Source organism: Croceibacterium soli (assembly GCF_009828065.1).
GTDB lineage: Bacteria > Pseudomonadota > Alphaproteobacteria > Sphingomonadales > Sphingomonadaceae > Croceibacterium_B > Croceibacterium_B soli.
Map to the genome: position 1 here is coordinate 1 of NZ_WTYK01000006.1, position 54868 is coordinate 54868.

The window sequence follows — 54868 nt, forward strand, 5'->3', positions numbered from 1 at the left end:
GACAGTCGTGCCTCCCCGCTTATACCCGGGGGACCTACCGTCCGTTTATGTTGGCGACCGAAGCGGCGAGAACCGGTGGAAACCAGCAGCACCCCGTCGGTGAGAGGCCATATATGGGCGGCCTTGATTCGGGTCAACGGCTTTTTGCAGTTTTATTTCACCGCCCGATCGATCTCCCAATCGGCCCTTTTCGCCAACCTTGGATGGGTGGCCGCTAGCTCCCTTTCAATCGCGCCTTCCCGGCGGGGCAGTTCCGTTCGAGGGGGGCCACGGTGCTGGGATCTTTACCATTTTCGCCTAAGCGAACGGTGTGACTGGTGTGATCGAATCGACGGGAACGCCGCAGGCGGGCTTCGCGGCGCGGGTGCGCAGCGCGCTCGCGTGGCGTTGGGGAAGCCAGGTGCTGGCGCAGATCGTCGCCTGGACATCGACGATCGTCGTCGTGCGCCTGCTCGACCCGAGCGACTACGGCCTGTTCGCCATGACCCAGGCGGTGATCGCCGCGCTCAATTTCCTCAGCGGCTACGGCTTCGCAACTTCGCTCATCCAGTCGCCGACGGTCGACGCGCGGCGCATCGCGCAGGTGTTCGGGCTCCTGATCGTCTCCAACGTGGGGCTGGCGCTGGCGCAGTTCGCCCTCGCCCCGGTGGCGGCGGACTATTACGGCGAGCCGGCGGTCGCGCCGATGCTGCGGGTCCAGGCGCTGATCTTCCTCGCCACCCCGTTCATCGCCCTGCCTTCCGCGCTGCTGGCGCGGCGGATCGAGTTCCGCAGCCAGGGGCTGGTCAACCTCCTGTCCTCGCTGGTCGCGGCGGTGACCGCTCTGGCGCTGGCCTGGCTGGACTACGGCGTATGGGCCCTGGTGATCGCCCCGATCGCCGGCTTCGCTACCCGCGCGCTGGGGCTGACGATCGCCGCGCGGCTGCTGGTCTGGCCGGTGTTCGACTTCCGCGGCGCGGGCGACATCGTTTCGTTCGGCGGCGCGCTGACGCTGTGCCAGCTGTTCTGGATCGTGCAGAGCCAGAGCGACATCCTGATCGCCGGCCGCATGTTCTCCCCGCACGAGCTCGGTCTTTATTCCGAGGCCCTGTTCCTGGCGCTGATCTTCACCGGCCGCTTCCTGCCGCCGCTCAACGAAGTGGCATTCCCCGCCTATGCCGAGCTGCACAAGTCCGGCCGGCCGATCGGGCCGGCCTTCCTGCGCAGCGCACGCACGGTGATGATCCTGGCCGCCCCGCTCTATATCGGGCTCGGGCTTACTGCGTTTCCCCTGGTGGCGACGGTGTTCGGGCCGAAATGGCTGGAGATGGCGCCGATCGCCGCCGGAGTGGCCTTCGCGATGCCCGCGCTGGCCCTGCAGATCATCTGCTCGCCGGCGACCAACGCCCTCTCCCGCCCGCGGATCTACCTGCTGACGAGCCTTGCCGGCGCGGTCATCATGCCGCTGGCGTTCCTGATCGGCGTCGGCGGCGGAGTGCAAGGCCTGGTCCATGCCTGGTGGGTGGCCGCGCCGCTCCTGCTGATCGTCACCCTGGCCCTGACCCTGCCGGCGATAGGCCTGCGCTTCGGCGAGCTGATCCGCGCCCTGCACCCCATCGCCTGCGCGTGCGCGGCCATGGCCGTGGTCGTCCTGGCGCTGCGCGGAACCCTTGCCGGGGAGGCCCCGCCCCTGCAGCTTCTCGCGCTCGTCGCCGCGGGCGCGGCGACGTATGGAATCGTGCTGTGCCTCGGCTGGCCGCATGTCGTCCGCGAAACGCTGGCGATGCTGCGCCACCGGGACCCCGCGGCCGTCGGACCCGCGGCGCCGCTCAGCCAGGCCGACGCACCCGCGGGCTAGACGCGTCGGGAGACGGCCTGCCCCGTGCGTCGCGATTGGCGCGCGCGCCGCCGATGTGGTACTATGGTCCGGCGCCCCAGTGGCCTCCGCTGCCGAGGGCGCCGGAGAAGTCATGATGAGCTGGCTGCACCTCCTATCGGCGCTGGCCGCGGCCACGGCGACCACCACCACGATCGAGCCGGGAGCGCCCGTCGTTCCCGAAGACGCCGAGATCCTGCAGTTGGAGAAGGAACGGTACGAGCGGCTCACCCTGCCGGTGACGATCCAAGGCAAGGGCCCCTATCGCTTCATGATCGACACGGGCGCGGAGGCGACCGTCGTTTCGACCGCCCTGGCCGACACGCTGCAGATCGCCGACCGCCGGCCCGCTACGCTGGTCGGGATGGCCAGCACGGTGGCGACCGAGACGGTCGACATCGCGGAGTTCATGCTCGGCAGCCGCAGCCTCTACATTCGGACCGCGCCGCTCGTGGCGGCGGAACATCTCGGGGGGATGGACGGGATCCTGGGGCTGGACAGCCTGCAGGACCAGCGCGTGCTGCTCGACTTCGAGAACAAGGTGCTCGCGGTGGCCGACGCCGAGGATCTGGGCGGCAACCGCGGGTTCGAGATCGTCGTGAAGGCGCGCGAGCGCCTGGGCCAGCTGATCATCACCCGCGCCGAGCTGGACGGGGTGGAAACGACCGTGGTGATCGACACCGGCGCGCAGAGCAGCGTCGGCAACCTGGCCTTGTTCGAGCGCCTGCGCCGCGGCCGAGACCTGGGCGAGTCGCAATTGACCGACGTAAGCGGTTACCAGCTGTCCGGCCCGGTCAGAGTCGCGAAGGACCTGAGCCTGGGCCGGTTGCTGCTGCGCAACATCCCTGTGCTCTTCATCGATGCGCCGCCGTTTCGCGCGTTGAACCTGGCGGACAAGCCCGCGCTGATCCTGGGGATGCGCGAACTGCGGGCATTCCGCCGCGTGGCGATCGACTTCAAGAAACGGCAGGTCCTGTTCGACCTGCCGCGCGGCGTCTACCCACTCGATCGGGTCTACGGCGGCCGCATCGGCGCGTAATTTCCGCGCCCGCGCGTTGCCGGACGGCGCGGCGCGCCCCACATGGGCAGCCGATGACGGATGACAGCACCCTGCCCAGCGCCGTGGACTACGCCCGCTGGGGCACCGTGCGCCGCTTCCTGCCCTATCTCTGGCCGGCCGAACGCCCCGACTTGCGCTGGCGTATCGCCTGGGCGGTGGTTTTCGTCATCCTGGCCAAAGCCGTCGTCCTGGTGCTTCCGTTCGCTTACGCGGGCGCGGTCGATGCCATGGCGGCGGACGGCGACCCCGAGGTGTGGGTCGCGCTGGCCCTTGTCATCGCGTACGCCGCCGGCCGTTTCGCCACCGTCGCCTTCGACAACGTGCGCAACATCATCTTCGAACGCGTCGGGCAGGACGCGGTCCGCCACCTGACAGAGGACGTGTTCGCCCGGCTGCACCGGCTGAGCCTGCGCTTCCACCTGTCTCGGCGCACCGGCGAGGTGACCAAAGTCGTCGAGCGCGGGACGAAGTCGATCAACTCGATGATCTACTTCCTGCTGTTCAACATCATGCCGACAGCGGTCGAGCTGCTGATCGTGGCCGGGATCTTCTACTTCAAGTTCGGCTGGGAGATCGTCGCGGCCACCGCCGTGACGGTGGTCTCGTACATCTGGCTGACCCGCGTGATCACCGAGTGGCGCACCAAGCTGCGTGCGCAGATGAACGATCTCGACGGGCTCGCTCTGTCGCGCGCGGTGGACTCGCTGCTCAACTACGAGACTGTGAAGTACTTCGGCGCCGAGCACCGGGAGCAGGAGCGCTATGGCTCCGCCGCCCGTGCCTATGCCGAGGCGGCGATCAAGAGCGAGAACTCGCTCGGCCTGCTGAACATCGGCCAGGCCACGATCATGAACCTGATGATGGGCGGCGCGATGGCCTTCACCGTGTGGGGCTGGAGCCAGGGCCGCCTGTCCCCCGGCGACCTGGTGCTGATCAACACCTACCTGATGCAGCTCTTCCGCCCCCTCGACATGCTCGGCTGGGTCTACCGCACGATCCGCCAGGGGCTGATCGACATGGCCCTGATGTTCCGCCTGATCGATACCGAGGTCGAGGTGAAGGACGCCCCCGGCGCGCCTGCGCTGGTGGTGCGCCGCCCGACGGTGGTGTTCGACAACGTCGAGTTCGGTTACGACCGCGACCGGCAGATCCTCCATGGCCTCAGCTTCGAAGTCCCGGCGGGCGATCACGTGGCCATCGTCGGCCCCTCGGGCGCGGGTAAGTCCACGATCGGCCGCCTGCTGTTCCGCTTCTACGACCCGTGGGCCGGGCGCATCCTGATCGACGGGCAGGACATCAGCCAAGTCACCCAGGCCTCGCTGCGCGCCCTGATCGGCATCGTCCCGCAGGATTCGGTGCTGTTCAACGACACCATCGGCTACAATATCGCCTATGGCCGCGACGGCGCAGCGCAGGACGAGGTGGTTGCCGCTGCGCGCGATGCCTCGATCCTGCCGCTGATCGAGAAGTTGCCGCAGGGCTTCGATACCGAGGTCGGCGAGCGGGGCCTCAAGCTATCCGGCGGCGAGAAGCAGCGCGTGGCCATCGCCCGCACGCTGCTCAAGAACCCGCCGATCCTGCTGCTGGACGAAGCGACCAGCGCGCTCGACACCCGCACCGAGCAGGACATTCTCTCGACGCTGAAGCGGGTTTCGGAGCACCGCACGACGCTGTCGATCGCGCACCGGCTCTCGACCATCGCCGACTCCGACTTGATCTACGTGATGAACGAAGGGCGGCTGGCGGAGCAGGGCACGCACCAGCAACTGCTGCGCCTCGACGGGCTCTATGCCGAGATGTGGACGCGCCAGGCGCACGAGCGCGAGGAGCTGGAAGAGGCTGCGGAGTAAGTCCGGGAGCGTTTGTCCGGGGGGCCTGCCCTCATCCAAGCTCCGGTAGCCGGCAAGCCGGCAACCTCCGCTATCCTTCTCCCACCAGTGGGAGAAGGAAGGGGTTAACCGGCTCCCGCACCCTACTTTCTTCTCCCACTTGTGGGAGAAGGATACGAAGCCTTAGCCCCGAAGGGGCTTAGGCGAAGTTGGATGAGGGCCCGCGGTGCCACCACTCCTTCTCCCACTGGTGGGAGAAGGATACGAAGGCTTAGCGGCTCTGCCGCTTAGCCGCAGTTGGATGAGGGCTCGATCAATCGTACCCCGGCCAGATGATCGCCTGCGCCACCATCACCTTGCCGCGCAGGCTGTCGAAAGTGAGCGCGGGGGAGCCGTGCAGCCGCCAGCCTTGCGCCAGGGCTTCCGACACGCGCTTGCAGAACTGGTCGTCGTCCGGGCCGGTGAGGCAGCGGTAGATCGGTTTGCCATCGGGCGGGTTGGAAGCCATCGGCGGGTCCTTCGTCAGAGGATGTACTTGCTGAGATCGGTATTGCCGGCGAGCGCCGTGAGCTTCTCGCGAACGTAGGCGGCGTCGATCGTCACCGTCTCGCCCCGGCGCTCCTCGGCCTCGAAGCTGATCTCCTCGAGCAGCTTCTCCATCACGGTCTGCAGGCGGCGGGCGCCGATGTTTTCGACGCTCTCGTTCACCTGTGCGGCGATCCGGGCCACTTCGCGCACAGCGTCATCGCTGAAATCGAGGGTCACCTCCTCGGTGCCGAGCAGGGCGCAGTACTGCTGGACCAAGTTGGCCTTGGTCTCGCTGAGGATGCGGACGAAGTCCTCCTCCGTCAGGCTGCGCAGCTCGACGCGGATCGGCAGGCGGCCCTGAAGTTCGGGCAGCATGTCGCTGGGCTTGGAGAGGTGGAACGCGCCGCTGGCGATGAACAGCACGTGGTCGGTCTTCATCGGCCCGTACTTGGTGGCGACGGTGGTCCCCTCGATCAGCGGCAGCAGGTCGCGCTGCACGCCTTCGCGGCTGACCGAGCCGCCGCGCACGTCGGACACGGCGATCTTGTCGATCTCGTCCAGGAACACGATTCCGTTCGTCTCGGCATTCTGCAGGGCGACCCGGGCGACATCGTCCTGGTCCATGCGCTTCTCGGACTCTTCGTCGACCAGCTTGTCCCAGGCATCGGGTACTTTCAGCTTGCGCCGCTTCAGCGGCGTGCGGCCGAACGCCTTGCCCATCATCTCGGACAAGTTGATCATGCTGGCGCCGCCGCCCATGCCGGGGATGTCCAGCGGCATCGAAGGCGCGTCCTCGACCTCGATGTCGACTTCGGCATCGTTCATCGCGTTCTGAACGATGCGCTGGCGGAAGCTCTCGCGCGTGGCCTCGGAAGCATTCTCGCCGACGAGGGCATTGAGCAGCCGCTCCATCGCCGCGCTGCTGGCCGCCTCGCGCACCGCATCGCGGCGGCGGTCCTTCTCCAGCCGAATGGCATCCTCGGCGAGATCGCGGGCGATCTGTTCGACGTCGCGGCCGACATAACCGACTTCGGTGAACTTGGTCGCCTCCACCTTCACGAACGGCGCATCGGCCAGCTTCGCCAGGCGCCGGCTGATCTCGGTCTTGCCGCAGCCGGTCGGCCCGATCATCAGGATGTTCTTCGGCGTAACCTCGTCGCGCAGCTCCTCCGGCAAGCGCTGGCGCCGCCACCTGTTGCGCAGCGCCACGGCGACCGCGCGCTTGGCATCGGCCTGGCCGACGATGTGTTCGTCCAGGGCGGCGACGATCGCTTTGGGGGTGAGCTTTTCTTTTTGTGGGTGTCCCGTCATGCCGGGCCAATTGGGGTCGCCGGTGCCCCCGGTCAAGACGCGCAAGCCCCGGCGTTGATCTGGCGGTGCGCCTGGACGATGCCGGCGATCGCTTCCGGCGTCGTCACAGGGTCCCACATTCCATGCTCGAACGTGCCGCCGAGCAGGATGCCGTCCGGGCGCGGGAACATGTAGCCTTCGTTCAGCGAGTAGGCGTAGCGGATCTCCGGCTGCGGCAGCAGCACGGCGAGCTGCCCGCGCACCGGCTCCAGCTCCGCATCGCCGAACAGGGCCCGCGCGCCGAGGCCGGTGCAGTTGAACACCCTGCGCTCCGGCAGGGCGGCGATCTCCGCCGGGGAGGCGAAGCTGCGCACCTCGATCCGCCCGCCGGCCGTGAGGAAATCCTCCGTCAGCTTGCGAAGGTAGCGCCCGGTCTCGACGTACATCGTGTGGTAGAGCCGCACCGGGGCGCCCGCGAAGGGGTTTGCGGCGCCTTCGAGCTGCTCGAACCCGGCATAGTACGGCGCCAGCATTCGCGAGGGCGGGCCGCTCCCGCTTTCGTATGTCGGGAGCCAGCGCACGCCGTAGTCTTCGCCGACGAGGAGCTGGAAACGCCGCCAGCTGAAGGCCATCGCCGCCGCGTATTGGCCGCGCCAGGCGTCGTTCACGGCGTTGGGACGGTAGTGGCTCGCCGGGTGGATCTGCCCGCCGGCGATGTTGGAGGTCGTCTCGGGTGGCATGGCGGCGGTATAAATCGTCACCACGCGGCCGCGCTCCTGGGCCAGGCGCGCGGTCGAAAGGCCCATCACCCCCGCGCCGATCACCGCGACCGGCCCGGAATGGCCCGGCAGGCCGATGTCGGCCGCCAGCTTGGAGCTGCCCCAGCTCAGCGTGATGCCCGCGCCGCCGTGGCCATAGTTGTGGACCAGCAGCTTGTCGCCCAGCGGCTCGGCACGGACCACGAAGCCGGAGGCACGGAAGGGCCGCAGCCCGGCGATCGTGCGGATGACGCGGCTTTCGGCGACTCTCACCCGCGGCAGGCATGCCGGGGCTGGCGCCAGCACGCCGCGCGGCGTCGCGCACGCCGCCAGAAGCGCGGCCGATGTCGTGGAAGTCAGGAAGCCGCGCCGGTCCATGGCGTGGAGGCTAGAAGAAAAGCCCGGCCATTCAAGCCGCGCGGTTCAGACGCTCTCGACCGTCACCCGGTCGTTGGTGAACACGCAGACTTCGGCCGCCACTTCCATGGCGCGGCGGGCGATTTTCTCGGCGTCCTGTTCGTAAGGGTCGAGCGCCTTGGCCGCGGAGAGCGCGTAGTTGCCGCCGGAGCCGATCGCGGCGACCCCGCCTTCGGGTTCGAGCACGTCGCCGTTGCCGGTCAGCACCAGCATCACGTCCTTGTCGGCGACGATCATCAGCGCTTCCAGGTTGCGCAAGTACTTGTCCGTCCGCCAGTCCTTGGCCAGTTCGACCGCGGCGCGCAGCAGCTGGCCGCTGTACTGCTCGAGCTTCTTCTCGAGCCGTTCGAACAGGGTAAAGGCATCTGCGGTGGCGCCGGCGAACCCGGCGATGACTTTGCCGCCCTCGCCCAGCCGGCGGACCTTGCGGGCGTTGGGCTTCATCACCGTGTTGCCCATGGAGACCTGGCCATCCCCGGCGATGACGGTCGTGCCGTTCTTCTTTACGCCGATGATGGTGGTGCCGTGCCAGCGCGGTGCGCCGTGGCTGTCAGAATGTCCGTCCATCGGCGCGATATGGGGCAGGCCGGCCGGCCCTTCAAGCGATCAGGCCTTCAAGCGATCAGGCGCGTGCCTTACTGCCCCGGGGTCGCGCCGCCGCCCATGCCGGGGGCGCCGACCTGGCCGATGTTGCCGAACAGGTCTTCCAGGAAGCTGCGGTTGCGGCCGAGCGTCGGCGTTTCGTCGTTCTCGGGATTGATCCGGGCGACCTGGTCGACGCCGGTGCGCTCCGCCGAAACGACGTTGCCCGCGGCGTCGAAGGAGACCGCGAGAACGGTGTGCCGTTCGATCTGCGGGCGGCCGAAGGGCTTCTGCTGGGTCATGCTGGAAACGTAGTACCAGGTCGGCTCCCCGAACTGGCTGGCGAACGTCGGCCGACCCAGGGTGGCCTCCACCGAAGTCCGGTTGTCGATCCCGGGCTGGACCGACTGCAGCAGCGCCTCGTCGACAATGTAGCCGCGGTGTTCGGTGATCGAACTGCAGCCCGCCACCAGCGCCAGCACGCCCAGAAGTGCTGCCTTGCGATACGTTCTGACCATTTCGAGACCGTCTCCGAGAAACTCCGCGCGCGCATTTGCCTTGGGCCATGCCGCGCCTATATCGGCGCGAGCCTTAGGGGCTGGCGCGCCGCTGTGCAACGCCGCGCTTCACCCCGGGGCATTGAATAACCGCTGAACGGACGATCCGCCATCATGAACCTCATCAGCCGCCTCTTCCGCTCCGCGCCCGATCCTCGCGAGCGGCTGCGCCCCCTGTGGCACCGGATCGTCGCCCTTTCGCGCGAGCCGGAGTGGTACGAGGAATGCGGCGTGGCCGACACCGTGCCCGGCCGCTTCGACATGATCACCACCGTCCTCGCGCTCGTGCTGCTACGCCTGGAACGCGACGAGAGCACGTCCGCCGACACGGCGCTGCTGACCGAGCTGTTCGTCGACGACATGGACGGGCAGCTGCGCGAAAGCGGCATCGGCGACGTGGTCGTCGGCAAGCACATGGGCCGGCTGATGGCCGCGCTCGGGGGCCGGATCGGGGCCTACCGCGATGCGCTGGCGGCGACGGACAATGCCGCGCTGGAGGAAGCGCTCGGGCGCAACGTGACTTTGCTCGAGGGCCGCGACCCGGCGGCGCTGGCCGTACGGCTGCGCGAGCTGGAGGCCCAACTGCGCGAGACTTCGAGCGAGGACCTTCTGGCGGGGCGGATCGAGCGATGAGCGCGCCCGAGTTCTCCCGCCCGATCGACCGCCGTCACCCGAAGGAAAAGCCGGTCGAGATCGCCGCCGACGAAGCGGAGCGCAAGGCGCTCGCGAAGCGCTTCGGGCTCGTCGCCATCCACCGGCTGGAGGCGAAAGCCGACCTGCAAGCTGACGGGGAGGCGGTGAACGTTGAGGGGCAGTTCGAAGCCGACATCGTACAAACTTGCGCGGTGTCGGGCGAGGACCTGCCGGTGTCCATCGCCGAACCGCTGAGCTTGCGCTTCGTGCCGGAGCGCGAGATCGCCGAGGAGGAGATCGAGCTGGAGGAGGACGAGCTCGACGAGATCCCCTTTTCCGGGCACCTCATCGACCTCGGCGAAGCCGTGGCGCAGAGCCTGGCCTTGGCGATCGACCCTTACGCCACCGGCCCGGAGGCCGAGCGCGTGCGCAAGGAGAAGGGCCTGGCGGACGAGGAAGCCAGCGGCCCCTTCGCGGCGCTAGCGGCGCTGAAGAAGGATTAACCTCACCGCGCCGACAACGATCAACTTCACAGCCCGTTCGCCCTGAGCTTGTCGAAGGGCAGTCCTTCCTCCCAGCGCTGCGCCAGAACAAAAAGCGGTCCTTCGACAAGCTCAGGACGAACGGGGATGAGTGGGGGAACGGGGAGCGGAGCCGAGGAACGATGGCGCGCCAATCCTCCCCTACTGGGGGAGGGGGACCTCCCGCGAAGCGGGTGGTGGAGGGGGCGCGGCCTGGACGAACGGTGGAGCCAAGCCAGGCCCCCACCGTCAGCCCTGCGGGCTGCCACCTCCCCCAGAGGGGGAGGATCTTCTTAGCTGATCGATCAGAACGGGATGTCGTCGTCCAGGTCGTCGCCGAAGCTGGAGCCGCCGCCTGACGAGCCGCCGGACGCGCCGCCGCCCGCGCCGTACCCGGAACCGCCGCCCGAGGAGCCGCCGCCCTGGTTCCAGCCACCGCCGCCACCGCCGCCGCCGCTACGCTGGCCACCGCCACCGCCACCGCCCTGCGGGCCGTCGAGCATCGTCAGCGAGCCGTTCAGGCCGCGGATCACGATCTCGGTCGAATAGCGGTCCGCGCCCTGCTGGTCCTGCCACTTGCGGGTCTGCAGCTGGCCTTCGATGTAGACTTTGCTGCCCTTGCGCAGGAACCGCTCCACGACGCCGATCAGGCCTTCGGAGAAGATCGCGACCGTGTGCCACTCGGTACGCTCCTGGCGTTCGCCGGTGTTCTTGTCCTTCCAGCTTTCGCTGGTGGCGATGCGCAAGTTGGCGACTTTGCCGCCGTTCTGGAAGCTGCGGATTTCCGGGTCGGCGCCCAGGTTGCCGATGAGCATGACTTTGTTGAGGCTGCCGGCCATGATTGTCCTCTCGAGAATTGGAGAGCCGGCAGCGACCGCCGGCCATAAGTGATTCCTGAGTGGGATGTAGGCCCCTGCCGGCCTGCCCCGCAACCGGCAAACAGCGGTTTTGCCCCGGAGTGGAGCTATAACCCAGCGGCGACCGCGAGCCAGTAGGTCAGGCCGGCGAAGATGTATGCCAGGGCAAACAGGTAGGCGAGCATGAACAGCGGCCACTTCCACCCGTTCGTCTCCCGCCGAGCGACCGCGATGGTCGACAGGCACTGCGGCGCGAACACGAACCAGGCGAGGAAGGCGAGCGCCGTCGGCAGCGTCCACCCGGCCCGCAGCTTCGGCATTAGGCCTTCGGCGGCCTGCTCCTCGTCCTCGGCATCGACGGCGTAGGTCGTCGCGAGTGCCGACACGGCCACCTCGCGCGCGGCCATGGCCGGGATCAGCGCCAGCGCGATCTCCCGGTTGAAGCCGATCGGCTCGACCACGACCTCGAGCCCGCTGGCGATCGTCCCGGCGAAGCTCGCGTCGACCTGGCTCTCGCCCGGCGCGGCCTTGGGGAAGGTCAGCAGCAGCCACAGGATAACCGTGGCCGCGAAGATGATCGTGCCGGCCCGGCGCAGGAACACCCAGGCGCGCTGCCACAAGCCGATCGCCAGGTCGCGCAGCGGCGGAAGCTGGTACTTCGGCATCTCCATGATGAAGCCGGAAGCCCCGCCCTTGGTAACCGAGCGCCGCAGCACGAGCGCGACCACCATCGCGCCGATGATGCCTGCGACGTAGAGCGCGAACAGCACGAGTCCCTGAAGGCCAATGCCGCCTCCGACGGTCGTGGCCGGGATGAACGCGGCGATGATTACTGCATACACCGGGAGGCGCGCCGAACAGGTCATCAGCGGCGCGATCAGGATCGTGGTCAGACGGTCCTTCGGATCGGCGATCGCCCGGGTCGCCATGATCCCGGGAATGGCGCAGGCGAAGCTGGAGAGAAGCGGGATGAAGCTGCGGCCGGACAGGCCGACGCCGGCCATCATGCGGTCCATCAGGAAGGCCGCGCGGGCCATGTAGCCCGATTGCTCCATCGCCAGGATGAAGGCGAACAGGATCACGATCTGCGGCAGGAACACGATCACCGATCCGACCCCGGCAAGCACCCCTTCGGTCAGCAGATCGCGCAGGAAGCCTTCCGGCAGGGCCGCATTGGCGATCCCGATCAGCGCGGTGATCCCGGCGTCGAGTGCGTCGGCAAACGGCGTCGCCCAGGCGAAAACCGCCTGGAAGATCACGAACAGTAGCGCGAAAAGGACCAAAGGTCCCAACCATGGATGGAGAAGAACTTTATCGAGCTGCGCGTGGAGGCGGTGCTCGGCCGTCTCGGACACGGTGGCCTTCTGGGCCATGTTCCGCGCCGCCTGGCGCCGTTCGGGCAAAGTGCGCGCGGCCTGCGGGCGTGCGGCCGGTGTGGCTTGCGCGTTCGCCTCGGCGGATTCGATCGCGGCCAGCAGATCCTCGATTCCCCGGCGGCGCACGGCCACCGTCGAGATCACCGGCACGCCGAGTTCGGCCGACAGCGCCTCGGGATCGAGCGTGAGGCCGTCACGTTCGGCGAGGTCGACCATGTTGAGAGCGATCACGACCGGCCGCCCCAGCTCGATAAGCTCCTGCGCGAACACGAGGTGCTGTTCGAGGTTGGCCGCGTCGAGAACGATGACCAGCACGTCCGGGCGCGCTTCGCCGGCGAGCTCGCCGAGCACGGCCTTCCGCGTGACTTCCTCGTCCGGGCTGGCCGCGTCGAGCGAATAGCTGCCGGGGAGATCAAGCAATTCCACCGGCTCGCCGCTGGGCAGCAGGAGCCGCCCGGCCTTACGCTCGACCGTCACGCCCGGATAATTGGCGATCTTCTGCCGCGCACCGGTCAGCACGTTGAACAGGGCGCTCTTGCCCGAGTTCGGATTGCCGACGAGCGCGGCGGTACGGAGCCTCGACATCAGAGTTCCCGCACCGTCATCGCCATCGCGTGGGCGCGGCGCAGCGCCAGCGTCATCCGGCCGATCGACAGCGCGATCGGATCGCGGCCGCCGAACACGCCGCGGTGGGCGATGGCCACTTGCGCGCCCTCATCGATACCGAGCGCGCGCAGGCGCTTGGCTTCATCCGGGGCAAGCACGGTCCAGTCGATCGCCACGATCTCGGCCTGGCGGCGGGGCAGGAGCTGGTCGAGAGTCATGGGCAGCGCGGTGGCAGATGAAGCGGCCAATTGCAATCAATTCTCAATAGGAATTGAGGTTAGCGCGCCGGATAGCGCAGCCGGCCCAGGAACCGCATCACGTCGAAGCGGTCGCGCGGGCGCAGGAGTTGCGCCTTGGTCTTCTCGAACTTCATTACGCCTTCGATCCGTCGGTCGAGGAACGCGCGGGTCTCCGCCTTGCCCTCGCTCTCGTCCTCTACGAACACGGTCAGGGTGGCGGCGTAGATGCTCGCGAGGATAGCGCGCTTGGTATAGTGGTTGTAATCGGTCGCCGTGTCTCCGGCGAGGCGCCACATCGAATCGGCACTTGCCCAGCAGATCTTCGCCGTCCGTGCCAGGTTCTGCGGCATGGCCTGGATCGCGAGGGCGCGGCGAAGCGCTTCCTCCAGCCCGGCCACCGCCTCGATCCGGAACCAGACGAGCGCGCGGATACGCTCGCGGATCGGCATCAGCGCCAGCACCTCGCGATCGAACGCCGCCTGCATCTGGGCGTCGACCGAGGCGATCCAGGCCGCGATCATGTCCATCGCACCGCCGGGAAACGCCAGCCGGGCGACCGCCGGATCGACTCCGGCCACCTCGCTCGCGCTCACCACCGCCGCATCGCTCCAGCCGTCGAAGATCGCCGACATGGCGATCTCCGGCGCCAGGTGGAGCCGCAGTTCGTCGAGAGTAAGATCGGCAGCGCTGGCCATGGTCAGAACTTCGGTCCGTAAGTCTGCTGGCTCTTCGCGCCGGACGAGGAGTTCGCCAGGCGCTCGATCTCCGCCAGAAGCTGGCTGCCCGGCCCCATCAGCGCGGCGTAGTCGCGCGCTGAACGGCCCGAATTGTCCGCCCGGTCCGGGTCCGCGCCCGCAAGCAGCAGCACCCGCAGCATGGCCACGTCCCGCCGATGAACCGCGGAGATCAGCGGCGTTTCGCCGGTGTTGTTGGGCGTATCCACCTTCGCGCCCGACTGCGCCAGGGCATTGACGGCTTCGACGAAGCCGATCTGGCTGGCGAGCATCAGCGGGGTCACGCCGCGCTTGTCGGCGATGTTCGGATTGGCCCCTTTGCCGAGCAGATAGCTGAGCCAGGTGTACTCGCGGTTCTCGGCCGCGATGTGCAGCGCGGTGCGGCCCGACGTCACGTCGCGCGCATCGATCAGCGTGGCGTTCTTCTGCAGCAGCTCGTTGACCTCGGCATCCTTCTTCTCCTCGACTGCCTTGAGGAACTTGTAGCCGTCGGAATAGAGCTGAGCCGCGGCCGGCGCTCCCGCGAGCAGGGCCGCCCCTGCAATCGCCGCGATCGCCAGTTTCACGCGATGAACCATCGCCACTATCGTTGCCTCCCGTAATTTTGCGGCCGAAATCTCGCGGCCGAATCTGCGGACAGCCCGCTCAAGACGGACTCGCCACTTGCTGTTGCGGAGTTAGCAGAGCATGAACCCGCTTGTCATGTCGCGAAACCTTGTCTCCCTGATCCTTCCCGTACTCCTGGCCGCCTGCAGCGCGCAGGACGCGCCCCCGGCCGAGCCGCCGCTGGCCGGCGCAGCGATCGGCGGCCCGTTCGAACTGGTCGACAGCAGCGGCAAGACCGTCCGCTGGAGCGACTTCGACGGCAAGTACCGGATCATGTACTTCGGCTATGCCTACTGCCCCGATGTCTGCCCGCTGGACGTCCAGCGGATGATGCAGGGGTACAGCAGCTTCAAGCAGGACAATCCGGAGCTGGCGGCGAAAGTGCAGCCGATCTTCGTCACGATCGATCCGGCGCGCGATACCCCTGAAGTCGTCGGCGAGTTCACCAGCGCGTTTTCGGACGACCTGATCGGCCTCACCGGCACGCCGGAACAGATCGACAAGGCGGTTAAAGCGTTCGCCGCCTATTACGCCAAGGGCGAGACGAGCGAAGGCGGCGGCTACCTGATGGACCACAGCCGCGCGACTTACCTGATGGGCCCCAAGGGCGAGCCGATCGCCCTGCTGCGGGTCGATGAAGGCCCGGCGGCGGTCGCTGCGGATCTGGAAAAATGGGTGAGCTGAGAGACCGCTTCTGGGAACTCCCGTTGGCAGAGCTTTCCCGCGCCGAGTGGGAAGCCCTGTGCGACGGCTGCGGCCGCTGCTGCCTGCACAAGCTGGAGGATGAGGAGACGGGGGAGATCATCGACACCAACGTCGCCTGCAAGCTGCTCGATACCGAGACCGCGCAGTGCTGCGACTATCGCCACCGGAAGGCGTTCGTGCCCGATTGCCTGCGGCTGACCCTGAAGCTGGTCGAGACTGTCCCGTGGCTGCCCGAAACCTGCGCCTATCGCCGCCGCGCCGAAGGCCGGCCGCTGCCGGGCTGGCACCACCTGCTCACCGGCAGCCGCGAGGCGATGGTCCGCGCCGGCGCCTCCATCGCAGGCAAGGTGGTGAGCGAGGAAGACGCCGGCCCGATCGAGCATCACATCGTCGACTGGGGCGACATCGAGGGGCAGGATCGGTGATCGACTGGCTGCGCCGCTCCACCGAGGATCCGGCGATCCGGATCGGGGAGCGCGAAGTGCCGCTGGCGATCCGCCGCCTCTCCCGCGCCCGCCGTCTGGTCATGCGCCTGGCGCCCGACGGCAGCGAAGTGCGCATCACCCTGCCTGCCTGGGGCCGCACGGAAGATGCGCTGGTCTTTGCCCGCGCGCGCATCGAATGGCTGGAGCGACAGCTTGCGGCCGTGCCCCAGCAGCAGGCCCCTCAGCCAGGCGGGACCTTGCGCTATCGCGGGACCGAACTGGCGATCGACTGGGACGAAGCCTACCCGCGCAAGGCCGTGGCGGCCGACGGTCGCCTGCGGATCGGCGGCCCGCCTGCGAACCTGGCCGCGCGGCTCCAGCGCTGGCTGGAATCCGAGGCCCAGCGCCTGCTGCAGGAGGACCTGGCGTTCTACTGCGCGCGCGCCGGGCACGAAGCGCCGCCGCTGCGCCTGTCGCGCGCCCAGCGGCGCTGGGGCAGCTGTTCGGACCGCAAGGCCATCCGCATCAACTGGCGGCTGATCCAGGCGCCCGATTTCGTCCGCCGATCCGTGGTCGCCCACGAAGTCGCGCACCTGACGCACTTCGACCATTCCCCGGCTTTCCATGCCCTGCTCGCCGCCCTGTTCGAAGGCGACGTGAAGGCGGCGGACCGCTGGCTGCGGGCGGAGGGCCGCTCGCTCTACGCCACGTTCGGCTGACGGACCGCCGCTGGGCGCCTCCCGGACTCTGCCGGATTAATGCCGCGCGTCCTGGGCGCAGGGGTGGCGCGGGGCGGGAGCGAGGCCTATCTTGGCCGCCATGAGCTTCTGGCGCCACATAAACCCCCGCCGCGGGGTCGAGGATTTCGTCAACGAATGGCGCCGGCCGCAGCCCTATCGCTGGCGTGCGCTCGGCCTGGCTGTGGCGATGACGTTCGCGCTGATGATGATGCTGATCCCGGAAAACCAGCGGGTCGAGCCGGCGACGCCGCAGGTGACCTACATCAACAGCTGGCCCGCCGACCGCACGGACGCGGAGATCATCGCCTCCAACATCGAGAACCAGAGGCGGCAGGACGAGCTCGAGGCGATCTACGAACGCCGCGCCGAACTGCGCAAGAAGCTCTATCGCGAGCTCGGCCGCGCCACCGGCCTCGATGTCGAGGAGATGGAGCGCGAGATCGCCCGGCAGGAGATAGCCGAGCGGGCCGCGGCCCAGGCGCAGGACACGCCGCCGAGGGAACCAGCCCGAGGTGAGTGACGCCGATGCGCGCTGGCTCGCAGCCGCCGCCTGCCTGGCCGAACGCGCGCGCCCGCTGAGCCGGCCGAACCCCGCGGTCGGCGCGGTCATCGTGAAGGACGGAGTCGTCGTCGGTCGCGGCTGGACCCAGGCCGGCGGACGGCCCCACGCCGAGGCCGTGGCCCTGGAGCAGGCCGGCGATGCCGCACGCGGCGCCACCCTCTACGTGACGCTCGAACCCTGCGCCCACCGCAGCGAACGCGGCCCGGCTTGCGCGGACCTCGTCGGCAGGGCCGGACTGGCGCGTGTGGTCATCGGGAGCGGCGATCCCGATCCGCGCACCTCCGGCGGCGGCATCGCAGCCCTGCAGGCCGCCGGCGCGGAGGTCTTCTTGCGCGAGGATCCGGCCAGCCGCGCCAGCCTGGCCGGATATCTGATGCAGCGCGGCGCCGGCCGGCCTTTCGTGACGCTCAAGCTGGCGATGTCGCTCGACGGCGGCATCGCGCTTGCCTCCGGCGAGAGCCGCTGGATCACCGGCCCCCAAGCTCGCGCCCACGGCCATAGGGAACGGGCCAGGTCCGACGCGATCCTGGTCGGCGGCGGGACCCTGGATGCCGACGCGCCCAGGCTGGACGTGCGGCTGCCCGGCCTGGAGGAGCGCAGCCCGCAGCGGCTCGTGCTCACGTCCGGCGCCGCGCCGCAGGGCTGGACTTCCCTTCCCTCGCCCGAGTCGATCCGCGAGCTGTCGGGCGTGCAGTACCTGCTGGTCGAAGGCGGCGGCCGGGCTGCCGCATCGTTCCTCGCCGCCGACCTCGTCGACCGCCTGCTGCTGTACCGCGCACCGATCCTGATCGGAGCGGGCCGGCGGGCAGTCGGCGACCTCGGCCTGACCGACCTTGGCAGCGCGCATGGCCGCTGGCGCCTTGCCGATCGCCGCCAGCTTGGCAGCGACACGCTCGAAGTCTATCAGCGCGCCGCAAGGGAGGCCTGATTTGTTCACCGGCATCGTCACCGCCATCGGCACAATCGAACAGCGCGAGGAGCACGGCGACTTGCGCCTGCGGATCGCGTGCCCGTTCGATCCGGAGAAGATCGCCATCGGCGCCTCGATCGCCTGTTCGGGCGTGTGCCTGACTGTCGTCGAGCGCGGCGGCCAGGCGGGCGACGCCTGGTTCGCGGTGGACATTTCGGGCGAAACGCTCTCGCGCACTGCCCGGGATACCTGGGCCGAAGGCGCGGCGATCAATCTGGAGCCTTCGCTGAAAGTCGGCGACGAGCTTGGCGGCCACATCGTCTCCGGCCATGTCGACGCCGTCGGCACGATCGTCCGCAGGGCGCAGGAGGATCACTCGATCCGCCTGGCGATCGAAGCGCCGCAGGACCTGGCGCCGTTCATCGCCTCCAAGGGATCGATCGCGGTCGACGGCGTCTCGCTGACGGTGAACGAAGTCGAGGACCTGCCCGGCGGAGCGGTGCGCTTCGGGGTCAACCTGATCCCGCACACCGCCGAAGTGACGACGCTCGGCGCCCTGGCCGAAGGGGATCAGGTCAACCTGGAGATCGATACCGTCGCGCGTTATCTCAAGCGGCTGGAAAGCCTGCGCGGATGACGCCGACCTTCCACCCAGACGTAGAAACTCGCCCCCTGGGCTGAAGCAGCGAACCGGCTCCAATGCACACCACCGAAGGGCGGCGCCCCGCGTCCGCCCGGCCTCGATCACTCGCTGCGCGGCTGCTGGCGATCGTCCTGCCACTGGCCCTGCTCGGCGCGTGCTCCGAGCCGGCGCCCGAAAGGAAGGACCCGGAGGTCCGCGCAGCCCTGGAGGAAGGCCGCGAGCGGGCCAAAGCCAGCGCCCGCGAGCCTCGCACCCCGGCTGAGAAGGCGCTGCATGAGGAGATCCGCGCGCTCGGCAAGAGCTTCGACGGCGAGATCGGCCTGGCTGTGCGCGACGTCGCAAGCGGCTGGACCGCGCACTACGAAGGCAACGACCGCTTCCCGCAGCAGAGCGTCAGCAAGCTCTGGGTCGCCATCGCGGCGATGACGCTGGTCGATCGCGGCAAGCTGGACCTGAAGCAGGAAGTCACCCTGACGCGGGAGGACCTGACGCTGTTCCACCAGCCGCTGCGCGCGCTGGCGCTGCGGCCGCAAGGCTACACCACCACGCTCGAGGACCTGCTGGTCAAGGCGATCACCCGCAGCGACAACACCGCGAACGATTACCTGCTGCGGCGCGTGGGTGGCCCTAACGCCGTCAGGACCGTCCTGGCGGAGCTGGGAATCGCCGGCGTCCGCTTCGGGCCCGGCGAGCGGATCATGCAGAGCGAGATCGCGGGCCTGGAATGGCGCCCGGAGTATTCGCTGGAGCGCAAGTTCTACGACGCGCGGGACCAGGTTCCCCCCGCCGTCCGCCGCGCGGCGTTCGAGGCCTATATCGCCGACCCGGTCGACGGCGCGACGCCGATCGGGATGGTCGACGCGCTGGCCCGGCTGCAGAAGGGGCAGCTTCTCTCCCCCGCCTCGACCGCGCAGCTCCTCGGCATCTTGGAGCAGACCCGCAGCGGCGCGCAGCGGCTCAAGGGCGGCCTGCCGCCGGGCTGGACGATCGGCCACAAGACAGGCACCGGGCAGGAATACGAAGGCATGCAGGCCGGATACAACGACGTAGGCATCCTCACCGCGCCATCCGGCCGGACTTACGCCGTGGCGGTGCTGATGGGCCGTGCCAGCCAGCCGCAGCCGGTACGCCGCGCGCTGATGCACGCGCTCGTCCGCGTCATCGCAGAATACGAGCAGGCGGCGGGGCGGAGCGCCGCGCCGTAGTTCTAGAGCACACAGATCCTCCCCCTTTGGGGAGGGGAACCGCCCGCGCAGCGGGTGGTGGAGGGGGCGCCGCCTGGAGGAACGCTAGAGCCGGGCCTGGCCCCCTCCGTCAGCGCTTCGCGCTGCCACCTCCCCCAGAGGGGGAGGATTTGGCAACCGGAACGTGCGCCTAAACGGCCGCCATACGTCCTGCCATGATCGGCACGTGGGAGGTCGATCGCGACCTTCTCAGGCGGGCCGAGAACTGCTGGTTGCGGCGGGCTATCCCATCGAGGCGCAAGTGCTCGCGGTAGGCCACGACATGCGCGAGCGGGGCGCCGCTGAAGAACATCATCTCGGCGGCGGTTGCCATCTGGCAATCGTCGGCACCGCGGATCGCGCGATTGCCCGCGTCACTCTGGAACGATCGCCGAAAATCCTGGATGTCCATGCGCTTTCAGCCCCCTCAGCGGGCCAAGGCATAACGGGGATCGGGCCGCCAAGGCAAACGGGTTAACTACGATTCAGCGGCCTCTCCACCGGTGCGGAGCGTCACCTGGCGGCGAGCGGACCGCCGGCGAAATCCTCGCGCGAGATGGCGTAGATCACGTGCAGGACCGGCCGCCCTGCCCGGTCGGTCACGAACGTCTCGCCGGTCAGCTTGCCGCCGATGTTGGCCATGGCCTTGCGCGAAATCACGTTGTCCGCGCCGACGCGGAAGATCACCCGCGCCACGTTCTCGAACGCGTGCTCGAGCATCAGCCGCTTGAATTCCGCGTTGTAGCCGCGCCCCCAGAACGCGCGGGCGAGGAACGACCAGCCGATCTCGACACTCGCGCCGTTCGCGGGATCGTATTCCTGGAAGCGCGAGGAACCGATCACCGTACCGCTGCCTTTGTCGACGATCGCCAGGGCGCCGCCTTTCGCCAGGGCATCCTCGAAGAACGCGCGGAACACCGGCTCCTGCCAGCGGTCGTGCGCCGGGTGCAGCGCCCACAGCTCGGGATCGGAAGCGACTGCGAAAAGCGCCTCCCAATCATCGGGCCGGACCGGCCTCAGCAGCAGCCGCTCCCCTTCGAGGACCGGCTGCCTGTCCATCGGCTCAGCCGGCCACCGCCGCGATCGCCGCGGTGAACTTGGGGATGTTGTCGGTGGTCAGCCCGGCGATGTTGATGCGCCCCGATCCGGCCATGTATATGCCGTAGTCGGCCCGCAGCGCCTCGATTTGCTCCTTGGACAGCGGCAGCATGGCGAACATGCCGCTCTGACGGGCGAGCGGCGCCAGGTCGACGCTGCCGAGCTGCCCTGCGCCGGCCAGCGCTTCGCGCACCTGGCGAATGCGCGTGCGCATCTGCTCGAGCTCCGCCAGCCACCGCGCGGTCAGGTCCGCGTCGCGCAGCACCAGCCGCACTGCAGCGGCGCCGTGATCCGGCGGCATGGACCAGGCCGCGCGGGCCAGCGCGTGGCCGTTCGACAGGATCCGCTCGATGTCGCCTGCATCCTTCCCCAGCACGTAAAGCGCGCCGACGCGGTCGCGGTAGAGGCCGAAGTTCTTGTCGCAGCTCTGGGCGATCATCGCCTCGGGCACGGCATCGACCAGCTTGCGTACGCCGTAAGCGTCCTCGTCCATGCCGTAGCCGAGACCCTGGTAGGCGAGATCGACGATCGGCAGGACGGGACTGTCGGCGAGAATGGCGACGATTTCGTCCCACTGATCGGGAGTGTAGTCGATCCCGGTGGGATTGTGGCAGGCGCCGTGGAGCATCACGGCATCGCCCTCGCCCGCACCGGCAAGCGCTGCCTTGAGCGCCGCGAAGTCCGGAGTCCCGTCCTCGGCCGCGTGGTTGAACCCGGCCAGCTCGAGCCCGAGATCCTTGACGATCTGGGCGTGGTTCGGCCAGCTCGGCGTGCCCATCAGCACCCGCGTGACGCCGGCCTTCTTCGCCAGCGCCAGGGCCAGGCGCACGGCGCCGGTGCCGCCGGGGGTCTGCATCCCGTCGATCCGGCCGCCGCGCGTGGGATTGCTGCCGAAGACATAGGGCATCAGGGAATGGACGAAGCCCATGTCGCCTTCCGGGCCGAGGTAGGCCTTGGTGTCCTGCTCGGCGACGAGCTTACGCTCAGCCGCCTTGATCGCCTCGAAGACCGGCGTTGCGCCGTCCCCGGTGCGATAGACGCCGACGCCGAGGTCGATCTTGTCGGCGCGCGGGTCCGCGTCGTGGAGCTTGATGAGCGCGAGCAGCGCGTCGGCGGGCTGTTGTTCGAGTCTGTCCAGCATGGCGGCGGCTTTGCCGAGCACGCCGCCGCCTATCAAGAGCCAATCGAGCGATTCGGCCGGAAGATTTGCTGTCGCTTCAGAAAGGCAGCCAGCGCTGCTCCTTCGAAAACTTCATGTAGCCGGCATTGATGCCGAGCCGCAGGCCGGCGCCGACGCGGATCGGGATCAGCACGACATCGCCCTTGCGCATGTAGCTCGCGGTCATCCCGCCAACGACATAGGCGTCGCCGCTGCCGGCCGGATAGCGCTCGTAGAGCTCCTCGGTATCGTAGAGGTTGTAGACCAGGACGAACGTGTTGGCCGCATTGGCGCCGAGATCGAAGCCGATCGACGGACCCGTCCAGTAGACCGGCTTCTGCCCTTCGACTTTGTGGTAGAGCGTGCCCGAACCGTAGCGCACGCCGAGCGCGATTGCGCCGCCCGCCTCGCGGCCGACGATGTAGCCGTTGGGCTCGCCCTGCTTGCTCAGCAGGTCCTCGATCATCCGCGCGAGGCCTTCCGCGCCTTTGCCGAACAGGCCTTCGGCCGCGCCGATCAGGTCGTCCTGCTTGTAAGTATCGCCTTGCGCCGCCGCGACGCCCGGCTGCTCCGAAGCCTGCGTCGCCGCGACCGAGGGAGCGGAACTGGTGACGACCGGCTCGGCATAAGCCGGTGCGGGCGGGTTCGCGGGCGCCGGGTCCTGCCAGGCGGTCGAGGGGGCGGGCTGAGGCTGGGCCTGCGGCTGCGGCTGTGCGAGATCCCCGTCGATCGCCATGCCCTGGTCCGGGTCGATCGTCTGAATGGATTGCGCAGCGAGAGGCGTGGTGCCGGCCGCGGCGGCGAAAATGAGCGCGACGCCGATGAGCCGGCGGCGGCAGGTTGCGGCAAGTTCGATCATCATCATGTTTTCCCGTCCGTCCAAGCGGAGCTGTCCCCCGCGAGAAGAGTCCTTTGGCGCTGAAGCAGCAATGAATGGGCGGCGAGGCGAATCCGATTTGCGGTGAATCGAGTCCGCGCAAATCCGGCGCCAGCCCCACTTGTCGCCGCCGATACCCCCCGCTATAGGCCCCGCTTCGCCGCCGCGAAGCCGGAGACGTGGGTGAGTGGCTGAAACCACCGGTTTGCTAAACCGGCATACGGGTAAATCCTGTATCGAGGGTTCGAATCCCTCCGTCTCCGCCACGGCATGCATTGCCCTCGCATGCCGGCCATCAGTTCACTCAGAGGCTTGGTACCGCACCGCCAGGGTCGGTGTCCGCATTCGGAGCGCGCCGGCGGCGGAGGCGGGAGGTCAGGGGGAGGTCGCGCAGGACCTCATGGGCGCAGTTGTGCCCCGGTGCGCCGGTGACGCCGCCGCCGGGGTGGGTGCCCGCGCCGCACATGTACAGCCCGCCCAGCGGTCCGCGGTAGCTGCCGTGGCCGAGCACGGGGCGCGCCGACCAGAGTTGATCGAGCGACATGTTGCCGTGCATGATGTCGCCGCCGACGAGGCCGAACTTCCGTTCGAGACCCTTTGGGCTGAGGATCTGCCGGCCCAGGATCGACGCACGGAAACCCGGGGCGTGGGCTTCGACGGTGTCGACGATCGTGTCGGCGGCCTTGTCCTGCTCCTCGTCCCAGTCGCGGCCGTCGGGCAGCACGGGGGCGAACTGCTGGCAGAACAGGCTGGCCACGTGGCGGCCGGGCGGCGCGAGGGAGTCGTCCACCGTCGACGGTATCAGCATCTCGACGATCGGCCGCTGCGACCAGCCATCGCGTTTCGCATCCAGGAACGCGCGGTCCATGTAGTCCAGCGTCGGGGCCAGGATGATGCCGGACCGGTGGTGCTCGCCCGGCTCCGGCAGGCAGGTGAACCGCGGCAGTTCGGCCAGCGCGACGTTCATGCGGAAAGTGCCGGAGCCGGCCTGGAAGCCCTTGATGCGGCGGCGGAACTCGGGCTCGAGATCGCCGGGGGCGAACATCCGCTCGTAGAGGAGCTTGGGCCCGACGTTGGCGATCACCCGGGGCGCGGCAATCTCCTCGCCGCTTTCCAGCCGCACGCCGGCGACTTTGCCGCCATCCACCAGCACTTGCGCGACCGGGCTTTCGAGGCTGATCTCGACGCCATGATCGCGGCACACCTTGGCCATGATCTGGGTGATCGCGCCCATTCCGCCGACCGAGTGACCCCAGGCGCCCTTCTTGCCGTTGACCTCTCCGAACACGTGGTGGAGCAGCACGTAAGCCGAACCCGGTGTGTCGGGCGAAGCGTAGTTGCCGACCACCGCGTCGAAGCCGAAAGCGGCCTTCACGGCATCGCTTTCGAACCACGAGTCGAGAAAGGCACGCGCCGACTTGGTGAACAGGTCCAGGACATCGCGCTTCTCCGCCAGCGAGAGGCCGGCGAGCGCGCGGCCTTGCGTCACCCCGTCGATCAGCGTGCGCAGGCCCTCTCCGATGTTCGGCGGCGCCTTCAGCGCAAGGCCGCGCAGCACCTCGGCAACCGTTTCGAGCGCCTCGTAGTAGCCGGGCAGCGCTTCTGCATCGCGCTCCGAGAACTCGCGGAACTCGGCCTGGGTCCGCTCCAGTCCGCCGCCGAGCTTGAGATAGCGGCCGTCCTCCTGCGGAAGGAAGTTGGAGATCGGCCGCTCGATCACCCTGTAGCCGTGCTCCACCAGCCGCATGTCGCGGATGACCTTGGGCTGCAGCAGGCTGACCGTGTAGCTGGCCACCGAGTTGCGGAAGCCGGGGTGGAACTCCTCGGTCACCGCCGCGCCGCCAACGAGATCCCGCCGCTCCAGGATGCGCACCTTCTGTCCCGCGCGGGCGAGATAGAACGCGCAGACCAGTCCGTTATGCCCGCCGCCGATGATCAGGGCGTCGTAAGCCCTGGTCATCGCCGGCTCCACCCGGCGGTATTCTTCCAGTTGACATCGCGCGGACACAGGGTGCTTTCGTGGCACACCCCCACCTGCCAGGCCCGCGCGAACACGCGCTTCTTCTCGAGCTCGAAAAACTCGGCACCGCAGTCCGTCCATGCAGGCAGGCGCCAGCCGTCCTGCAGGTCGAAGTCCTGTATCGGATCGAGCTGCGTTGCCATCGAGTGCTCCTCCCCTGCCTGCACCATAGCGGTCGGTGGCGGCCTTGACAGCCCGCCTGTGCACAGCGGCAAACCAGCCAGCATCGGCACGAGGCTGAGCCCACTGGCGTCGTTCGCGATGGCCTGAACGAGCGCATCCCGCTGCGCAATCTCGGGCCGGGTGTGACTTACTACCGGACCGTGCTCACCGCGCTCGCGTCGCGCTAACGTTCTTCCAAGGCAGCACACCGCCGGTCCATAGCGCCAGCCATATGAGAACGGGCTGCATCAGCAGGCGGGGAACGTGGTACGCCAGGCCCAGCCCGCCGTCCGCGCGGTCGAGATCGATCAGCATGTGGTTCACGTTGGCCGGCCAGACGCAGAGCGCATAAAGGGCAAGGCCGATCGCGCCTGCGCGGCGCAAGCGCGGCTCCCACGGCTGGGCCAGAGCCACGGCACCGAGCAGTTCGGCGATGCCGGTAAGCTTCACCACTTGCTCGGCGAACGGCACGAACCCCTCGACGATCCGCACGAACGGCTCCGGGGCGACCAGGTGCAAGGCGCCGGCGATCGCGTATGACAGGGCGAGCAGCCAGCGCAGGGCGACGCGGATCACGGCACGGGCCGGTCGCTGAGGTGCCTCACCGGCGGCGGCTATACCGCACGGAGCCGCAGGTCACTGGTATCCGCCTTCCCGCTCGCGCTCTTCCGCAGCCTTCTTCTGCGCCTCGATCATGCTGTCGTGCTCTTGCTTCCCGCTCGAAGGCTGCTCCTTCTGCGGATCCTTCTGCCGATCGCCGCCTTGCTCATCCCGCTGCATGGTATTTCTCCTTGGCTGACCGACCAACCGCCCGTGGGAAGGCGGGTTCCTTGCTGGACCGACAGCGCGCGGGTCCGTGCGGGCATCGTGCAACCGGGCCGCATCAGTCGGCGGTCAGGAGATCCTCCAGCAGCGCGCGGATCCGTTCGAGCCGCTGGTCCGGATCTTCGATCGGCTCCTTCAGCAAAAGCCGGCCGTTGCTCGGCTCCAGGCCCGCGACATCGGATCGGAACGAAGCCTCCCGCGGCGTCAGCGCGATGGCTGCAGGGCCTGCGTCAATCCGCGCGATTTCCGCCGATCGCGCCAGCATTCGCACGCGCGACACCTCGATCAGGCGCTGCGCTTCCACGGGGAGCGCCCCGAAGCGGTCCTGCATCTCCGCCTCGAAGGCTTCAATGCCGGCCATGTCGGTGATGCGGGCAAGCCTGCTGTAGAGGGTGACCCGCACGTCCAGCTCCGGGATCCAGGCCTCTGGCAAGTTGCCGGAGACTCCCAGGTGCAGCTCCGGCGCCCAATGCTCCACAACCTCGCCGCGAGCCGTGCGCAGCGCGCTGCCCAGCAGATGCTGGTAGAGGTCGACGCCGATCAGCTTCATGTGCCCGGCCTGTGCGTCTCCCAGCAAGTCGCCGGCGCCGCGCATGTCCAGGTCGCGGGCGCTGATGGCGAAGCCGGCGCCGAGCCGGTCGAACGCCTGCAGCGTGCGCAGCCGCTTGAGCGTCCGTTCCGCGATCGTCGCATCCGGATCGGTCAGCAGCAGGATCTGGCCCCGCCGGCTGCCCCGGCCGACACGCCCGCGCAGCTGGTGCAGCTGGGACAGGCCGAAGCGATCGGCGCGCCAGACGATCATGGTGTTGGCGCGCGGCACGTCCAGTCCGGCCTCGATGATGTTGGTCGCAAGCAGGACATCGCCGTCGCCGCCCGCGAAGCGGACCATGGCTTCGTCGATGTCTGCGGCAGCCATCTTGCCGTGGGCTTCCCGCACGGTGAGGTTGGGCACCAAAGCCGACAAGCGCTCGGCCATCGCCGCCATGTCTTCGATCCGCGGGACGACCACGAAGCTTTGGCCACCCCGGCCTTTCTCGCGCATCAGGGCCGCGCGGACCCTGGCGGGCTCGAAGGTCCCGACGCTCGTGCGGATCGGCTGCCGGCGTGCGGGCGGCGTGGCGATAACGGAGACCTGCTGCAGTCCCACGAGTGCCGTCTGCAATGTGCGCGGGATGGGTGTCGCGGTCAGGGTCAACATATGGCAGTCGGCGGAAAGCCCGCGCAGCTTGGCCTTGTCTGCCGCCCCGAAGCGCTGCTCCTCGTCGATCACCACGAGCGCGAGGTCGTGATACTGCGCGCTCGCCAGGGCTCCCGTGCCGATCGCCACATGAATCGATCCGTCTGCCAGGCCTGCGTTGACCGCCTTCTTCTCGGCCGCGGTGGAGAGGCGGGACAGGCCGGCCACGACTATGCCGGTGCCTTCGAACCTGCGGCGGAAGCTTTCGAGATGCTGGCGGACGAGCACGGTCGTCGGCGCTGCGATCACCGCCTGCTTCCCGGCGAGCGCGGTCAGGGCCGCGGCACGGATGGCCACTTCGGTCTTGCCGTAGCCGACGTCGCCGACGACCAGCCGGTCCATCGGCTTGCCGGACGCGAGTTCGGTCCGCACTAGGCCGATGGCCCTCGCCTGGTCCGGCGTCTCGGTGAACGGGAAGCCGGCTGCGAAGCGCTCGTAAGCGGCCGGGTCGGGCTCGATGACGGCGGCGGAACGGCCGTCCCGTTCGGCAGCAAGGGCCGTGAGGCCACGGGCGCTCTCCGCGATCGCCGCATTGATCGCCGAGCGCCGCTTCTCCCAGCCCGAGCCGTCCAGCCGGTCGAGCGTGACCGCATCGGCATCGGCACCGTAGCGCCACAGCCTGTCGGCATCGCTGACCGGGACGAGGCGCCTGGTTTCACCGGCGTATTCGAGGACGATGGCATCCTCCGCATCGTCGCTGGTGCTGTCGATCGCCTCGAGGCCGACCACGCGCCCGATGCCGAAATCCTCATGGACGACGACGTCCCCGAGCCGGATCTCGCCGGCCTCGCCGTGCAGAACATCGAGACCGCTGTGCGCCGTCTCGCCCGTGGAAGCACGGCTCCCGAGCAGGTCGCCGGCGGCGACGACGAGCAGGTCCGGGAGCGACCACCCCTGATCGACCGGCATTTCCATGATGGCCGCTGTGCCCGCCGGCGCTGCCGCGAACGCCCTCCAGCTCGGGACCGCAACAGGATCGGATCCAAGGACTTTGGCCATGCGCCCGCCGAGGAAGCGCAAGTCGCGTGCGGCGCCGAGGACCATGACCCTGCCCCCGCTGCCGAGCACGTCCTTCGCGGCGCGGGCGAAAGCGCGGTGCGGCGCTTTGCTCTCCACGAAACGCGGCACCGCCTGTGCTGCGGGCGGTTCGATGGAGCGCCGCGTCGCCAGGACTTCGTCCCATCGCTCACGATCCACGACCGGTACCGAACCGCCGCCTGCCGCAGCGTCGCGCGCCAGGGCGACGAACCGGTCCCGGCGCCGCGGTGCATCGGGATCGATCGCGATCGCCGCTTGGGGCAGATGCTCGAACAGGGTGACCCAGTCCTGGCCCACGACCGGTTCGGAAGCCCTGCCGATCTCGATCTTCTCGAGCGGGTCATTGCCCATCTGCGTCGAGGGATCGTAGATGCGGATGGAGACGATCCGGCCGTTTTCGACCTCGACGCGGGAGGGGTAGGAAGCATCGGCCGGGAACAAGTCCACCACCTGTCCGCGCACGGCCATCTCGCCGGGTTCATCGACCCGGTCGTCCGCGAAATAGCCGATCTCCTCGAGAGTCGTGGCGAAAGTTTCGAGGTCAAGCTCGTCACCCACTTTCAGCGCGGGGGGCGCAGCGTCGAACCCCGATGGCGGCGGGTAGGCGCAGGCTGCCGCTTCGGCCGTGGTGACAAGCGCGATCCGGCCGCGGCCGCCCGTCGCCTGCGCCTGGCGCAGCTGCCGCAAGGCCGCGACGCGCCGGCCGATGTTGGCGGGCGAAGCGGGAGCGGAATCCCCGGGCAGCGCATCGCTCGAAGGGCAATGAATCACCACGTCTTCCGGCGCCGCCGATCGCAGCGCCGCGGCCACGGCTTCCGCCCGCTGCTCGTCGGACGCGACGAACATGACGTCCTCGGTTCCGAGCGCCTCGGCGAGGGTGACCGCCATAAGACCGATGGGAGCTCTCGAAAGCTCCGGCCGAGAGGCGCCCTGCCCCTCTCCCAAGCCCTGCTGATCAACGCGCATCGTCACTCCCCGGCCGCAACCGGAGGGCTGCGCGCGGGTCAACGTCAGACCGCGGCGGCTGTTCCGCGCGGCGTCGCCGGCAATCGTTCGGCGCGCGCATGATCGTTCGGCGGATCGAGGCGCATTCCTGCGCGCGCGGCTTTGACGGCTGCCTGGGTGCGGTTCGTCACGGCCAGCTTCACCAGCAGGGCGCGAACCCGCATTTTGATCGTGTTCTCGGCGGTGTGTTCCAGCAGGGCGATCTCCTTGTTGGAGTAGCCTTCGGATAGGAACCGCATCAGGCGGAGCTGGTCGTCCGTCAGCCCGGCGGAGCGGATCGCGGCGCGCTCCGCCGTGCCGTCCACCTGGCAGAAGCCGTCGACCAGGACCCGCCGCCTGTTTGCGGCGAGCAGGGCGAAATGGGCGATGTCCTCGGTCGCCACGTCGAACGGGACGATCGAGACGCTGGCGCCGCGGGCGATCAGGGCAGCGAGGAACGGGCCTTCGCCGTTGCGGCTCATCACCACCCAGTTCTGGTCGCCGGCGTCATCGAGCATCGCGCACCCTTCGCCCAAGACCGGATCGTCCTGCCCGGACTCCACGTAGAGGATCGCGCCGAAGTCCCCGTCCACGGCGGCCAGCGACGAGGCCCCGTAAGCAGAGACCAGGCCGGAGCGGTCGAGCGCCGCCTCGATCGCTTCGCGCAGGAAGCTTTCACGGCAGACGACCAGGATCTTCTTTCGCGCTGCGGGAAAGTCGACGATCTTCTGTCCGGGGTGGGGCGAGGGATCGGAGTGAAGCTCGTGCATAGCGATGGCGCCTCGCAAGCTGTTGGCGGGATCGGACGAGCCGTATTCCCGGGGCGCTCGCGCTTGGCCGGGTAGGTGCCGGGCCAATCTGCCGACGGTCGGTTCGGGGATCCCCTCCGGCCCTAGGGTACTGCAGGCGGAAGCGAATCCAACTAGGTACCAGCACGGATCGCGGAAGCCGGACGCGGCCCGGCGACCGAATCAAGCAGCCGATCTCGCCGAAACCCTTTCGAGCGCGCCGGCAACCCGAAGTGTCCGCGCGAGCCCCTCCGGGCGTCCCGCCGCACTTCTGCCGGGGCCGCGCCGATCTCGGCCATCCGTCGCCGCCGGACGGGCCAGCCGGACGCCCGTTATCGCTTCCAGCGCCGCAACGGTCATGGCTAACGACACCTTTACCACGTGGAGCCGGCCCCTGCCGCCGCATAGAATTGCGGCGAGAGATGCAGCAGGGCCGATGCCGGATTGGGGAAGCTCTCGGGGGTTTTTCGCTACCAAGCCTGAACCGATCTTCGATCATCGAACCGAGCATGCGGTTTCTCTCGACGACTACCCGTCAACCAGGAGAACGATCATGAAACGTCTTGCCAAGCTTATCATCGCCGCCGCCGTTCCCGCTCTGGCGTTCGCCGCCCCGGCGTCGGCCCAGGACACCGACTCCTTCGTCGTCAACCTCGCCGGCTCGGTCGACAGCGAGTGCGTGCTTCTGCCCGATGGCCCCGTCAACTTCGACGTGGACATGCTCGACGTCGGCAACCAGGGCCTGCTCGTCCTCGGTTATTCTTGCAACTCCCCCTACACGGTCTCGATCCAGTCGCTGAACGGCGGGATGCTGAACACCACCAGCGGCGGGGCCGTGAACATCCCCTACGCTCTCGAGGTGATCTCCACCCATGACGGCCCCGAAAGCTTCAATTCGGGCGACATCACCTCCCCCGTGGTCGTGGTGGAGGACACCGACTGGGTCAACATCGCGGCCAACGGCGGGCTCGCGGCAGGCAACCTGGATCTCAACTTCGCCGGACTGCTCGACGAATATGCAGTCGCAGGCGAATACTCCGACGAACTGACGTTCGTTCTCGAAGCGCAGCTCTGAAGACATTGGACGGAAAGGCGACCGGGGGCCGGCGGCCCCCGGTCATCCTTCGATCGGGGTACCTTATGCGCAGAGCGAAGCTGTTGTTCCCGTCGGTCCCGGCGGCGTTGCTGGCGGCCACGCCCACGGCCGCGCCGGGATACGATCTCCGCCCGATCGTGATCCAGCTGGCCCCGAGCGGGGCCGGTGCAAGCGACACGGTGGTCATCACCAACAGCCATGCCGTGCCGATCGCGATCGAGGTGCGCGCCTACCAGCGCTCGCAGAACCCGGACGGGACCGACCGGCGCATTCCGGAGGACAATGACATCATCATCACCCCGCCGCAGATGGTGATCGCGCCCGGCGCCAGCCAGTCGATCCGCCTTCGCTGGATCGGCGAGAGCAATCCCGAACGCGAGCTCGCCTTCCGCATCGTCACCGAACAGCTGCCCATCGCCCTGGGCCCGAAGCGCGCCGGCGAAGCAGTGGCGAACCTGTCGCTGGCCTACCGCTACGAGGCTGCACTCTATGTCGTGCCGCCCGCATCCAAGCCGGCCGCCCGCATCAGCCGCGCCGCGCCGGTGGAGGCGGACGGCAAGCGCTGGCTGGAACTGGACATCGCCAGCGAGGGAACGCGGCGCGCCATTCTCGACCAGCCTTCCGTCGCGGTCACGCCGCAGTCCGGGCAGCCGGCGGTTCTCGAAGGGGCGGCGGTGGCGCCGCTGGCGGCGCTCAATATCCTGTCCGGCGCCTATCGAACGGTGCGCCTGCCCTGGCCCGAGGGCGTGGCGTTCGGCCCGGTCGAGGCGGAGCTGCATACCGGCTACATGGTCTTCCAGTGAGTTCGGCGGCGGGTCATGCGATCCGGCCCGATCCAGCGAACCGCCCGCTGCCTGCTGTGCCTGCTGGCCGTGCCCGCGCAGGCCGCGGCCGCGCAGCAGGCGCCTGCCCCTGCCCCGCCGGGCGGCGGGCGAGGCGTGGACGAGATCTTCCGGGAGGTCTTCGGCCGCGAGCGGCCGCCGGTGCTGGAGGACACCTACCCGGTCATCGTCGACGGGGTGAACGCCGGCCTGTTCAGGATCCGGCCGGACGACACCGCCGGCCAGGGCTCGGTCGAAGGGCGCTTCGTCGGCAGCATATTGGCCGATCTCACGATCGGCGAGCTGCGGGCCAAGCTGCTCCGGCTGGGCGAACAGGAGACGGTCGGCTTTGCGCAACTGGTGCAGGCGGGCGTTTCGGCCCGGTTCGATCCGGCGGCGCTGACCCTGCATATCGGCATCCCGCTGGGCGCGCGGGGCACGCGGCACATCGACATCCGCCGGCTGCGGGAGCAGGCGAACGTCGAGCATGCGCGGCAGGCCCGGGTTTCCGGCTACCTTTCGGCCCGCGCGGGTGCGGCGCTGGTGGAAAGCTCGCGCACCGCGGCCGAAGGGTTCGAGGACCTCGCCGCAGAATTCGATCTTGCGCTCAACGTCGGCCGTGTCGTGCTGGAGGCGGAGTTCGGCTACGACAGCGAAAGGGCGCGCGAGTGGAGCCGGGGTGACGTGCGCCTGGTCCACGACGACCGGGAGCACCTGATCCGCTACGAAGCGGGCGATCTGTCCCTGGGCAGGGGCCCGTTCCGATCCTCGAACAGGATCGGCGGCGTGGCCGTGTTCCGGAACTTCGGGATCGACCCGTACCGCAACATCCGCCCGATCCCCTCGCGCGATTTCGTTCTGGAGCAGGCTGCGCGGGTCGAGGTGCTGTTGAACGGCGCGCCGCTGCGCACGCTCGACCTGCCCTCCGGCAACTACAATCTGCGCAACTTCGCGCTCGTCCCCTCCGCCGCGAACGACATCGAACTGCGCATCACTTATCGCAGCGGCGAGACGGTCGTCCTGCTGTACCCGGCGTTCTACGACCTGGACCTGCTGGAGTCCGGGCTGCTGGACTTCGCCGCCAATGTCGGCCTGCCCTACGACGACGAAGAGGGGCTGCGGTCCTACGACGCGGGCAACTACAACGCCGTGGCCTACGCCCGTTACGGCCTTTCCCCCACGCTGACCGCCGGCCTGCACTGGCAGGGTGACCGCACGTTCGACACCGTCGGCACGGACGTGGTCTGGGCTTCCCCGGTCGGGACCATCGGGGTCAACGCCTCCACAAATGTCCGCGATCCGGCGATCGGCAGCAGCCAGATCACAGTGCAGTACCGCTGGCGGGACAGCGATCGCAGCCTAGACCGCACCATCGACGGCCTGGTCACCATGACCGGCGCGCGATACCGCACGCTCGACCGGTTCTTCGGCCAGAGCCCGATAGCCCTGCAAGCCCGCGTCCGCGCCGGGCAGACCATCGGCCACGACGGGCGCCTGCAGCTTTACGGCGGCTACGACCGCGGGCGGGACGGCAGCGGCAATCGCCGGTACGGCGGCGGCAGCTACACGCACCAGTTCGCCTTCGGCGCGCTGACTTTCGGCCTGGAACACCGGGACGGGGACCGCCGCGAGCTCGCCGCGCGTACGGCCTTCTCGGTCCCGCTCGGCAGGGCGAGGCTCGGCGGCAGCGCGGAGACGTCGGACCACAGCGTGCGGCTGGACTACCGCGTTCCCACGCTGCCCGGCGTCGGCGGCTTCGGCTACAGCGCCAGCCTGGAGCGGCGCGACGGAGGCGACCGGCAGAGCCTGCGCGCGGACTACATCGGCAACCGCTTCGAGGCCGCCATCGCCCAGCGTGCCGAAAGCTTCTTCAGCAGCGGCACCCGGCGGGATCTGCGAACCGAGATCACGTTCGGGGCCGCGCTGGTCATGGCCGACGGGCATCTCGGCGTCGGCCGGCCGATCAGGAACAGCTTCGCCATCATCGCCCCGCACCGCGCGGCGCGCGAGTACGGAATCGCGGTGGAGCCGCGATCCGGCTTCGCCTCCACCGACACGCGCTATTCCGCCTACAGCGGCGCCCTGGGGCCGGCGGTGATCCCCGACCTGGCGGCCTATTTCGACCGCACGCTCCAGGTCCACGCGCCCGATGCGCCAGCCGGCACTTCGACGGGCGACCGGGTCTTCTCGGTCCGGCCGGGGCACCGTGCAGGCTATTTCCTGCTGGTCGGCGACGAGCGAAACGTATCGGTCGCCGGCAACATGGTGGACCGCGACGGCGACCCGGTCGCTTATGCCAGCGGCTTCGCCGAAGAAGTGGGCGGCAACGCGGGCCGAGAGCCGATCCCGGTGATCACCAATGCAGCGGGGCGCTTCTTCATCGAAGGGGTCGAGGCCGGTAAGAGCTACGCGATCAGCCTGGACCTGAAGGGCTCAGCGGCACGCGTCGTCCTCGAAGTGCCGGCAGATATCGCCGGGATCCATGCGCTTCCCGCACCCGTGGTGCTCGACATGGACGTGGAGCCCCCCGCCGCCAGCAAGGAAAATGGATCATGAGACGGACAGTCGCCGCCGCCGGTCGCGCCCTCCTAGTCCTCGGCGCGGAAGCCGCGCTGGCGCAATCTGAACTCACCGAGCCATGCCGCCTCGAACTCACCGGCGCCACGACGGTGGAGTGGCGCGGGCTGCATGGGCGGGGCTACGACGTGACCAGCCAGGAACAGGAGTTCGAGACGCTGCCCGTGGCGGTGCGGCACGAAGGCGCGGCCTGCGAATACTTCATCGCCGCGACGCCGTTGTCGTCCGGCGGCGAGGCCGTCCTGGTCGGCGCGGGCGACCGGCTATCGTGGGACTTGCGCAGCACGCCAACCGGGCCGTCGCTCGTCAGCCCCGATTTCCTCGGTCCGCTCGCGGGCCAGCTGGCGGGACGGTTCAAGGCCGGAGCCGGCACCCAGCCGCTATCGCTGTTCTTCACCATCCCGCCCGGCCAGTTCGTGCGCGGAGGACACTACCAAGGTGAGTTCGTGCTGCGGCTGTTCCGCCGGGACGGCGGCGCGCCCGAACTGCTGTCGGAACTGCCGGTCGCGGCCATTGCCGCCGTGCCTTCGATCCTGCAGGTCAGGTCGGACGACTTCACCGGCGGCTCTCGCGAGATCAGCATCGATCTCGGCAATCTCAACGATCCGGCCGTGCGCGCGATCAGCTTCGACATCCTCAGCAACACCGCCGTGGCGGTGGACCTGACGTCGGCGGCCGGCGGCGTGCTGGCGCACCAGTTCGGCGGGCCGGGCGTTCCCTACCGATTGCGGCTGAACGGTGCGGCGGTACCGCTCGGCGGCCCGGCGCGGGAACGGCTCGACATGGCGGCGTCGGACGGCAGCCGGGCCGCCGTGGTCGAGATCTCCGTCCCTTCCACGGCCGGCCCACTGCCGGCCGGCCGCTACTCCGACACCCTGACAATGACCTTCATCGCCGAGTCCTGACGCCCGCGTCGTCCCGGCGAACGCCGGGACCGCTGGCCGCTTGGTTGGACCCTGCGTCGTCCCGGCGAACGCCGGGACCGCTGGCCGCCTGGTTCGACCTGTAGGCCAGCGGTCCCGGATCAAGTCCGGGACGACGATACAGCGGTCCCGGAACGAGCCCGGGACGGCGTTAGAGGTACAGCTTCTGGTTGATCGCGATGCCGTGCTCGCGGCAGTATTCCTCGTAGTGGTTCATCATCCACCACACGTCGACGGTCTCGATGAACTGCGCGTTCTCGTCGTAGAACTCGATCGGGCCTTCCATCCAGCCGAACAGCTTCACGCCGTCCGGGTGCTCGGTGACGAGCGTGTGGCTCTCACCCGGAACCTCGAGGATCAGACCGCCCGGCGTCGCCGTCCAGTCGTACTCGAGATAGCGGACGCTGCCTTCGAGCACGACCATCGTGATCGTGCCGCGGTGGAGGTGCGTGCCGACGACGCCGGGGCCTTTGACCCACAGGATGTTCGAGAACAGGTTGCGGCGCACGTCGAACGACAGGTGCTTGATCGCCGCAGTATCGCCGAACGGCACCCACGGGCTGTCGACGTCGCTCTGCGCGTCGATGTAGCGGCCGCCGGGGGAGTGCTTCTCCACCAGCGAACGGTAGTTGAAGGGAACGTCGACGATTTCCTTCTTCGTCGACGGCGGAGCTTTCATCTGAGTGGCCATGGTATGGGTTCCTGTTAACGGATCAGGCTGTCGAGGTAGGCGGCGCCGATGCCGACCTCCTCGTAATGCGCGCGGGCATCCTTCATGTAATCGAACACGTCGTAATGCCCAAGCGTGTTGCCCTGTTCGTCCAGCCACATTAGCGGGCCGGACACGACGAAGAACACGCGCATCGGATCGGGATGCTCGTAAGAGACGAGCGTGTGGCTCTCGCCGGGCGCCTCGAAGATGAAGTCGCCCGCCGTGGCGGTCCACTCATGCTCGAGATAGGCCCATTTGCCGCTGATCGTGTAGGCCCAGATCGGCTTGGGATGGTAGTGCCGGTTCACGATGCACGGCTTCTTGGCCATCAGCACGTCGGCCCACATGTTCAGCGCGGGGCTGATCCACACCGGCTTTGAATAGACGTCCTCCACTTGCGGGCGGCCGATCGGCACCCACAGCCGCTCGTCGCCTTCGGCGATCTTGGACATGTAGGCTTCCGGCTTCGCGCCGGGACGCAGCGAATGGGGGACCGGGGGCGTTCCAGCCCAAGGTTCGGTGGTTGGCGCTTCGGGCATTTGAGGATCTCCGCGATTGAAGTGGAGGCGGGCCGAGCCCCCTCCACTTCGTTGTCTTTTAGAACTCGAAACCGAGACGGGCGTACCATTCGGCGGGCCGGCTGTAGGTGCCGTAGATCACGCCGCCGGCGATCTGCGCCTGGCCGGTAACGAGGTAACGCTCGTCGAACACATTGGTCCCGCCGACCGTCAGCGTCCAGTTGCCGGCATCGGGCTCGTAGCTGGCGCTGGCGTTGACGATGTCGGTGGCCGGGCGGAGCAGCAGGATCGTGCCTTCCGTGTCGTTGCGCATGCTGGTGGTGTGGGTCCAGTCGGCCAGCAGCACGACCGAGCCGCCACCGACCGGCAGTTCCAGCCGCGGCGCGACGTTGAACTTCCAGTCCGGCGCCTTGGGCAGATCGGCGCCTTCGAACACGCCGAGCTGGAACGGGTTGGGCGCGACTTGCGCCGGGCCCGCGACATCGGTGTAGTAGGCGTCGAGATAGCCGACCGAGGCGGTGACGGTGAACAGGTCCGTCGGCGCGGCCTGGAGTTCGACCTCGAAGCCCTTGATGCGTGCGTCACCGGCGTTCTGCACCGTCGGCGATACGCCTTCCTGGAAGTTTAGCTGGATGCCCTCGTACTTTGTGGAGAACGCCGCCGCGTTGAGCTGCAGGCGCCGGTCGATCAGCGTGGACTTGACGCCGATCTCCATCGTCTCCGCCTCTTCCTCGCCGAAAGTCGGGGCAACCGGCAGCGGGTTGGACAGGCGGGTGGTCCAGCCGCCGGTCTTGTAGCCCTGGCTGAAGGAGCCGTAGACCATCACGTCGTCGCTCGGGTACAGTTGCACGCCGGCCTTGAACGAGAAGTTGTCGAACTCCTGCTCGTTCGGCGAAAGCGGGTAGTAGCGGAACGGCTGGCTCGGGATCGGGAAGCCGACGGCCGTAGCGCATGCCGCGCTGGGATTGCCAGTCGCCGGGTCGAGCGCCATGCAGTTGAACAGCTTGTAGTTGAAGCCGTTGATGTCCGACTGCGCGCCGACGTAGCCTTTCTCTTCCTTGGTGTAGCGCCCGCCGAGCGTGAAGCCGAGCAGGTCGGAAACCCGCCAGTCGACCTGGCCGAACCCGGCATAGGCCCGCGTGTCGATCTCGCCCGGGCCATCGACCTGCAGCAGGCCGCTGGCGAAAGTCACGAAGTCGCGCAGGTCGCCCTTCTCGTTGAACGCATAGGCACCGAGGACGAAGTTCAGCGAGTCGTCGAGGAACGAGCCGAGCAGCTGGACTTCCTGGCTCCACTGCTCCTGATCCACGATGAAGCTGGTCTGCAGGATCGGCAGCGGCGAATTGTCCAGGTCCACGCCGGCGGCGAAATCGATCTTGCGGAAGGAGGAGATCGACTTGAGCGTCAGCGCATCGTTCAGGTCCAGCTCGACGTCGAGCGCCACGCCGCCCTGCTCCAGGTCGGAGAAGTTGTTACCGGTCGCCCAGCTCTCGTCGATATCGTCGTTCACCCAGCGGCTGTCGTAGGGCGCCACGTCGTTGAGCGGATTGCCGTCGACGTTGACGCTGGCGAGGCCTGGGATGGTCAGATAGCCGTCATTGCTCGAGCGCGGGCCGCAGAGGTTCTGCGCGTTGCGCGCGGCGATCTGTTCCGCCGTCGCCCCGATGCAGAAGTTGTAGAGGCCAGCGAACAGGAAGCCCGAGCTTCCGGTGGTCACGTCGAGCGCGGTACCGGGGATGTTGTTCGCCGCGAGGCCGGCGAACGGGCCGGGGATCGGGGTGACCGCAAGGACGGTGTTGGCCGTCGAGTTCTGGTTCAGCTTGGTATAGTCGCCGGTGAAAGTGGCGCGCAGGGCGCCGCCGTTGTCCCAGCGCAGCTTGCCGCGCAGGTTCCAGGCGTTGTCGCCGCCCTGGGTGTCGTCGGTCTGGTAGCCGGCGGCGGGGAACCGCTCCCACGAAGTGTAGTCGCCCGCGTCGCCCGGATAGGGAACGCGCTTCTGATAGCCTTCGCGGCTCAGCATGCCGAAGGCGAGCGAGGAGGACAGGCCGGTGGTGAGCGGCAGCTCGACCATGCCGCGCACCTGCATCCGCTCGTAGCTGCCGATCGTCACGTCGCCGCGCACGCGGAACTCGTCGCCCGGGTTGCGGGTGACGATCGAGATCGCGCCGCCGATGGTGTTGCGCCCGAACAGCGTGCCCTGCGGGCCCTTCAGCACCTCGATCCGCTCCACGTCGAGCAGGTCCTGGTTGGCGCCGATCGAACGGCCGAGATAGACGCCGTCGAGATAGACGCCGACCGCAGGGTCGATGTTGAACGCGAAGTCGTTGGAGCCGATGCCGCGGATCGTCGCGCCGAGCACCGCGCTGGAGCCGGAGAACGGGGTCGAGGCGTCGAGCGTGACGTTCGGAGTGATGCCGGAGAGCGCGGACACGTCGCCGATGGCGCGTTCCTGCAAGGCTTCGGCGCTGAACGCGCTGATGGCGATCGGCACGTCCTGCACGTCTTCCGTGCGCTTCTGCGCGGTGACGATGATCTCCTGGATGCCGCCCCTCTGCTCCGCCGGGGCTTCCTCCTGCGCGTGCGCCGGTACGGCCATTGCTACCGCCAGAACGGCGAGCGAAACCTGCGTGAATCTCATCGATGCTTCTCCCAAAGCTTTATGCTGGTGTTTTTATGAGCCGCGCGCAGGCGGCTCTTGCCGCGCACGTTACTCGGGAGAGGGGAGCGCGCGCTTGCACAGCGGCGCAGGCCGGCTTGGACTCCGGCGCAAACGCAGCGTCCGCCTGCCGGCGGAAGCGCCCTTCAGCCGGGCCGGCCGCCCATTCGCCAGTCGCGCGGGGACACGCCGAACTTCTGCCTGAAGCAGCGGGTGAAATAAGCGCTGTCGTTGAAGCCCAGGCCGAACGCCACCTCGGTGATCGTGGCCCGCGGGTCGGCCATCAGCCGGTCGGCCGCTCGGTCGAGCCGGCGGGCGAGGATCGCGGCCGAAGGCGTGGTGCCCATTCGCGCGAACAGGTTCTGCACAGTCCGCGCGGAGGTACCCATTTCGCGCGCGATGGAGGCGGTCCGCAGCTCCGGATCGGACAGCGCGCCGTCGACCACCGCCAGCGCGCGCCGCGCATCGTGATCGTCGCCGCCGCCGGCCTGCCTCGCGTCGCGGATTGCCAGCGCGGCAAGATCGTAGAACACGCCGCTGATCCCCGCTCCCCAGTCCGGATTCTCGGGCGTAGCCTCGGCCTGGCGCCAGAGCGAGAGCAGGAAATCGTTGAACACCCGCGCGGCGGGCGAGGCGCCTGAAAGTCGCTGGGCCAGCGCATCCTCCAGATCGGGCACGCGTTCGAGCAGCGCGGTCTTGGGGAACTCCACCACCATCATCTCGTGCGGCGCGAGATCGAAACGGTAAGGTTCGTGCGGGGAGCCGATGACGAAGTCGCCCGGCGCGAGGCGCGTCTCGCGGCCCTGCTGGCTGTGCTGGCCCGAGCCGCGCCACTGCATGTGCATGATGATCCGCTCTTCGTCGGTGCTGCGGAGCGGCTTGCGGCCCACGGTGGCGCTGACCGAGCGGGTGCGGATCATGTCCAGGTCGCCGACCCGCCAGCTCCACATTTCGCCTTCGAATTGCTGGGTTTCGGCATTGACGAACGTGCCGCAGAACACCTCGTCCGCTACTGTGTTCCAGTAGCGGAGCCGCTCCCCCGGAGCGATGCCCGTAGTGGCGAACTTCGCGAGCGCGCCCAATCTTTCCTCCCGGAATGAAGCGCCCTTGTGGTGAGCGCTCTCATCGTCCCCGCACCAGGCGATAACGTCGGATCCTGCCGCCCGCCTGCTGCGCGGGCGGGATGGAACACAAGAACGCCGGACAGGTCAAGGCCGGCGGATCGCCCACCCGTCGATCGAGCGCCGTTGGCGCTCAGATGAAATCCATCGTCGTCCCCGTGCTGCGCACCTCCAGCGGCAGCGTCGCGAGCAAGTCGCCATCGCCCTGCACCTCGACATGCGCCGGCCCGTCGAGCGACAAGTGCGAGCAGGTGAAGCTGATGTTGCCGGGCCGAGCACCGGGATCGCGGCCGAGCGCCAGATCGAGCAGGAAACGCAGGTAATCGCGCCGCCGCGCGGTGCCGAGCGCGACGACGTGGAGCTTGTCGTCGAGCAGGCTCGCCCTGGGCGCGAAGCTCCACGGGCCGGCGAAGTAGCGCCCCTTGGCGATATAGACCGCTTCGCACGGGAAGCTTCGCCCCTCGGCATGCAGGACCATCGCGTGCCGTTCCCACCGCAGCAGCGTCCGCACCAGGGCGACGGCATAGGCGAAGCGCCCGATGCGGCGCTTGAGCGCGGGCGAATAGCCGCGGATCGCCGCGCATTCCGGCCCGGCGCTGGCGCAGCACAGGAACATCTCGTCGCGCACGGTGGCGGTATAGTGCCTCCGCCGCACCGCGGCTGCGAGGAAGCGCTCGGCGAAACGGCGCGCGTCCGGATGATAGCCGGCCTCGCGCGCGAGCAGGTTGATCGTCCCCAGGGGGTACTGTGCGATCGGCATGGCATGCCGGCCGCGGGCGACCGCGGCGGCGACGTGACGAACGGTTCCGTCCCCTCCCGCGACGCAGATGTGGGTGGCGAGCGGATCGATCTCCGGCGGCACTGCAGCCGAGCTTTCGCTCTCGATCACTTCGGCTCCGGCGCTCTCGAACGCGCGGCGCAAAGCGGCGATCCGGCGGGCCGAATGGGTCCCCGATTGCGGATTGGCGAAGAGCTGGACCCTGGGCGGCATCGGAAAGCGAACATAGGAACATCCCCGCCGATGAACAGTCGCCGCGTTCGCCTGCGCATGCCGCCGCCCGTCATGCCGACCCGCCCCATCCCGATAACGGGCCCTTAACCATCCGCCGCCATAACGGCCGCCTCACGGGGGCTTCTGATGGACGACCTGCTTGCCGAGTTTCTGGCCGAATCGCGCGACATGCTGGAAGCATTGTCGGGCGAGATCGTCGCCTGGGAGAACGACCCGGGAGACCGGGAGCGCCTCGACGCCATCTTCCGCTTCGTCCACACCGTGAAGGGCAATTGCGGGTTCTTCGAATTCCCGCGCCTTGAAGCGTTAAGCCATGCGGCCGAGGATGCCTTGGCCGATGTCCGCGCGGGGCGCCGCCAGCCGGACCAGGCGCTGGTCAGCGCCGTACTGGCGGTGATCGACCGTATCGCAGCCATCGTCGAGGCGATCGGCGCTGGCGCCGAACTCCCGGAGCAGGACGATGCGCCGTTGGTGGCGGCGCTTTCCGCGCACGAGGACGAAGTCTCACCCCTTGCCGCCGCCCGGAGCTTGTCGGCCAGCCAGTCGCGGCGCCAATCCGTCATGCCGCGCACGATCCGCCTGCCGGTCCAGCTGCTCGACCGGGTGATGAGCGGCGTCTCCGACATGGCAGTGGCGCGCAACGATCTCGCCCGCCGCCTGGCGCAGCACGACGGCGAAACCGGGCTCGAGGGCCCGTTCAACCGCCTCTCCGCGATCATAGGCGACTTGCGCGAGGCGATCACCCGCATTCGCATGCAACCGATCGAGACGCTATTTTCCGGCTTTCCCCGCCTGGTCCGAGACCTGTCGCAGGAACTCGGCAAGCAGGTCATGGTCGAGGTCGAAAGCGGCGAGGTCGAGATCGACCGCGAGATGATCGAGGTCGTCCGCGATCCGCTGGTCCACCTGATCCGCAACGCCGTCGACCACGGGATCGAATCCCCGGCCGACCGGCGCGCAGCGGGCAAGCGCGAGATCGGCCTGCTGCAGATCTCCGCGCGCCAGACCGGCAGCGAGATCCGCATCGGCATCGTCGACGACGGACGCGGAATCGACGGCGGCAAGCTGGTGCAGAAGGCCGTCGCCGCCGGCCTGCTTACGGCGGGAGAGGCCGCGCTGCTGAGCGATCGGGAACGCAACGCCCTGATCTGCGAACCCGGCCTCAGCACCGCGAGCGAGATCACCGCAGTCTCCGGCCGCGGGGTCGGCATGGATGTGGTGCGCGCCAATATCGAGAAGATCGGTGGATCGCTGACGATCGACAGCACGCCGGGAGCCGGCACGCGGATGATCCTCAATGTGCCGCTGACGCTCAGCATCGTGCCTTCGCTGACCGTCGCCGTGGCGGGGCGAGTGTTCGCCATTCCCCGGTCCTATGTCGAGGAGATCGTGCGCGCCTCGGACGAGGAGATGGGCCGGGCCAGCGTCGGCGGGCGCGAGTTCGTCACCGTTCGCGGCGAGCGCCTCCCCTGCATCGGCCTGGGCGAGGTTCTCGATCTCGGACAGGATCCGGGCGCCTCGCGCCTTTATGTCCTGCTGAGGCTGGTCGGCGGCGATACCTTCGGCCTGGCGGTCGACGAGGTGCGCGATCACGAGGAGCTGGTGGTCAAGCCGATCCCTCCGGTCCTCATGGCCTGCGGGCTCTATGTCGGTTCCACCCAGCTCGACGACGGCAGCCCGATCCCGATGCTCGACATCTCGGGCATCGCTCAGGCCGCGGGCATGATCCACGACATGAAGAACCGCCCCACTCGCAGAGGCCGCGGTGAAGCGCAGGCCGACGAGCGCACGCTCGTCCCCGCACTGCTGTTCCGCGGGTTCGACGGCGGCGAGCGCGCGGTGGAGATGGATGCCGTCCGCCGGATCGAGAAGCTGCCTGTCGCCGCCTTGCGCACCGATCCCGACGGCGGGTCGCAGATCGTGATCGAGGGTCGGATCGTCGCGCTGGCCAGCTTCGGCCCGCTGCGCATCGAAGGCGAGACGATCAACCTGTTCCGCACGGAAGCGGAAGGCCGGGAGATCGCCTGGGCCTATGCCGAGATCGTGGACTTGTGCGAGTTCGATCCGGCCGAAGTCGTCGCGGGCGCTCGCCGCAAGCTGGCGCTGATCGGCGGCCGCCCGGTCGAGCTGTACGACAGCCAAGCCCTGCTGGCGCACCCGGCGCTCCTCTTGCCGGCGGAAGGTTGAGATGGACCGCTCCCTGCTTCTGATCACCATCGGCGGCGAGCTTGCCGCGCTCGATTCCGCCGCGATCCGCTCGGTCGTGGAGCTGGAGGCGATCACACCTGTTTCCCGCGCGCCCCGGCACATCGTGGGGCTTTCCGCCCTGCGCAGCCGGGCGATGACGGTTGTCGACTGCCGCCGCGCCCTGGAACTGCCGGCGAGCGATGCCCGCGGGCCCCTCGCGGCCGTCGTGGAGCTCGACGGATTTCTTTACGCACTGCAGGTCGACGGGGTCGAGGATGTCGTTCCGTTCGACGGCGAGCCAGCCGAAATTCGCGCGCACCTGCAGCCCGGATGGGCGCGCGCCTCGCTCGGCATAGTCGAGACGATCGCCGGACCGGTTCTCCTGCTGGACCCGGCGCGCCTGATCGAAGGCCCTCCAGAAAGAAAGGCAGCGTAAGCCGATGTTTACCGTGAAGCGCCTAGCCGACGTGCAGAACAATGGGGCTCGCACAATGAAAAACTGTCTGATCGTCGATGATTCGCGGGTGATCCGCAAAGTTTCCCGCCACATCGTCGAATCCCTCGGGTTTGCCGTGGATGAAGCCGCGGACGGCCGGGAAGCGCTCGCCAAGTGCGACGCGGCCATGCCCGACGTGATCCTGCTCGACTGGAACATGCCGGTGATGAGCGGGATCGAATTCCTCGGCCGGCTGCGCGAACGTCCGGGCGGAGGCGCCCCGAAGGTGGTGTTCTGCACTACCGAGAACGACGTGGCGCACATCCGCGAGGCGATCGACGCCGGGGCCGACGAATATGTGATGAAGCCGTTCGATCACGATACGCTGCAGATCAAGCTGCAGCTCGTCGGGGCTGCCTGAGGAGGGGGACGCCATGGGGTATTCGCCCCCGCTCGGCGCTCCAGGCTCCGCTTCCGGGCTGCAGCGCGGCCGCGCGATCCGCGTCCTGGTGGTCGACGACTCGCTGATCGTCCGTGCCGCCTTCTCGCGGCTGGTCGGCGCGGAAGCCGACCTGGAATTGGCCGCGGCGGTTTCGACGGCGGAGGACGCGCTGGCGCTGCTCGCGACCGAGCGGGTCGACGTGATCCTGCTCGACCTGGAGATGCCCGGCATGGGCGGCCTCGGCGCGCTGCCGCAGATGATCGAGCGGGCTCGCGAAGCGAAGATCCTGGTCGTCTCCAGCCTCACTGCGGACGGCGCCGAGCAGACGGTGGAGGCCTTGTCGCTGGGCGCTGCGGACACCCTTCAGAAGCCGGCCACCGGCGGCTTCGACCAGGCTTATCGGGAAAGACTGCTGGCCAAAGTCCGCGCGCTCGGCAGGCGCCCGCTGCGCCGCGCCGCGCCGGCGGGCCAGGCCGCCGGAAGCACGCCGATCCTGCGCAGCCCGTCGCGCGAACGGGCGGCGATCGTCGCGATCGGCGCTTCGACCGGCGGCATCCACGCGATCGGGCAGCTGTTCGGAGCCTTGCCAACCTGCCTCGGCGTGCCGATCCTGATCACGCAGCACTTGCCGGCGTCGTTCATACCCGCTTTCGCGCAGCAGTTGCGGGAGATTTCCGGACGCCCCGCCCTCCCCGCGGCGGACGGGATGGCGCTGCTGCCGGACACGATCCTGATCGCCCCGGGCGACGCCCACCTGGCCCTCGCCGCGCGGCCCTCCGGCCACGTGGTCCGGCTGGACCGCAGGCCCGCCGCCAGCGGCTGCATGCCATCGGTCGACCCGATGTTCGCATCGCTGGCCGATGCTTTCGGCGCCGCCTCGCTGGGCGTGGTGCTCACCGGCATGGGCCGCGACGGCAGCGAGGGCGCACAGCAGATCGCCCAGGCCGGCGGCACGATCCTGGCGCAGAACGAGGCCACCTCCGCCGTATGGGGAATGCCCGGCGCGATCGCCCGGGCCGGGCTCGCTTCGGCGATCCTGCACCCACGCGACATCGCCGGGCGTATCGCCGCGGCCGTCATCGCGCGGGGCGCCTGATGGACCCCGACGAGATCGCAATCGGCATCATCGCGGGATTGCTGGAGGAGCGAACCGGACAGAAGCTGACCGAGGACCGCCGCTGGCGCATCGCGCCGGCGCTGGCCGGCCTGTTTCGCGACCGGGGCATCTCCAGCAACCAGGACCTTGTCGTCCTGCTGACGCAGCCCGACGGCTCGTCGCTGGCGCAGGAAGTCGTCGAGGCGCTGCTCAACAACGAGACCTACTTCTTCCGCGACCGGCAGATCTTCGATCATCTGGCCACGTCCGTTCTCCCCGCGCTGGCGGCCAGGCGCGCCCACAGCAAGCGGCTGTCGGTCTGGTGCGTCGGCTGCTCAACCGGGCAGGAAGCTCTATCGCTGGCGATGACATTCGCCGACCAGCGGGCCCGTTGGGACGGCTGGACGATCGACGTCCTCGGCACCGACGTATCGGGCTCGATCGTCGAATTTGCCCGCGCGGCTACATATTCCAGCTTCCAGATCCAACGTGGGCTCGGCGTCGGCCAGATGCTTGCCCAGTTCACCGAAACGGAGGGCGGATGGCAGGCGAAGGAGCGCCTGCGCCGGATGGTCCGCTACGAGGTGCACAACCTGCTGCACCCGGCGCCTTATCCCGGCCGGTTCGACCTGATCCTGTGCCGCAACGTGCTGCTCTATTTCGATGCGCCGGTGCGGGAGCGTGCCTTCGCCCGCCTCAGCGAGGCTCTGGCGGAAGATGGCAAGCTGCTTCTGGGCGGAGGCGAGACGGTGCTCGAGAAGGGCACGTTCTTCCGGCCCTGTAACGAGCGCTATTCGCTCTACGACCCGCTGCCCCGGGCCACCCGAACGGCCGTCGCCAGCCCGCCGCACAAGGTAAACATCGGCTTAAATGTTTCTTTAAGTTCTGCGCCCCTAGGGATGGCGCAAGGGGGAAGCGCGTGATCCGAACGATCGAGAGGGACTATCTGGCGCCCAGGCTTCTGGTGCTCGGCCCGATAGTCGCGCTGTCCGCCATCGTCGCCTGCTTCGTCGCCTACCTGGCGGTGCGCGGCACCTTCGCGGCGCCCGGCTCCTACCAGGCTCCGGTGATCGGCCTGGCGCTCTATGGCATTGCCGCTATCCTGCTGGTGCGGGTCGCGCTGGCCAATATCGGACAGCTCGAGCTGCTCGGCCTGACCGACAGCCTGAGCGGCTTGCCCAACCGCCGCGCTCTCCATGTCGACGTGGCCCGCTATGCCCAGGCGGACGACGAGATCGCTCTCGCGCTGGTCGATCTCGACGGCTTCAAGTCGGTCAACGACCATTACGGCCACTACACCGGCGACAAGCTGATCAAGGAATGCGCGGCCATCCTGTCGGACTTGTGCGCGAAAGACGCGCGCGCCTATCGCCTGGGCGGCGACGAGTTCGCCATCCTGGTGATGGGCCCGATCGCCGGCAATATCCTCGAGGGCATCTGCCGGCGCCTGCTCCAGCGCCTGGCCAAGCCGATCGCCCTGCAGGACCGACAGGTGACCATCGGCGCCAGCATCGGCCTGTCCCGCAGCACGCCCGCCGCGCGGACCAGCTCCGCCGACCTCCTGCGCCAGTCGGACGTGGCGATGTATGCCTCCAAGACCGGCGGCAAGATGCGCTGCACCTGGTTCAACGACGAGTTCGACCGCAAGCTAGAACAATCGCAGAAGGTGGAGCGCGCGCTGCGCCGTGCCGTCGCCGGCAACGAGCTCCAGGTCCTCTACCAACCGCTGGTGGACGCGACCACCAGCGAGATCGTCGCGGTGGAGGCGCTGCTGCGCTGGGCGCAAGACGGCGTCGCGGTCGATCCTTCCGCCTTCATCGCCGTGGCCGAAGAAACCGGCCTGATCAACGCGATCGGCAGCTGGGTCCTGCGCCAGGCGTGCACCGATGCGCTGGCCTGGGACGGCCTGAAGCTGTCCGTCAACGTATCGCCGGCCCAACTGCGCAATGCCGATTTCCCCATCCAGCTCGGCCATATCCTCGAAGAAACCGGCTTCCCGCCCGACCGCCTGGAGCTGGAGATCACCGAGACTTACCTGGTCGGCGATCCGGTGATCGTCTGCCGCAGCCTCGAGATGATCCGCAGCTTCGGCGTCGGCGTGGCGCTCGACGATTTCGGGACGGGCTATGCCTCCATCGGCTTCCTGCGCAAGTTCCGCTTCGAGAAGCTCAAGATCGACCGTTCGCTGATCGTCGAGGCAGCCGACGACGAAGGCAGCCGGGCGATGATGGTCTCCAGCATCGCCGTCGCCCGCGCGATGAACATGTTCGTAACCGCAGAGGGCGTAGAGACCGCTGCGCAAGCCGCGCTCGCCCGCACCGCCGGCTGCGACCACTTGCAGGGCTGGCTCTACTACAAGGCCGTGACGGCCGACGAGATCACCCGCCAACTGGCGAAGAACGCTATCAGGATCACCGGAGACCACCGTCATGGACATGTCGCGCACGCCTGAAGTCCCCGCCGCCGACGAACTCGAACGCGACCGTGCGGAGCGTCACGCGTCGGCCGGTTCGCACGGCGCTTTCGGCCACGGCGTGTCCGGCTCGATCGCTCGTCGCGCACGCGCGGTATTCGCCGCGCTGGCGTTCCTCGCGGCCGCCAACGCGCTGCTCGCCGGGGCAGTCCTGATGGCGGTACCCGGAACGCCGGGCTGGCTCTTCGCGATACTTTTCGCACTGACGGCGGCGGCCGCGGGCGTGGCCTATCTCGCCCACCGGATCATCCAGCAGGACATCGTCCTGCCGCTGCAGAGCGCCAGCCGAAGTGCCGTGGCACTTGCCGAAGGACACCATCAGGTCGAAGTCGAGAACGCCCACCGGCAGGACGAGATCGGCGAGATCGCGCGGGCGCTGCAGACGATCAAGAAAGCGGCCTTCAAGTTCCAGCAGCTGCGTGCGCGGACCGAAGAAGACCACGCCAGGCATCAGGCCGTGCTGCGCGAGCTGACCGACAGGTTCGAACGCAATGTCAGCGAGATCGTCGGCAGCGTTGCGTCCGCCTCCAGCGAATTGCAGGCGACGGCGACCGCGATGGCGGCCAGCGCGGAGCAGTCTTCCAGCCAGTCCGCCAGGGTTTCCCAAGCGCTCGGCGAAGCGACCGCCGGCGTGACCGCAGCCGCCGCCGCGAGCGACGAGTTCGCCATGTCGATCGGCGAGATCAGCCGCCAGGCATCGAACAGCGCCGAGCTCGCTCGCAAGGCCAGCTCGGCCGCGGCCGACGCGGATTCGACGATTTCGGAGCTGTCGAGCTCGGCCTCGCAAGTGGGCCAGGTGGTCCAGATGATCTCCACCATCGCCCAGCGCACCAACCTCCTCGCCCTCAACGCCTCGATCGAAGCGGCGCGAGGCGGGGAGGCCGGGCGCGGCTTCGCCGTCGTCGCGACCGAGGTCAAGGAACTGGCGGCGCAGACCGGAAAGGCCACCGAACAGGTCGCGGCGCAGATCCGCACGATGCAGGACACGACCGGCGCCAGCGTGGCCGCTCTCCGGAAGATCGCCGAGCAGATCAAGCAGCTCGAAACGACGGCCGTGTCGATCGCCGCGGCGGTCGATCAGCAATCCGTCGCCGGGCAGGACCTGGCCCGCAGCATCGATCTCGCGGCCCGCAGTGCGGAAGAAGTGTCCGGCAGCCTCGACCAGGTCCGCGACGCCTCCCTGGCGACCGGCAGCGCCGCCAGCCAGGTGCTGACCAGCTCGACCGACCTCGAACGGCAGGCGGTTACGCTGAAGACGCAGGCCGACGAATTCCTGCAGCAGGTCCGGGAGGCCTAACGGGCACCCGATCGGCCGTTGGCCGCTCCACTCCGCGCAGCGCCGGTCACGCGCCTGCGCAGGCGTGGTGTGGTTTTCACGCGCTTGCGCCCTGCCCCAGCGCCCCCTACCAATGGCCCCAGTTGCAGCGAACGTGCCGCCCACCGGGCACCGGACAGGCTGCCAAGCTGTCCTCCCGAACGGCGGCACGGGCGATGCGAAAGGGCGCGCGCCAGGCATTCGGCGAAGGCACCGCGAGCAGCGGCTCGATGTGCTGGCGCGCTCTTTCTCGGCCTGATAGCGCGTGCCGCGAAGCGCGCATCTTTTTGGAGGGTTGCAGTGGCAGATCGAGTTTCGAGCCTGAGGCGGTTCATCGGCATTCGCGAGGCGCTGATCGTCGTGCTCGCCGCCGCCCTGGTCGTGGTGCTCTGGCGTGCCGACGCGATCGCGCAGGAACGCAATGCGCTGGATCGCCAGCTGCTGGCGGAACGGCAGGCCCGCGCTGCCACGGAACTGTCATTGAACGCGCTCAAGTACCGGATTGCCAGCGGCGAACTTAATGACAATGTCCAGGAAACCATCATCGACGAGAAGATCGCCGAAGCGCAGGAGCGGGCGGGCGAGCTGGAGCGCGAGGCGGAAGAGCTGCGGCGCGAGAAGGTGAGGGAAGCGGATTGCGTGACACCACGCTCGATCAGGGAGGCCAGGGGCCTGTGAAGCGTGCCATCCTGCTGATCGCCTTGCTTGCCGCGGGCTGCAAGCATGCCCCGGCGCCGCCGCCGGCCGAAATCCGCGAAGTGCTGGTGCCGACTCCCGTCACTTGCGTGAACCCCGCGGACATCCCGCGCGAGCCGCCGACCGTGGGCCAGCGGTTCAACGGCGATGCCAAGCACGATCTCGGGATCCTCGCCCCGAATGCGCGGGCCTTGCGGGAGTGGGGCCAGAAATTGCGGACGCTGCTCGAGGCCTGCGTGATCAAGGCGCCGAGCGCCGAGCCGACCGGTTCGTCGGCCGCCGCGCCGAAGGCTGCGGAGACCAAGCCCGCCCAATAGCCGCCGCCCGGCGCGCGTCTGGCGCAGCCCGTCCAGTTTGGCCCGGCAGCGTGGAAAGCTCTCGCTCCGCATGAGTTCGCTCACTGTCCGCCAACCGGCGGACTGCGAGGAGAGCGACATGAACGATCAGGATCGAGGACCGGGCCAGGGCCAGGGCCAGAACCCCGGGAACACCGGCGCCGGCAGCCGGCAACAGGAACAGCAGACCGCCGGCGGCGCCTTCCGCGAAGACCAGGGGCAGGACAGCGCTTCCCAAATGGACCAGCAGGACGGTTCCCGGCGCCAGCAGGAGCAGGAGAGCGGCGGCGCGAGACAAGGCCAGCCGGGCCAGCAGGAACAGCAGACCGGCGCCGGATACGGCGACCGCGGCGGGCAGCCGAGCGACCCCGGCCGCGCGGACCCGCGCGACAGCGGCAACGACAACAGCTGATCCGGACAAAGCAAGGGCGGCCGAGCCGGCCGCCCTTGCCTTCGCTTATGCGTCAGAACCCGTAGCGCAGCCCTGCCCACACGGTGCGGGGGATGCCCAGGTCGATCGAGCCGCCCTGGTTGCGGGTGACGATTTCCTCGTCGAACAGGTTCTCCGCCCGGGCGACGAAGCTCAGCTTCTCGTACAGCGGCACCTGGGCGTAAAGGTCGACCGTCGTCGCCGCCGGAAGCACATCGCTCTCCTGGTCGTCTTCGAACTGCTTGCCGACGTGGCGCAGCGTGGCCGCCAGCAGCATGCCTTCGGCCGGGCGATAACTGGCCGTCGCGCTCGCCGCCCAAGCGGGCGTCTGTGACGGGCGGAAGCCGTTGAGATCGGCGGCAGGGCCGCTGCCTTCCTGCTCCGCATCGGTGTATGCAAGCGATCCGTCGAGCCCGAAGGGACCGTGCTCCAGCTCGGCGCTGAACTCGAGCCCGCGTGCGTCGATCGCACCGATGTTGCGCCGTTCGCGCAGGTTCGTTCCGATCGTGACGTTGGTGATCGCGTCCTTCACCTTGTTGTCCCATGCGGTCAGCGCGAACCGCACGCCGGGTGAAGCGCGCCAGTCCAGGCCCACGTCGAAGCCTTCGAGCCGCTCGGGCACGAGGTTCTCGTTCGCGCGGGTTTCCACAGGGAACACCACGAACGGCCGGTAGAGTTCGTTGAGTGTCGGCAAGCGCAGGCCGCTGTAGGCGGCGGCGCGCACCTGCAGCCCGGAGGAAAGCGGCATGACCACGCCGCCGCGATAGGAGAACTCCCAGTCGGAGCGATCGGCGAAGGTCGTGTCGGTGCGCACCGTCTCTCCGTCGCCGCTGAGGGCGCGGTAGTAGCCGTCCCTGATCTCGTAGCGATCGGCGCGCACACCGCCGGTCAGGATCACGGGTCCGATTTGCCAGTCGTCCTCGGCGAACAGGCCGAGATCGGTGTTCTCGCCCCCGGCGAAGCGCTGTTCGGTGCGGGCGCCGGTGAATGCCGAGTAGGCATCTTCGAACAAGTCACCCGTGGACTGCCGGAAGTCCGCGCCGAGCCGCAAGGTATGCCCGCCACCCACTGGCGGACGAACTTCGATCTTGCCGCCCTCGCCTTCGGAGGGTGTGTCCTTCTGATCCAGAACCGGTACGAACCGTGTCGAGGAAACGACGACATTGGTGAAGTTGCGCCACTGCTTGTAAGCGATGGCGTCGAACTGCCAGGGGCCGCGGCCGACCACGCGTAGGCTGATGTCCTGCCCCTCGCTCGAGCTGTCGGCCCCTTCGAAGCGCAGCGTGCGGTGGTCTTCGAAAGCGAGCCCGCGCACTTGCAGGGTGATGTCTCCGCCGAGGTCCTGCACCAGCCGCCCGCCGGCCGACCAGCTGTCGAAGCGCGCCCGCGCCGTCGCGGGGACACGCTGGTCCTCGGGCGTGGTGTAGAAGCCCTTGCCGCGGTCCCAGCGGCCGCTGATCGTCGCGTAGCCGTTGCCGACTTCCGGGGCGAATGTACCGGAAAGCTCCGTCTCCGCCCGGTCGTTGATCAGCGCCGATGCGGTGACCAGGCCGAGGTCGGATGCATCCGCGCTGTTGAGCTCGATCGTTCCGGCCAGCGCGCCCGCACCGAACGGGCCCGAGCCGCCGCCGCGCGTCACCCGGATGTTCTCAAGCCGCTCCGGCGCAACCGCGGACAGCGGGATGTAGCCGAAGAACGGGTCGGCCAGCGGAACGCCGTCGAGCAGCACCAGCGCCCGGCTCGTGGCATTGCCGCCGAGCGCGCGCAGCGTGACGCCCTGCGCCGACGGGTTGGACGAGCGGCTGTCCGAGCGGCGGAACTGCTGGAACCCGGCGACCGACGACAGGGCATCCTCCAGTCGGCCGGACCCGGTCGATACGATCCGGTCCCGTTCGAGCACCTGCGTATCGTAGGCCGGGCTGGCCGGCGTGTCCGGCAGGCCCTCCCCCGTGACGACGATCACATCGGGATCGAAGCCGGCTTCCTGGGCGAGCGCCGGGGCGGCGGGCAACAGAAGAGGCGCGAGGGTGAGGTATTTCGGGTTCATGGGCATCCTGTCCGTCGCTTCGTTGACTTTGTCCGGACCGCTAGCCGAGTGCGCTTGCCGTGTCACCCCCGCTTTGGCAGGATGCCCCGCGAACGGGAGAGAACACACGCAATGCGCAGCACCATCGCCGCGGCCCTGCTGATTGCAGGCAGCGCCGCATACGCTCAGGAGAACCGCCCCACAATGGCCAGCACGGCACCCGCGATCGTACCCAAAGTCGCACAGGATCATGAGGCGCTGCTCGCCAGCCCTGACCCGAAGCTCGCCGCCAACAAGCGGCTGGTCTACGACATGTACCGCATCGTGCTGCAGGCGGGCCTGGCGGACCGGGCGGGCGAGTTCATTCGCGAGGACTACGTCCAGCACAACCCGAACGCTGGCCAGGGGCTCGCCGGGGTGCAGGAGTATGTCCGCAGCACACGGCCCGAACGGGAGATCAGGGACAAGCTGGACCTGCCACTGATCCACCTGATGGCGGAAGGGGACTACGTGATGACCAGCTTCGTCCGCCCGGAGAAGGACCAGAACGGCCAGACTTACTACGCCACCTGGTTCGACCTCTACCGCATAGCGGACGGCAAGATCGCCGAGCACTGGGACCCGATGCTCAAGAGCGATCCCAGGATCGACCCGAACGACAAGCGCCTTCCGGCGGAGGATGGCCGGTGATCGTTCCGGAATCCTTCCATTCCGCCTCCGACGATCTGCCCTGGGCGGACGAATGGGCCGGCGATCCCGGCATCAAGCTGAAGCTGCTGATGGCCGACATCGAAGGCGGCCGCTTCGCCGTCCGCATGCTGTTCGCTCCCGGGGTGGAGGTGTTCCCGCACAAGCACACCGGCGAAGTCCATGCCTTCACCTTCGCCGGAGAGTGGACTTACCTCGAGTATCCGGACAGCGCGAGCAACCGCGCGGGATCCTATCTGTTCGAGCCGCCGGGCAGCACGCACACGCTCAAGGTCTCCGATCTCGCCGACGGGTACACGGACGTGCTGTTCGTCATCTACGGCGCGATGCTTCACCTGGACCCGACGAACGGCTCCGTCGTGGCGGTGACCGACGCCGAGAGCGTCCTGCGCGAGTATCCGGAGTTGCTGAGGCAGCAAGGCAAGCCGGTGCCGGAGGTCTTGCCGGTCGGCGGATCGATGGCCTACCGGCCCTGCCCCTGAGCCCCGCGCCGGGCACATAAAAAATGGGACGGATGCCGAGGCACCCGTCCCATCGATTTTCCGCAAAGCGGCTTGGGGTCAAGCAGACTGCAGGTTCACTGCGCTCGTCTTGCCGCGCTTGTCGTTCTCGAGTTCGTAGGACAGGCGCTGCTCCTTATCGAGCGTGCTCATGCCAGCGGCCTGGACGGCCGTCATGTGAACGAAAGCGTCGTTGCCGCCAGCTTCATTGGTGATGAAGCCGTAGCCCTTGGCGTTGTCGAAAAATTTCACGGTGCCGATCGGCATAACAATTTCCTTCGTAAATGCGGAAGCCGGAAGACGGCCTCCTTCAAGCTAGGAGAAGCCAGAGAAGGAAAAAGGAGCCGCAAAGCGCCGTAGACCGTTCAATTTGCGACTGTAGCAAGGCTTATGTAGGGCATCGCCTCGCCGATTGATAGGGGGCGGGGTTTTATTTCTTTCGAAGCGATGTGACCGGAGCTTCCCAACCGTCACCCTGAACTTGTTTCAGGGCCCATTCCGCCCCCGCACGAAGCTATCGGCTCAAGCGGCGTGACCGCGCTTCGCCGGCGAGCACCGAAGGCGCGGCGCGATGGATGCTGAAACGAGTTCAGCATGACGGGAGGGGCAGGCAGTGGCCCAATCTTCCGTCACCCTGAACTTGTTTCAAGGCCCATTCCACCCCCTGCACGGAGCGATCGGTTCAAGCGGCGTGGCCGCACTTCGCCGGCGAGCACCGAAGGCGCGGCGCGATGGATGCTGGAAGCGGAGCTGTGCAAAGCACAAACGAGTCCAGCATGACGGGAGGGGCCAGAGAACGGCCTTTTGCCAACCGTCACCCTGAACTTGTTTCAGGGCCCATTCCGCCACCCGCGCGGAGCGATCGGTTCAAGCGGCATGGCCGCACTTCGCCGGCGAGCACCGGAGGCGCGGCGCGATGGATGCTGGAAGCGGAGCTGTGCAAA

At 68.4% G+C, this 54868-nt stretch carries 55 protein-coding genes and 1 tRNA gene; 29 read left to right on the forward strand and 27 right to left on the reverse strand.

The window, feature by feature from the left end; all coding sequences use genetic code 11:
• The first annotated feature begins 319 nt into the window (after positions 1-319).
• From GRI75_RS10595 to GRI75_RS10605, 3 genes are all read left to right on the forward strand, one after another.
• Entirely contained in the window at positions 320-1837 is a 1518-nt protein-coding gene (locus GRI75_RS10595; RefSeq protein WP_328597972.1) for a lipopolysaccharide biosynthesis protein, read from the forward strand.
• 112 nt (positions 1838-1949) lie between these two features.
• Complete coding sequence (locus tag GRI75_RS10600; RefSeq protein WP_160746960.1) at positions 1950-2894, forward strand: aspartyl protease family protein; 945 nt, start codon at positions 1950-1952, stop codon at positions 2892-2894.
• 53 nt (positions 2895-2947) lie between these two features.
• Entirely contained in the window at positions 2948-4765 is a 1818-nt protein-coding gene (locus GRI75_RS10605; protein WP_160746961.1) for an ABCB family ABC transporter ATP-binding protein/permease, read from the forward strand.
• Positions 4766-5057: 292 nt separating this feature from the next.
• On the opposite strand, the gene GRI75_RS10610 is transcribed toward GRI75_RS10605, so the two are convergent.
• From GRI75_RS10610 to GRI75_RS10630, 5 genes are all read right to left on the reverse strand, one after another.
• Positions 5058-5252: a DUF1737 domain-containing protein gene (locus GRI75_RS10610; RefSeq protein ID WP_160746962.1), complete on the reverse strand. Its 195-nt coding sequence runs from the start codon at positions 5250-5252 to the stop codon at positions 5058-5060.
• A gap of 14 nt (positions 5253-5266) precedes the next feature.
• Positions 5267-6583 (reverse strand): ATP-dependent protease ATPase subunit HslU, encoded by a 1317-nt coding sequence (hslU, locus tag GRI75_RS10615; RefSeq protein WP_160746963.1) that lies wholly within the window; start codon positions 6581-6583, stop codon positions 5267-5269.
• 32 nt (positions 6584-6615) lie between these two features.
• A complete protein-coding gene (locus GRI75_RS10620; RefSeq protein ID WP_160746964.1) occupies positions 6616-7698 on the reverse strand; it encodes an FAD-dependent oxidoreductase in 1083 nt (360 codons plus the stop codon).
• A gap of 45 nt (positions 7699-7743) precedes the next feature.
• Complete coding sequence (gene hslV, locus GRI75_RS10625) at positions 7744-8304, reverse strand: ATP-dependent protease subunit HslV (protein ID WP_160746965.1); 561 nt, start codon at positions 8302-8304, stop codon at positions 7744-7746.
• A gap of 68 nt (positions 8305-8372) precedes the next feature.
• Positions 8373-8837: an outer membrane protein assembly factor BamE gene (locus tag GRI75_RS10630; RefSeq protein ID WP_160746966.1), complete on the reverse strand. Its 465-nt coding sequence runs from the start codon at positions 8835-8837 to the stop codon at positions 8373-8375.
• 153 nt (positions 8838-8990) lie between these two features.
• On the opposite strand from GRI75_RS10630, the gene GRI75_RS10635 reads away from it, so the two are divergent.
• Together GRI75_RS10635 and GRI75_RS10640 are read left to right on the forward strand one after the other, a co-directional pair.
• The gene (locus GRI75_RS10635; protein ID WP_160746967.1) at positions 8991-9509 is read left to right on the forward strand and encodes a ubiquinol-cytochrome C chaperone family protein; all 519 of its coding nucleotides are present in this window, start codon (positions 8991-8993) and stop codon (positions 9507-9509) included.
• Positions 9506-10012 (forward strand): YceD family protein, encoded by a 507-nt coding sequence (locus GRI75_RS10640; RefSeq protein ID WP_160746968.1) that lies wholly within the window; start codon positions 9506-9508, stop codon positions 10010-10012. The genes GRI75_RS10635 and GRI75_RS10640 overlap by 4 nt, the downstream gene beginning before the upstream one ends.
• A 323-nt stretch (positions 10013-10335) precedes the next feature.
• Here GRI75_RS10640 and ssb read toward each other — a convergent pair whose 3' ends face one another.
• From ssb to GRI75_RS10665, 5 genes are all read right to left on the reverse strand, one after another.
• Positions 10336-10869, reverse strand: a complete 534-nt coding sequence (gene ssb, locus GRI75_RS10645) for a single-stranded DNA-binding protein (RefSeq protein ID WP_160746969.1) — start codon at positions 10867-10869, stop codon at positions 10336-10338.
• A 125-nt stretch (positions 10870-10994) separates the two neighbouring features.
• Positions 10995-12848 (reverse strand): ferrous iron transporter B, encoded by a 1854-nt coding sequence (gene feoB, locus GRI75_RS10650; protein ID WP_160746970.1) that lies wholly within the window; start codon positions 12846-12848, stop codon positions 10995-10997.
• Positions 12848-13087, reverse strand: a complete 240-nt coding sequence (locus tag GRI75_RS10655) for a FeoA family protein (RefSeq protein WP_160746971.1) — start codon at positions 13085-13087, stop codon at positions 12848-12850. Before GRI75_RS10655 ends, feoB begins: the two co-directional genes overlap by 1 nt.
• Before the next feature lie 59 nt (positions 13088-13146).
• Positions 13147-13803, reverse strand: coding sequence for a COQ9 family protein (locus GRI75_RS10660; protein ID WP_160746972.1), 657 nt, complete (start codon positions 13801-13803; stop codon positions 13147-13149).
• 2 nt (positions 13804-13805) lie between these two features.
• Positions 13806-14420, reverse strand: a complete 615-nt coding sequence (locus tag GRI75_RS10665) for an ankyrin repeat domain-containing protein (protein ID WP_160746973.1) — start codon at positions 14418-14420, stop codon at positions 13806-13808.
• 124 nt (positions 14421-14544) lie between these two features.
• On the opposite strand from GRI75_RS10665, the gene GRI75_RS10670 reads away from it, so the two are divergent.
• From GRI75_RS10670 to bla, 7 genes are all read left to right on the forward strand, one after another.
• Positions 14545-15132 (forward strand): SCO family protein, encoded by a 588-nt coding sequence (locus GRI75_RS10670; protein WP_235911470.1) that lies wholly within the window; start codon positions 14545-14547, stop codon positions 15130-15132.
• Positions 15120-15578: a YcgN family cysteine cluster protein gene (locus GRI75_RS10675; RefSeq protein WP_160746975.1), complete on the forward strand. Its 459-nt coding sequence runs from the start codon at positions 15120-15122 to the stop codon at positions 15576-15578. The genes GRI75_RS10670 and GRI75_RS10675 overlap by 13 nt, the downstream gene beginning before the upstream one ends.
• Positions 15575-16297 (forward strand): M48 family metallopeptidase, encoded by a 723-nt coding sequence (locus tag GRI75_RS10680; RefSeq protein WP_160746976.1) that lies wholly within the window; start codon positions 15575-15577, stop codon positions 16295-16297. Before GRI75_RS10675 ends, GRI75_RS10680 begins: the two co-directional genes overlap by 4 nt.
• A gap of 100 nt (positions 16298-16397) precedes the next feature.
• Positions 16398-16838: a hypothetical protein gene (locus tag GRI75_RS10685; protein WP_160746977.1), complete on the forward strand. Its 441-nt coding sequence runs from the start codon at positions 16398-16400 to the stop codon at positions 16836-16838.
• Complete coding sequence (gene ribD / locus GRI75_RS10690) at positions 16831-17808, forward strand: bifunctional diaminohydroxyphosphoribosylaminopyrimidine deaminase/5-amino-6-(5-phosphoribosylamino)uracil reductase RibD (protein ID WP_160746978.1); 978 nt, start codon at positions 16831-16833, stop codon at positions 17806-17808. Before GRI75_RS10685 ends, ribD begins: the two co-directional genes overlap by 8 nt.
• A gap of 1 nt (position 17809) precedes the next feature.
• Positions 17810-18427 carry a riboflavin synthase gene (locus GRI75_RS10695; RefSeq protein WP_160746979.1) on the forward strand — a complete coding sequence of 206 codons (618 nt, stop codon included), beginning with the start codon at positions 17810-17812 and terminating at the stop codon, positions 18425-18427.
• 62 nt (positions 18428-18489) lie between these two features.
• A complete protein-coding gene (bla, locus tag GRI75_RS10700; protein WP_160746980.1) occupies positions 18490-19638 on the forward strand; it encodes a class A beta-lactamase in 1149 nt (382 codons plus the stop codon).
• A gap of 169 nt (positions 19639-19807) precedes the next feature.
• Here the strand turns inward: bla and GRI75_RS10705 are convergent, their stop codons facing one another.
• From GRI75_RS10705 to GRI75_RS10720, 4 genes are all read right to left on the reverse strand, one after another.
• The gene (locus GRI75_RS10705) at positions 19808-20068 is read right to left on the reverse strand and encodes a hypothetical protein (protein ID WP_160746981.1); all 261 of its coding nucleotides are present in this window, start codon (positions 20066-20068) and stop codon (positions 19808-19810) included.
• A 101-nt stretch (positions 20069-20169) separates the two neighbouring features.
• Positions 20170-20715, reverse strand: coding sequence for a GNAT family N-acetyltransferase (locus GRI75_RS10710; RefSeq protein ID WP_160746982.1), 546 nt, complete (start codon positions 20713-20715; stop codon positions 20170-20172).
• A gap of 4 nt (positions 20716-20719) precedes the next feature.
• A complete protein-coding gene (locus GRI75_RS10715; protein ID WP_160746983.1) occupies positions 20720-21895 on the reverse strand; it encodes an amino acid aminotransferase in 1176 nt (391 codons plus the stop codon).
• Positions 21896-21971: 76 nt separating this feature from the next.
• Complete coding sequence (locus GRI75_RS10720) at positions 21972-22772, reverse strand: DUF1134 domain-containing protein (protein WP_202389724.1); 801 nt, start codon at positions 22770-22772, stop codon at positions 21972-21974.
• 191 nt (positions 22773-22963) lie between these two features.
• Here GRI75_RS10720 and GRI75_RS10725 point away from each other — a divergent pair.
• Positions 22964-23056 (forward strand) — tRNA-Ser (locus GRI75_RS10725).
• Between the two features lie 38 nt (positions 23057-23094).
• Here GRI75_RS10725 and GRI75_RS10730 read toward each other — a convergent pair.
• The 6 genes from GRI75_RS10730 to GRI75_RS10755 all read right to left on the reverse strand — a co-directional run bounded on the left by GRI75_RS10730 (position 23095) and on the right by GRI75_RS10755 (position 29826).
• Positions 23095-24750: a phytoene desaturase family protein gene (locus GRI75_RS10730; RefSeq protein ID WP_160746985.1), complete on the reverse strand. Its 1656-nt coding sequence runs from the start codon at positions 24748-24750 to the stop codon at positions 23095-23097.
• Positions 24747-24953: a hypothetical protein gene (locus GRI75_RS10735; protein ID WP_160746986.1), complete on the reverse strand. Its 207-nt coding sequence runs from the start codon at positions 24951-24953 to the stop codon at positions 24747-24749. The genes GRI75_RS10730 and GRI75_RS10735 overlap by 4 nt, the downstream gene beginning before the upstream one ends.
• Positions 24954-25137: 184 nt before the next feature.
• Complete coding sequence (locus GRI75_RS10740) at positions 25138-25548, reverse strand: DoxX family protein (RefSeq protein WP_160746987.1); 411 nt, start codon at positions 25546-25548, stop codon at positions 25138-25140.
• A 60-nt stretch (positions 25549-25608) separates the two neighbouring features.
• Positions 25609-25752, reverse strand: coding sequence for a hypothetical protein (locus GRI75_RS10745; protein WP_160746988.1), 144 nt, complete (start codon positions 25750-25752; stop codon positions 25609-25611).
• 103 nt (positions 25753-25855) lie between these two features.
• Complete coding sequence (locus GRI75_RS10750; protein ID WP_202389714.1) at positions 25856-29038, reverse strand: DEAD/DEAH box helicase; 3183 nt, start codon at positions 29036-29038, stop codon at positions 25856-25858.
• A gap of 44 nt (positions 29039-29082) precedes the next feature.
• Entirely contained in the window at positions 29083-29826 is a 744-nt protein-coding gene (locus tag GRI75_RS10755; RefSeq protein ID WP_160746989.1) for a helix-turn-helix transcriptional regulator, read from the reverse strand.
• A 571-nt stretch (positions 29827-30397) separates the two neighbouring features.
• On the opposite strand from GRI75_RS10755, the gene GRI75_RS10760 reads away from it, so the two are divergent.
• The 4 genes from GRI75_RS10760 to GRI75_RS10775 all read left to right on the forward strand — a co-directional run bounded on the left by GRI75_RS10760 (position 30398) and on the right by GRI75_RS10775 (position 35243).
• Positions 30398-30919 carry a hypothetical protein gene (locus tag GRI75_RS10760; protein WP_160746990.1) on the forward strand — a complete coding sequence of 174 codons (522 nt, stop codon included), beginning with the start codon at positions 30398-30400 and terminating at the stop codon, positions 30917-30919.
• Positions 30920-30984: 65 nt separating this feature from the next.
• Complete coding sequence (locus GRI75_RS10765; RefSeq protein ID WP_160746991.1) at positions 30985-31743, forward strand: fimbria/pilus periplasmic chaperone; 759 nt, start codon at positions 30985-30987, stop codon at positions 31741-31743.
• A gap of 15 nt (positions 31744-31758) precedes the next feature.
• Entirely contained in the window at positions 31759-34317 is a 2559-nt protein-coding gene (locus tag GRI75_RS10770; protein ID WP_160746992.1) for a fimbrial biogenesis outer membrane usher protein, read from the forward strand.
• Positions 34314-35243, forward strand: coding sequence for a hypothetical protein (locus tag GRI75_RS10775; RefSeq protein ID WP_160746993.1), 930 nt, complete (start codon positions 34314-34316; stop codon positions 35241-35243). Before GRI75_RS10770 ends, GRI75_RS10775 begins: the two co-directional genes overlap by 4 nt.
• Before the next feature lie 169 nt (positions 35244-35412).
• On the opposite strand, the gene GRI75_RS10780 is transcribed toward GRI75_RS10775, so the two are convergent.
• From GRI75_RS10780 to GRI75_RS10800, 5 genes are all read right to left on the reverse strand, one after another.
• Positions 35413-35952, reverse strand: a complete 540-nt coding sequence (locus tag GRI75_RS10780; RefSeq protein ID WP_160746994.1) for a 2,4'-dihydroxyacetophenone dioxygenase family protein — start codon at positions 35950-35952, stop codon at positions 35413-35415.
• 14 nt (positions 35953-35966) lie between these two features.
• On the reverse strand, positions 35967-36512 hold the full coding sequence (locus tag GRI75_RS10785; protein WP_160746995.1) for a 2,4'-dihydroxyacetophenone dioxygenase family protein: 546 nt from the start codon (positions 36510-36512) through the stop codon (positions 35967-35969).
• Between the two features lie 58 nt (positions 36513-36570).
• Positions 36571-39129 carry a TonB-dependent receptor gene (locus tag GRI75_RS10790; RefSeq protein ID WP_160746996.1) on the reverse strand — a complete coding sequence of 853 codons (2559 nt, stop codon included), beginning with the start codon at positions 39127-39129 and terminating at the stop codon, positions 36571-36573.
• Between the two features lie 164 nt (positions 39130-39293).
• Positions 39294-40229, reverse strand: coding sequence for a helix-turn-helix domain-containing protein (locus tag GRI75_RS10795; protein ID WP_160746997.1), 936 nt, complete (start codon positions 40227-40229; stop codon positions 39294-39296).
• 172 nt (positions 40230-40401) lie between these two features.
• Positions 40402-41259: a diacylglycerol/lipid kinase family protein gene (locus GRI75_RS10800; RefSeq protein ID WP_160746998.1), complete on the reverse strand. Its 858-nt coding sequence runs from the start codon at positions 41257-41259 to the stop codon at positions 40402-40404.
• Between the two features lie 147 nt (positions 41260-41406).
• Here GRI75_RS10800 and GRI75_RS10805 point away from each other — a divergent pair, with 147 nt between their 5' ends.
• The 10 genes from GRI75_RS10805 to GRI75_RS10850 all read left to right on the forward strand — a co-directional run bounded on the left by GRI75_RS10805 (position 41407) and on the right by GRI75_RS10850 (position 50672).
• Positions 41407-43467 (forward strand): chemotaxis protein CheA, encoded by a 2061-nt coding sequence (locus tag GRI75_RS10805; protein ID WP_160746999.1) that lies wholly within the window; start codon positions 41407-41409, stop codon positions 43465-43467.
• A 1-nt stretch (position 43468) separates the two neighbouring features.
• Entirely contained in the window at positions 43469-43903 is a 435-nt protein-coding gene (locus GRI75_RS10810) for a chemotaxis protein CheW (RefSeq protein ID WP_160747000.1), read from the forward strand.
• A gap of 55 nt (positions 43904-43958) precedes the next feature.
• Positions 43959-44324 carry a response regulator gene (locus GRI75_RS10815; RefSeq protein WP_160747001.1) on the forward strand — a complete coding sequence of 122 codons (366 nt, stop codon included), beginning with the start codon at positions 43959-43961 and terminating at the stop codon, positions 44322-44324.
• Between the two features lie 13 nt (positions 44325-44337).
• Positions 44338-45441 carry a chemotaxis-specific protein-glutamate methyltransferase CheB gene (gene cheB, locus GRI75_RS10820; protein WP_160747002.1) on the forward strand — a complete coding sequence of 368 codons (1104 nt, stop codon included), beginning with the start codon at positions 44338-44340 and terminating at the stop codon, positions 45439-45441.
• Positions 45441-46364, forward strand: a complete 924-nt coding sequence (locus tag GRI75_RS10825; protein WP_160747003.1) for a CheR family methyltransferase — start codon at positions 45441-45443, stop codon at positions 46362-46364. The genes cheB and GRI75_RS10825 overlap by 1 nt, the downstream gene beginning before the upstream one ends.
• Positions 46361-47893 (forward strand): putative bifunctional diguanylate cyclase/phosphodiesterase, encoded by a 1533-nt coding sequence (locus GRI75_RS10830; protein WP_328597973.1) that lies wholly within the window; start codon positions 46361-46363, stop codon positions 47891-47893. Before GRI75_RS10825 ends, GRI75_RS10830 begins: the two co-directional genes overlap by 4 nt.
• Positions 47877-49211: a methyl-accepting chemotaxis protein gene (locus GRI75_RS10835; protein ID WP_235911471.1), complete on the forward strand. Its 1335-nt coding sequence runs from the start codon at positions 47877-47879 to the stop codon at positions 49209-49211. The genes GRI75_RS10830 and GRI75_RS10835 overlap by 17 nt, the downstream gene beginning before the upstream one ends.
• A 318-nt stretch (positions 49212-49529) precedes the next feature.
• Complete coding sequence (locus GRI75_RS10840; RefSeq protein ID WP_160747005.1) at positions 49530-49907, forward strand: hypothetical protein; 378 nt, start codon at positions 49530-49532, stop codon at positions 49905-49907.
• Positions 49904-50242, forward strand: a complete 339-nt coding sequence (locus GRI75_RS10845; RefSeq protein WP_160747006.1) for a hypothetical protein — start codon at positions 49904-49906, stop codon at positions 50240-50242. Before GRI75_RS10840 ends, GRI75_RS10845 begins: the two co-directional genes overlap by 4 nt.
• Positions 50243-50360: 118 nt before the next feature.
• The gene (locus GRI75_RS10850; RefSeq protein WP_160747007.1) at positions 50361-50672 is read left to right on the forward strand and encodes a hypothetical protein; all 312 of its coding nucleotides are present in this window, start codon (positions 50361-50363) and stop codon (positions 50670-50672) included.
• A 52-nt stretch (positions 50673-50724) separates the two neighbouring features.
• Here GRI75_RS10850 and GRI75_RS10855 read toward each other — a convergent pair whose 3' ends face one another.
• Positions 50725-52737 (reverse strand): TonB-dependent receptor, encoded by a 2013-nt coding sequence (locus GRI75_RS10855; RefSeq protein ID WP_160747008.1) that lies wholly within the window; start codon positions 52735-52737, stop codon positions 50725-50727.
• A 111-nt stretch (positions 52738-52848) separates the two neighbouring features.
• On the opposite strand from GRI75_RS10855, the gene GRI75_RS10860 reads away from it, so the two are divergent.
• Both GRI75_RS10860 and GRI75_RS10865 read left to right on the forward strand, forming a co-directional pair.
• A complete protein-coding gene (locus tag GRI75_RS10860; protein WP_235911472.1) occupies positions 52849-53406 on the forward strand; it encodes a nuclear transport factor 2 family protein in 558 nt (185 codons plus the stop codon).
• The gene (locus tag GRI75_RS10865; RefSeq protein WP_160747009.1) at positions 53403-53906 is read left to right on the forward strand and encodes a 2,4'-dihydroxyacetophenone dioxygenase family protein; all 504 of its coding nucleotides are present in this window, start codon (positions 53403-53405) and stop codon (positions 53904-53906) included. Before GRI75_RS10860 ends, GRI75_RS10865 begins: the two co-directional genes overlap by 4 nt.
• Before the next feature lie 78 nt (positions 53907-53984).
• Here the strand turns inward: GRI75_RS10865 and GRI75_RS10870 are convergent, their stop codons facing one another.
• On the reverse strand, positions 53985-54191 hold the full coding sequence (locus tag GRI75_RS10870; RefSeq protein WP_160747010.1) for a cold-shock protein: 207 nt from the start codon (positions 54189-54191) through the stop codon (positions 53985-53987).
• Between the last annotated feature and the right edge of the window lie 677 nt (positions 54192-54868).

What these genes read in the sequence shown, in the direction of transcription:
- GRI75_RS10640 (WP_160746968.1), top strand. Translation starts at nt 9,506, where the DNA reads ATGAGCGCGCCCGAGTTCTCCCGCCCGATCGACCGCCGTCACCCGAAG.
- GRI75_RS10610 (WP_160746962.1), bottom strand. Translation starts at nt 5,252, where the DNA reads ATGGCTTCCAACCCGCCCGATGGCAAACCGATCTACCGCTGCCTCACC.
- GRI75_RS10735 (WP_160746986.1), bottom strand. Translation starts at nt 24,953, where the DNA reads ATGGCAACGCAGCTCGATCCGATACAGGACTTCGACCTGCAGGACGGC.
- GRI75_RS10760 (WP_160746990.1), top strand. Translation starts at nt 30,398, where the DNA reads ATGAAACGTCTTGCCAAGCTTATCATCGCCGCCGCCGTTCCCGCTCTG.
- feoB (WP_160746970.1), bottom strand. Translation starts at nt 12,848, where the DNA reads ATGTCGAGGCTCCGTACCGCCGCGCTCGTCGGCAATCCGAACTCGGGC.
- GRI75_RS10730 (WP_160746985.1), bottom strand. Translation starts at nt 24,750, where the DNA reads ATGACCAGGGCTTACGACGCCCTGATCATCGGCGGCGGGCATAACGGA.
- GRI75_RS10670 (WP_235911470.1), top strand. Translation starts at nt 14,545, where the DNA reads ATGTCGCGAAACCTTGTCTCCCTGATCCTTCCCGTACTCCTGGCCGCC.
- GRI75_RS10805 (WP_160746999.1), top strand. Translation starts at nt 41,407, where the DNA reads ATGGACGACCTGCTTGCCGAGTTTCTGGCCGAATCGCGCGACATGCTG.
- GRI75_RS10685 (WP_160746977.1), top strand. Translation starts at nt 16,398, where the DNA reads ATGAGCTTCTGGCGCCACATAAACCCCCGCCGCGGGGTCGAGGATTTC.
- GRI75_RS10705 (WP_160746981.1), bottom strand. Translation starts at nt 20,068, where the DNA reads ATGGACATCCAGGATTTTCGGCGATCGTTCCAGAGTGACGCGGGCAAT.
- GRI75_RS10655 (WP_160746971.1), bottom strand. Translation starts at nt 13,087, where the DNA reads ATGACTCTCGACCAGCTCCTGCCCCGCCGCCAGGCCGAGATCGTGGCG.
- ssb (WP_160746969.1), bottom strand. Translation starts at nt 10,869, where the DNA reads ATGGCCGGCAGCCTCAACAAAGTCATGCTCATCGGCAACCTGGGCGCC.
- bla (WP_160746980.1), top strand. Translation starts at nt 18,490, where the DNA reads ATGCACACCACCGAAGGGCGGCGCCCCGCGTCCGCCCGGCCTCGATCA.
- GRI75_RS10710 (WP_160746982.1), bottom strand. Translation starts at nt 20,715, where the DNA reads ATGGACAGGCAGCCGGTCCTCGAAGGGGAGCGGCTGCTGCTGAGGCCG.
- GRI75_RS10775 (WP_160746993.1), top strand. Translation starts at nt 34,314, where the DNA reads ATGAGACGGACAGTCGCCGCCGCCGGTCGCGCCCTCCTAGTCCTCGGC.
- hslU (WP_160746963.1), bottom strand. Translation starts at nt 6,583, where the DNA reads ATGACGGGACACCCACAAAAAGAAAAGCTCACCCCCAAAGCGATCGTC.
- hslV (WP_160746965.1), bottom strand. Translation starts at nt 8,304, where the DNA reads ATGGACGGACATTCTGACAGCCACGGCGCACCGCGCTGGCACGGCACC.
- GRI75_RS10825 (WP_160747003.1), top strand. Translation starts at nt 45,441, where the DNA reads ATGGACCCCGACGAGATCGCAATCGGCATCATCGCGGGATTGCTGGAG.
- GRI75_RS10870 (WP_160747010.1), bottom strand. Translation starts at nt 54,191, where the DNA reads ATGCCGATCGGCACCGTGAAATTTTTCGACAACGCCAAGGGCTACGGC.
- GRI75_RS10665 (WP_160746973.1), bottom strand. Translation starts at nt 14,420, where the DNA reads ATGGTTCATCGCGTGAAACTGGCGATCGCGGCGATTGCAGGGGCGGCC.
- GRI75_RS10660 (WP_160746972.1), bottom strand. Translation starts at nt 13,803, where the DNA reads ATGGCCAGCGCTGCCGATCTTACTCTCGACGAACTGCGGCTCCACCTG.
- GRI75_RS10620 (WP_160746964.1), bottom strand. Translation starts at nt 7,698, where the DNA reads ATGGACCGGCGCGGCTTCCTGACTTCCACGACATCGGCCGCGCTTCTG.
- GRI75_RS10785 (WP_160746995.1), bottom strand. Translation starts at nt 36,512, where the DNA reads ATGCCCGAAGCGCCAACCACCGAACCTTGGGCTGGAACGCCCCCGGTC.
- GRI75_RS10850 (WP_160747007.1), top strand. Translation starts at nt 50,361, where the DNA reads ATGAACGATCAGGATCGAGGACCGGGCCAGGGCCAGGGCCAGAACCCC.
- GRI75_RS10720 (WP_202389724.1), bottom strand. Translation starts at nt 22,772, where the DNA reads ATGATCGAACTTGCCGCAACCTGCCGCCGCCGGCTCATCGGCGTCGCG.
- GRI75_RS10630 (WP_160746966.1), bottom strand. Translation starts at nt 8,837, where the DNA reads ATGGTCAGAACGTATCGCAAGGCAGCACTTCTGGGCGTGCTGGCGCTG.
- GRI75_RS10750 (WP_202389714.1), bottom strand. Translation starts at nt 29,038, where the DNA reads ATGCGCGTTGATCAGCAGGGCTTGGGAGAGGGGCAGGGCGCCTCTCGG.
- GRI75_RS10800 (WP_160746998.1), bottom strand. Translation starts at nt 41,259, where the DNA reads ATGCCGCCCAGGGTCCAGCTCTTCGCCAATCCGCAATCGGGGACCCAT.
- GRI75_RS10635 (WP_160746967.1), top strand. Translation starts at nt 8,991, where the DNA reads ATGAACCTCATCAGCCGCCTCTTCCGCTCCGCGCCCGATCCTCGCGAG.
- GRI75_RS10815 (WP_160747001.1), top strand. Translation starts at nt 43,959, where the DNA reads ATGAAAAACTGTCTGATCGTCGATGATTCGCGGGTGATCCGCAAAGTT.
- GRI75_RS10770 (WP_160746992.1), top strand. Translation starts at nt 31,759, where the DNA reads ATGCGATCCGGCCCGATCCAGCGAACCGCCCGCTGCCTGCTGTGCCTG.
- GRI75_RS10605 (WP_160746961.1), top strand. Translation starts at nt 2,948, where the DNA reads ATGACGGATGACAGCACCCTGCCCAGCGCCGTGGACTACGCCCGCTGG.
- GRI75_RS10855 (WP_160747008.1), bottom strand. Translation starts at nt 52,737, where the DNA reads ATGAACCCGAAATACCTCACCCTCGCGCCTCTTCTGTTGCCCGCCGCC.
- GRI75_RS10600 (WP_160746960.1), top strand. Translation starts at nt 1,950, where the DNA reads ATGATGAGCTGGCTGCACCTCCTATCGGCGCTGGCCGCGGCCACGGCG.
- GRI75_RS10790 (WP_160746996.1), bottom strand. Translation starts at nt 39,129, where the DNA reads ATGAGATTCACGCAGGTTTCGCTCGCCGTTCTGGCGGTAGCAATGGCC.
- GRI75_RS10810 (WP_160747000.1), top strand. Translation starts at nt 43,469, where the DNA reads ATGGACCGCTCCCTGCTTCTGATCACCATCGGCGGCGAGCTTGCCGCG.
- GRI75_RS10835 (WP_235911471.1), top strand. Translation starts at nt 47,877, where the DNA reads ATGTCGCGCACGCCTGAAGTCCCCGCCGCCGACGAACTCGAACGCGAC.
- GRI75_RS10780 (WP_160746994.1), bottom strand. Translation starts at nt 35,952, where the DNA reads ATGGCCACTCAGATGAAAGCTCCGCCGTCGACGAAGAAGGAAATCGTC.
- GRI75_RS10860 (WP_235911472.1), top strand. Translation starts at nt 52,849, where the DNA reads ATGCGCAGCACCATCGCCGCGGCCCTGCTGATTGCAGGCAGCGCCGCA.
- GRI75_RS10675 (WP_160746975.1), top strand. Translation starts at nt 15,120, where the DNA reads ATGGGTGAGCTGAGAGACCGCTTCTGGGAACTCCCGTTGGCAGAGCTT.
- GRI75_RS10745 (WP_160746988.1), bottom strand. Translation starts at nt 25,752, where the DNA reads ATGCAGCGGGATGAGCAAGGCGGCGATCGGCAGAAGGATCCGCAGAAG.
- GRI75_RS10765 (WP_160746991.1), top strand. Translation starts at nt 30,985, where the DNA reads ATGCGCAGAGCGAAGCTGTTGTTCCCGTCGGTCCCGGCGGCGTTGCTG.
- GRI75_RS10715 (WP_160746983.1), bottom strand. Translation starts at nt 21,895, where the DNA reads ATGCTGGACAGACTCGAACAACAGCCCGCCGACGCGCTGCTCGCGCTC.
- cheB (WP_160747002.1), top strand. Translation starts at nt 44,338, where the DNA reads ATGGGGTATTCGCCCCCGCTCGGCGCTCCAGGCTCCGCTTCCGGGCTG.
- GRI75_RS10755 (WP_160746989.1), bottom strand. Translation starts at nt 29,826, where the DNA reads ATGCACGAGCTTCACTCCGATCCCTCGCCCCACCCCGGACAGAAGATC.